This is a genomic window from Brevundimonas sp. UBA5713 (assembly GCF_002419815.1).
Classification (GTDB): Bacteria; Pseudomonadota; Alphaproteobacteria; order Caulobacterales; family Caulobacteraceae; genus Brevundimonas.
The window spans coordinates 1-47,974 of sequence record NZ_DIGV01000023.1 but is presented as its reverse complement, the minus strand read 5'-3'; the positions used below and the strand labels follow the sequence as shown (position 1 = coordinate 47,974).

General features: G+C 58.5%; 37 protein-coding genes. 20 read left to right on the top strand and 17 right to left on the bottom strand.

Annotated elements, in window-relative coordinates; genetic code table 11:
* Positions 1-294: 294 nt before the first annotated feature.
* The 3 genes from dapD to argB are packed head-to-tail and all read right to left on the bottom strand — an operon-like array spanning position 295 to position 2,803.
* Complete coding sequence (gene dapD, locus B3B04_RS05895; RefSeq protein ID WP_292040933.1) at positions 295-1,152, bottom strand: 2,3,4,5-tetrahydropyridine-2,6-dicarboxylate N-succinyltransferase; 858 nt, start codon at positions 1,150-1,152, stop codon at positions 295-297.
* Positions 1,149-1,877: a pyrimidine 5'-nucleotidase gene (locus tag B3B04_RS05890; RefSeq protein ID WP_292040929.1), complete on the bottom strand. Its 729-nt coding sequence runs from the start codon at positions 1,875-1,877 to the stop codon at positions 1,149-1,151. The genes dapD and B3B04_RS05890 overlap by 4 nt, the downstream gene beginning before the upstream one ends.
* Positions 1,874-2,803, bottom strand: coding sequence for an acetylglutamate kinase (gene argB / locus B3B04_RS05885; protein WP_292040926.1), 930 nt, complete (start codon positions 2,801-2,803; stop codon positions 1,874-1,876). The genes B3B04_RS05890 and argB overlap by 4 nt, the downstream gene beginning before the upstream one ends.
* A 182-nt stretch (positions 2,804-2,985) precedes the next feature.
* Here argB and B3B04_RS05880 point away from each other — a divergent pair, with 182 nt between their 5' ends.
* The 6 genes from B3B04_RS05880 to aguB all read left to right on the top strand — a co-directional run bounded on the left by B3B04_RS05880 (position 2,986) and on the right by aguB (position 13,524).
* Positions 2,986-5,256, top strand: a complete 2,271-nt coding sequence (locus B3B04_RS05880; RefSeq protein ID WP_292040923.1) for an AGE family epimerase/isomerase — start codon at positions 2,986-2,988, stop codon at positions 5,254-5,256.
* Between the two features lie 209 nt (positions 5,257-5,465).
* Positions 5,466-6,557 carry an outer membrane beta-barrel protein gene (locus B3B04_RS05875; RefSeq protein ID WP_292040919.1) on the top strand — a complete coding sequence of 364 codons (1,092 nt, stop codon included), beginning with the start codon at positions 5,466-5,468 and terminating at the stop codon, positions 6,555-6,557.
* A 293-nt stretch (positions 6,558-6,850) separates the two neighbouring features.
* Complete coding sequence (locus B3B04_RS05870; RefSeq protein WP_292040917.1) at positions 6,851-8,023, top strand: capsular biosynthesis protein; 1,173 nt, start codon at positions 6,851-6,853, stop codon at positions 8,021-8,023.
* 181 nt (positions 8,024-8,204) lie between these two features.
* Positions 8,205-11,483: a TonB-dependent receptor gene (locus B3B04_RS05865; protein ID WP_292040916.1), complete on the top strand. Its 3,279-nt coding sequence runs from the start codon at positions 8,205-8,207 to the stop codon at positions 11,481-11,483.
* A 170-nt stretch (positions 11,484-11,653) separates the two neighbouring features.
* A complete protein-coding gene (locus B3B04_RS05860; RefSeq protein WP_292040914.1) occupies positions 11,654-12,658 on the top strand; it encodes an agmatine deiminase family protein in 1,005 nt (334 codons plus the stop codon).
* Positions 12,658-13,524, top strand: coding sequence for an N-carbamoylputrescine amidase (gene aguB / locus B3B04_RS05855; protein ID WP_292040913.1), 867 nt, complete (start codon positions 12,658-12,660; stop codon positions 13,522-13,524). The genes B3B04_RS05860 and aguB overlap by 1 nt, the downstream gene beginning before the upstream one ends.
* 36 nt (positions 13,525-13,560) lie before the next feature.
* Here aguB and B3B04_RS05850 read toward each other — a convergent pair whose 3' ends face one another.
* The 6 genes from B3B04_RS05850 to B3B04_RS05825 form a co-directional block, all read right to left on the bottom strand.
* A complete protein-coding gene (locus B3B04_RS05850; protein ID WP_292040911.1) occupies positions 13,561-14,529 on the bottom strand; it encodes a right-handed parallel beta-helix repeat-containing protein in 969 nt (322 codons plus the stop codon).
* Positions 14,526-15,359, bottom strand: a complete 834-nt coding sequence (locus B3B04_RS05845) for a phosphatase PAP2 family protein (protein WP_292040909.1) — start codon at positions 15,357-15,359, stop codon at positions 14,526-14,528. Before B3B04_RS05845 ends, B3B04_RS05850 begins: the two co-directional genes overlap by 4 nt.
* Before the next feature lie 26 nt (positions 15,360-15,385).
* Entirely contained in the window at positions 15,386-15,907 is a 522-nt protein-coding gene (locus tag B3B04_RS05840) for a hypothetical protein (RefSeq protein ID WP_292040907.1), read from the bottom strand.
* 82 nt (positions 15,908-15,989) lie between these two features.
* The gene (locus B3B04_RS05835; RefSeq protein ID WP_292040905.1) at positions 15,990-16,313 is read right to left on the bottom strand and encodes a ribonuclease; all 324 of its coding nucleotides are present in this window, start codon (positions 16,311-16,313) and stop codon (positions 15,990-15,992) included.
* Between the two features lie 164 nt (positions 16,314-16,477).
* Positions 16,478-17,521 (bottom strand): 1,9-bis(guanidino)-5-aza-nonane synthase, encoded by a 1,044-nt coding sequence (locus B3B04_RS05830; protein WP_292040904.1) that lies wholly within the window; start codon positions 17,519-17,521, stop codon positions 16,478-16,480.
* Positions 17,522-17,682: 161 nt separating this feature from the next.
* Positions 17,683-18,945 (bottom strand): type III PLP-dependent enzyme, encoded by a 1,263-nt coding sequence (locus tag B3B04_RS05825; protein WP_292040902.1) that lies wholly within the window; start codon positions 18,943-18,945, stop codon positions 17,683-17,685.
* 297 nt (positions 18,946-19,242) lie between these two features.
* On the opposite strand from B3B04_RS05825, the gene phnC reads away from it, so the two are divergent.
* The 4 genes from phnC to B3B04_RS05805 all read left to right on the top strand — a co-directional run bounded on the left by phnC (position 19,243) and on the right by B3B04_RS05805 (position 23,022).
* Positions 19,243-20,037, top strand: a complete 795-nt coding sequence (gene phnC / locus B3B04_RS05820; protein ID WP_292040900.1) for a phosphonate ABC transporter ATP-binding protein — start codon at positions 19,243-19,245, stop codon at positions 20,035-20,037.
* A complete protein-coding gene (gene phnD / locus B3B04_RS05815) occupies positions 20,034-21,038 on the top strand; it encodes a phosphate/phosphite/phosphonate ABC transporter substrate-binding protein (RefSeq protein ID WP_292040898.1) in 1,005 nt (334 codons plus the stop codon). Before phnC ends, phnD begins: the two co-directional genes overlap by 4 nt.
* Entirely contained in the window at positions 21,035-21,847 is an 813-nt protein-coding gene (gene phnE, locus B3B04_RS05810) for a phosphonate ABC transporter, permease protein PhnE (protein WP_292040896.1), read from the top strand. Before phnD ends, phnE begins: the two co-directional genes overlap by 4 nt.
* A 95-nt stretch (positions 21,848-21,942) precedes the next feature.
* Positions 21,943-23,022, top strand: a complete 1,080-nt coding sequence (locus B3B04_RS05805) for a substrate-binding domain-containing protein (RefSeq protein WP_292040894.1) — start codon at positions 21,943-21,945, stop codon at positions 23,020-23,022.
* A 78-nt stretch (positions 23,023-23,100) separates the two neighbouring features.
* Here the strand turns inward: B3B04_RS05805 and B3B04_RS05800 are convergent, their stop codons facing one another.
* Positions 23,101-24,186 carry a glycosyltransferase family 4 protein gene (locus tag B3B04_RS05800; protein ID WP_292040892.1) on the bottom strand — a complete coding sequence of 362 codons (1,086 nt, stop codon included), beginning with the start codon at positions 24,184-24,186 and terminating at the stop codon, positions 23,101-23,103.
* A 228-nt stretch (positions 24,187-24,414) separates the two neighbouring features.
* On the opposite strand from B3B04_RS05800, the gene putA reads away from it, so the two are divergent.
* The 5 genes from putA (at position 24,415) to B3B04_RS05775 (ending at position 31,110) form a co-directional block, all read left to right on the top strand.
* The gene (gene putA, locus B3B04_RS05795; RefSeq protein WP_292040890.1) at positions 24,415-27,531 is read left to right on the top strand and encodes a bifunctional proline dehydrogenase/L-glutamate gamma-semialdehyde dehydrogenase PutA; all 3,117 of its coding nucleotides are present in this window, start codon (positions 24,415-24,417) and stop codon (positions 27,529-27,531) included.
* 84 nt (positions 27,532-27,615) lie between these two features.
* Positions 27,616-28,419: an ABC transporter permease gene (locus B3B04_RS05790; RefSeq protein WP_292040889.1), complete on the top strand. Its 804-nt coding sequence runs from the start codon at positions 27,616-27,618 to the stop codon at positions 28,417-28,419.
* A gap of 20 nt (positions 28,420-28,439) precedes the next feature.
* Positions 28,440-29,600 carry a chain-length determining protein gene (locus B3B04_RS05785; RefSeq protein WP_292040888.1) on the top strand — a complete coding sequence of 387 codons (1,161 nt, stop codon included), beginning with the start codon at positions 28,440-28,442 and terminating at the stop codon, positions 29,598-29,600.
* Positions 29,597-30,271, top strand: coding sequence for an ABC transporter ATP-binding protein (locus B3B04_RS05780; protein WP_292040886.1), 675 nt, complete (start codon positions 29,597-29,599; stop codon positions 30,269-30,271). The genes B3B04_RS05785 and B3B04_RS05780 overlap by 4 nt, the downstream gene beginning before the upstream one ends.
* A complete protein-coding gene (locus B3B04_RS05775) occupies positions 30,253-31,110 on the top strand; it encodes a hypothetical protein (protein ID WP_292040885.1) in 858 nt (285 codons plus the stop codon). The genes B3B04_RS05780 and B3B04_RS05775 overlap by 19 nt, the downstream gene beginning before the upstream one ends.
* Here the strand turns inward: B3B04_RS05775 and B3B04_RS05770 are convergent.
* The gene (locus B3B04_RS05770) at positions 31,107-32,222 is read right to left on the bottom strand and encodes a glycosyltransferase (protein ID WP_292040883.1); all 1,116 of its coding nucleotides are present in this window, start codon (positions 32,220-32,222) and stop codon (positions 31,107-31,109) included. The genes B3B04_RS05775 and B3B04_RS05770 overlap by 4 nt on opposite strands.
* Positions 32,223-32,664: 442 nt before the next feature.
* Between B3B04_RS05770 and gmd the strand changes: the two genes are divergently transcribed.
* The 3 genes from gmd to B3B04_RS05755 all read left to right on the top strand — a co-directional run bounded on the left by gmd (position 32,665) and on the right by B3B04_RS05755 (position 38,862).
* Entirely contained in the window at positions 32,665-33,639 is a 975-nt protein-coding gene (gene gmd / locus B3B04_RS05765; RefSeq protein WP_292040880.1) for a GDP-mannose 4,6-dehydratase, read from the top strand.
* Between the two features lie 21 nt (positions 33,640-33,660).
* On the top strand, positions 33,661-34,587 hold the full coding sequence (locus B3B04_RS05760; protein WP_292040877.1) for an NAD-dependent epimerase/dehydratase family protein: 927 nt from the start codon (positions 33,661-33,663) through the stop codon (positions 34,585-34,587).
* Between the two features lie 246 nt (positions 34,588-34,833).
* Positions 34,834-38,862 (top strand): glycosyltransferase, encoded by a 4,029-nt coding sequence (locus B3B04_RS05755; protein WP_292040875.1) that lies wholly within the window; start codon positions 34,834-34,836, stop codon positions 38,860-38,862.
* On the opposite strand, the gene B3B04_RS05750 is transcribed toward B3B04_RS05755, so the two are convergent.
* Both B3B04_RS05750 and B3B04_RS05745 read right to left on the bottom strand, forming a co-directional pair.
* Positions 38,833-39,741, bottom strand: coding sequence for a hydroxymethylglutaryl-CoA lyase (locus B3B04_RS05750; protein WP_292040873.1), 909 nt, complete (start codon positions 39,739-39,741; stop codon positions 38,833-38,835). The genes B3B04_RS05755 and B3B04_RS05750 overlap by 30 nt on opposite strands.
* Positions 39,738-41,411: an ArnT family glycosyltransferase gene (locus tag B3B04_RS05745; protein WP_292040872.1), complete on the bottom strand. Its 1,674-nt coding sequence runs from the start codon at positions 41,409-41,411 to the stop codon at positions 39,738-39,740. The genes B3B04_RS05750 and B3B04_RS05745 overlap by 4 nt, the downstream gene beginning before the upstream one ends.
* A 119-nt stretch (positions 41,412-41,530) precedes the next feature.
* Between B3B04_RS05745 and B3B04_RS05740 the strand changes: the two genes are divergently transcribed.
* On the top strand, positions 41,531-42,298 hold the full coding sequence (locus tag B3B04_RS05740; protein ID WP_292040871.1) for a glycosyltransferase family 2 protein: 768 nt from the start codon (positions 41,531-41,533) through the stop codon (positions 42,296-42,298).
* Positions 42,299-42,439: 141 nt separating this feature from the next.
* Here B3B04_RS05740 and B3B04_RS05735 read toward each other — a convergent pair whose 3' ends face one another.
* From B3B04_RS05735 to trhA, 3 genes are all read right to left on the bottom strand, one after another.
* Complete coding sequence (locus B3B04_RS05735; protein WP_292040869.1) at positions 42,440-42,799, bottom strand: hypothetical protein; 360 nt, start codon at positions 42,797-42,799, stop codon at positions 42,440-42,442.
* Positions 42,796-43,437, bottom strand: a complete 642-nt coding sequence (gene phaR, locus B3B04_RS05730) for a polyhydroxyalkanoate synthesis repressor PhaR (RefSeq protein ID WP_409516065.1) — start codon at positions 43,435-43,437, stop codon at positions 42,796-42,798. The genes B3B04_RS05735 and phaR overlap by 4 nt, the downstream gene beginning before the upstream one ends.
* Before the next feature lie 93 nt (positions 43,438-43,530).
* The gene (gene trhA, locus B3B04_RS05725; protein ID WP_292040867.1) at positions 43,531-44,259 is read right to left on the bottom strand and encodes a PAQR family membrane homeostasis protein TrhA; all 729 of its coding nucleotides are present in this window, start codon (positions 44,257-44,259) and stop codon (positions 43,531-43,533) included.
* 177 nt (positions 44,260-44,436) lie between these two features.
* Between trhA and B3B04_RS05720 the strand changes: the two genes are divergently transcribed.
* Complete coding sequence (locus B3B04_RS05720) at positions 44,437-45,612, top strand: acetyl-CoA C-acetyltransferase (RefSeq protein WP_292040865.1); 1,176 nt, start codon at positions 44,437-44,439, stop codon at positions 45,610-45,612.
* Between the two features lie 65 nt (positions 45,613-45,677).
* Here the strand turns inward: B3B04_RS05720 and B3B04_RS05715 are convergent, their stop codons facing one another.
* Positions 45,678-47,753: a S8 family peptidase gene (locus B3B04_RS05715; protein WP_292040864.1), complete on the bottom strand. Its 2,076-nt coding sequence runs from the start codon at positions 47,751-47,753 to the stop codon at positions 45,678-45,680.
* Positions 47,754-47,974 lie beyond the last annotated feature (221 nt).

The window sequence follows — 47,974 nt, the reverse complement described above, 5'->3', positions numbered from 1 at the left end:
CGGGGGGGCAGGCGGCGTGGTGATACCGCCGCCGCCCCCGCCACCGCCGCCGCCACACGCGGCCAGTGTCAAAGACAGCAGAGATAGGCTCCAGGCCGGCTTAATGAGTCGGCGCAGTGGGGCTCCGGTGGGCTTGTACTGGGTCATGGGGCGGGCCGTTGGACGCTTTGGTAGCAAACACTGTGCCGTCGATGGGGTTAAGTAAACACGTTCGGCCGTGCGCATTTTCGTGAACGGAACGGCACAAAAAAGCCCGGCGCGGGGGCCGGGCTTTTCTGGGAAAGACTGGCGGGCTTAGTCGCGCAGCAGTTCGTTCACGCCGGTCTTGGCGCGAGTTTGGGCATCCACGCGCTTGACGATGACGGCGCAGTAAAGCGACGGGCCACCGTTCGGATCCGGCAGAGTGCCCGGAACCACGACCGAATAGGCCGGAACTTCGCCGCGATAGATTTCGCCGGTGGCGCGGTCGACGATCTTGGTCGAGGCCGACAGGTAGACACCCATGGCCAGAACGGCACCTTCACGCACGATCACGCCTTCGGCGACTTCGGCGCGGGCACCGATGAAGCAGCCATCCTCGATGATGGTCGGATTGGCTTGCAGCGGCTCAAGCACGCCGCCGATGCCGGCACCGCCCGAGAGGTGGACGTTCTTGCCGATCTGGGCGCAAGAGCCGACGGTGGCCCAGGTGTCGACCATGGTGCCTTCACCGACATAGGCACCGATGTTCACGAACGACGGCATCAACACCACCGATTTGGCGATGTGCGCGCCGTGGCGGACGATCGCACCCGGTACCGAACGGAAGCCGGCATTTTGATAGTCGGTGGTGGTCCAGTCGCCGAACTTGTTCGGCACCTTGTCGAAGAAGGGACCGACACCCGGTGCCGGGCTGTTCATGCCGCGCTCGCCGGCGCGCATGATGACATTGTCGTTCAGGCGGAAGCCCAGCAGCACGGCCTTCTTAAGCCACTGATGGGTCGTCCAGACGCCGTCTTCGCCACGGGTGGCCACGCGGGCCTCGCCCGAATCCAGCAGGGCGAGGGCGGTTTCAACGGCTTCGCGCACTTCGCCCTGGGTGGCACGGCCGATGTCGGCGCGGTTTTCCCAAGCGGCTTCGATCACGCTTTCGAGTTGGGCAAGTTTGGTCATTGCGGATCTCCGTCAAGAATGGCGGTCGCCAAAAAGGGGGCCAAGGATGCGGCCCTATAATCAATGTAATCGCCTTCGGCACTAAAGGCCTTGGGACCGACCAGAACCGTCTTCATCCCGATGGCCTTGGCCGGAGCCAGATTCTGCGGTGTGTCTTCAAAGAAGCAGGCGGTGGTCGGATCGATGCCGAACTTGGTCAGCATCTTTTCAAAGGTGCGCGGGTCTGGCTTGGGGATCAGATCGGCGTCTTCCAGTGCGAAGACGCCGTCAAACAGATCCGTCAGACCCAGTTTGTCCATCACACGATGGGCATGAACGCTGGAGCCGTTGGTGAAGATGACGCGGCGGCCGTTCAGGCGCTCCAGACCCAGACGCAGGGCCTGATCGGGTGCCAGCACGTCCAAAGGCACATCGTGCACCTCGGCCAGGAAGTGGTAGGGGTCGATCTGGTAGCGCGTCATCAGCCCCGCCAGCGAGGTGCCATAGTCATGCAGAAAGCTTTTCTGCATGACCAGCGCTTCATCGGCTGGCAGACCCGAGGTGCGGACCACATAGTCGTTGATGCGCTTTTCGATCAGGCGCATGAACTGGCTTTCGACGGGATAAAGGGTGTTATCCAGATCAAACACCCAGTTGGTCACGCCCGTCAGATCGGCTTCGTGGTCGGTCGGCAGATCCCCCAGATCGGCCGTGACAATATCTTCCCCTGCCTGCTCCCAGCTCACTTCGCCGTCACCAGAGTGCCCGAACCGTTCTCGGTGAACAGCTCGACCAGCATGGCATGCGGACGGCGACCGTCCAGAATAACGACCGCCTCAACACCCGCGCGGACAGCCGCCATTGCGGTCTCCAGCTTGGGGATCATGCCGCCGGTGGCGACGCCATCGTCGATCAGCTTCTGGGCCTCGATCAGAGTCATCTGGCGGATGATCTGGCCGTCAGCCCCCTTCACGCCGGGCACGTCCGTCAGCAGCAGCATGCGCTTGGCGCTGAGCGAACCGGCAATCGCACCGGCCACTGTGTCGGCGTTGACGTTATAGGTCATGCCGTCCTCGGCCACGCCGATCGGGGCAATGACCGGAACCCAGTCTTCGGTTTCCGAGGCGATCAGGCCCTTGATCAGTTTGGGGTCTACCTTGGTCGGCTCGCCGACAAAGCCCAGATCGACCTCGTGCTCGATCATGCTGTCCGGGTCGCGCTTGGTGCGACGGGTCTTCTCGACCGTCAGCAGGCCAGCGTCCTTGCCCGACAGGCCTACGCCACGCACGTCGGCTTCTTTACCCGCGACCGTGATCCAGTGGGCGATCTCTTTGTTGACCGCACCTGACAGCACCATTTCCGCAACGGCCATGGTGTCTTTGTCAGTGACGCGCAGGCCATCGACGAAGCTGGTCTTCACACCGGCCTTGTCCAGCATGGCGCTGATTTGCGGACCGCCGCCGTGGACAACCACGGGGTTCACGCCCATCAGCTTCAGCAGCACGACATCCGCGGCAAACTGTTTGGCCACGGTGCTTTCGCCCATGGCGTGGCCACCATATTTGATGACCACAGTCTCCCGGTCATAGACCTGGATAAAGGGCAGGGCCTCGGCGAGTGTTTTCGCCGTTTCCCAGCTGCGCTCTTCGGATTGCTGATCAACTTCGCTCATGATGCGCGCGATACGCTTTTCAGCTTTCACTGTCACGAAATTTCATAGCTTTAAGGCGCTGGAAACATGATGGCGCGCGTTCTGTGCCATTCCAGTGGTAAAATATGCGAGCCACTTGATGATGGTAATAGAATATGCTGTTTTCGATCTAGCGAACTGGCGTTACTGCATGCGCTTGTGTAATGCCAAGGTCTCCCATTTTAGGTGGAATAGAGAATACTGTGTCGATATATCCAGTCATTATGTGTGGGGGCGCTGGGACGCGTCTTTGGCCATCGTCGCGTCCAAATAGACCTAAGCAGTTTATTGCCTTACACGGACAGTATTCATTGTTTCAAAATACGGCTTTGCGGGCCGCTCGCCTGCTTGATGCTGGTGGCAATCTCATAGTGGTCTGTGGATTGCACCATGAGCCGTTTATTGTCGAGCAGTTGGCGGAGATCGGTCTCAAAGCTCAGGTGATACTTGAGCCGGAAGGCAGGGATTCCGCTCCGGCGATGACGGCGGCAGCGCTGTGGACGTCGCGAGTGGACCCGGTGGGGGTGAATGCGTTCATCTCATCGGACCATTACCTCCCGGACAATGACGCCTTTTATGTAGCAACTCTTCAGGCTGCAGAAGCGGCGCGGGTTGGACGTATTGTGACTTTAGGTGTCCAGCCAACGTCGCCTTCCTCTGCCTACGGCTACATTAAGCCGGCAGGCGAGGGGCTATCTGAGGTCGAAAGCTTTGTAGAAAAGCCTGATGAAGCGACTGCACAGCAATTTATTGACCAAGGTTTGTTATGGAATACAGGCATTTTTATTGCCCGATCTGATGTCTTTTTGGAAGAAGTAAGCAAGTTTGCGCCGACGGTTATCGATGCCGTCAAGAAGGCTCTAGGGAAGGAACCGGTTGTAGACGCGTTGGATTCGCCACTTTATCTCGCGCCATCGTTTGCCGCCGCGCCTAAGCTTTCAATCGATTACGCGGTAATGGAGAAAACCCGCAGGGCTTCTGTTCTACACGTTGACTTTGAATGGTCAGATTTAGGTGCATGGGACGCCGTCGCTGCCACGATGGCAAATGATCAGGACCGTCACCTGTTGATCGATTCGGAAGGAACTATTGCTCGCTCGCCTGAAGATGTCGTTGTCACCGTTTTGGGGGCTCGCAATCTGGCCGTTGTTGTCGAGCGCGATGCTGTGCTCGTTTGTGACCTCAACCGGTCTCAAGATGTAAAGGCTGTAGTAGAGCGATTAAAGACCGTTTCGCCTAAGCATCTTGATTTTGAAAAACGACAAACGCTCGATTTTACGTTTAACGGTCAACAGCTTCTAAGTTGGTTGAAGCTAAGAGCTCTTCCGGTCTGGTCTACGCTGGCCATACGCGACGACGGTATTTTTGCTGAAGCTATGTCTCTGGACGGCAATCAGGTTGAGGCTAATCACCGGCAAAGGGTGCAGGCTCGCCAACTTTTTTCTTTCATCAAATCGGGTCGATTGGGTTGGGCCGGTCCATGGCAAGAAATTGTGACACGTGGCGGAAAAGCTTTCGAGCGCTACTATATTGGCGAGGGTAACCAAGTTCACGGATTGTTATCACCTGCGCTTGGTATATTGAGCACGCCAGCATCAGTATACGATCAAGCTTTTAGTATGTTTGCGTTGGCATCTCTGAATAGCATTAATGGTGATTCTCGATACCAAAAACTGGCTGAAAATATCAGGGATCAACTGATACAGAAAATATTGCCGATTGGTGGCTTAGCTGAAACTGACGGGCATGCCTATCAGTCTAACGCTCACATGCATCTTCTAGAGGCCTGTTTAGCGTGGGGGCAGCAAGGTGACTCTAAGTGGATGGAACTTGCAGACCAGATCGTGGAATTAGCCTGTACAAAGTTCATAGACAAACAAAAGGGCTGTCTGCGCGAATATTTCGAGGCTGATTGGTCTCCAGCCCAGGGTGACATAGGGCGGCAAGTTGAACCTGGCCATCAGTTCGAGTGGGCATGGTTGCTCACGTGCTATGCGCGGCAACGCAATGTTCCGCAGTTAATAGAAGCAGCGAAAAAACTTTATTGCGTCGGCATGCGCGGCTACTCGCAGCAGAACGGCGTGATGGTCAACGCTATCGATCCGGACGGCTTGGTTTTGGATGGATCTGCCAGGCTGTGGCCCCAAACAGAGTGGATCCGCGCCGCGCTTATTCTCAGTGAACACGCCGATGATGTGGCGAAGCGAGCCTATCTTCGCGAGGCGGCAATGGGCGTGTCGGCACTTCAAAAATATCTAACGGACGATGGGCTATGGCGTGATCTGCTCTTGGAAGACGGCACGTTCAGAGAAGAGGCCTCTCCAGCCAGCTCGCTTTACCATATTGTAGGAGCCTGTGCGCAGTTGGTGCAAACTCTGCGTCGGATGGGCCGCGAGGCTTCGCTCGGGCGCGCCATGGAACCGAGTTATATGTAATTATGCGTAAAGAACACTAGGCTTCATAGCTTTGAAGCGCCCGTTTTATTAAGGTGTTGTTCAGTTTCTGTAGCGTCGATATCACGTTCGCCGGTGCAGTTGCAGAAACCGTTGAATTAGCGCCTCGACCTTAGCTGGAGAGGCTGTTATCTGCACCTTAGCGGTACGACAGTACCGTCTTCATCAACGATTCTTGGAGGGCCGCTTTCATGCGCGTCAAGAGTTTGATTCTGGCTTCCAGCGCGGCGGCCGCTCTGGCCATGTCTGCTGGTGCCGCTTCGGCTGAGCCGGACGGCTGGTACGGCGCTATCGACGCCGGCTACCACATCATCGACGACATCAATGCCGAAGCCTCGGCATCGGGTCACAACTGGAACTGGGAAGTGAACGACGGCTGGGCTGCTTTTGCTCGCCTCGGCTACCGTTTCAACCCGAACTGGCGCATGGAACTCGAGGGCGGCTACCGCTCGGGCGACATCGGCACCGTTCGCGCTGTGTCGGGCCCGCAAGGCCTGTGCAACAGCGGCACGGCTCCGGCCTGCCACTCGCCGGAAGGTGACATCACCTCCACCACCCTGATGGCCAACGTGCTGTACGACTTCGGCACCCCGGAGTGGACCCTGCGTCCGTTCGTCGGTCTGGGCGTCGGTGTGAACCGCGTGAACACGGACACCAACGGCCGTCTGCGTCAGCTGCCGGGTGGCAACTTCATCGCCGACGACTCGTCGACCGAGTTCGCTGCTCAAGCGATTGCCGGTCTGGCCTGGGCCATCTCGGACCGCGCCAACCTGGACCTGACCTATCGTTACCTGACCGGTGACATGGAATTTGAAACCGAGCAGGCTGCCTTCGGCACCTTCTCGGGTGACTATGACCAGTCCCACACCGTGACCCTGGGTCTGCGTTACGCCTTCGGCGCTGAAGAGGCTCCGCCTCCGCCGCCGCCGCCGCCTCCGCCGGCTCCGGCAGCCCGTCAGTTCGTGGTCTACTTCGACTTTGACCGTTCGAACCTGACCGCCGAGGCTTCGTCGGTTGTTCAACAGGCTGCTGCCTACGCCAAGACCGGCGCTCCGACCCGCGTTCTGGTCGTTGGTCACACCGATACGTCGGGTAACGCAGCCTACAACCTGGGCCTGTCGAACCGTCGTGCTCGCACCGTCGCTGATGCCCTGGTGGCTCAAGGCGTCAACGGTGGCGTGATCTCGCTGGACGGTAAGGGTGAAACCTCGCCGGCCAAGGCTACCGGTGACGGTGTCCGCGAGCCGCTGAACCGTCGCGCGACCATCGACATCAACTTCTAATCGGCTTGTTCGGCCTGAATCATTTCCAGGCCGGATACCGACAGAAGTTGTTCATAATAGAGGGCCACAAGTCGCCATGCGGGGATTTGTGGCCCTTTGTTTTTCCTGTTCGCAAATTTTTGGTATTTGCGATTCAAGCAAAGCGTCATAACAGAGCCGTAAGTCAGGAACTCTACCGTCTTCGGTCTCGAATTACTTGAACGCAGGGAGCGGCCTGAGCATTGTTGGCCCCATATGACGCAACGATATTTAACGGCCCGGGAGAAGGGCAGTCGTTGGCTGGGCGTAGGTTCTTGCTTGTCACATTACCGTTCGGCCCATTTGGTCGCCAGTTTCGTGATGCGCTCGTAGAGCAAGGCGCTGAGAAGGTTGACCGCGTTTTTTTCAATGCCGGCGATGCCTGGACGTGGCGTCGAAAAGGGGGGCTCCGCTTTAAGGGCGGCATAAATGAATGGCGTCTTGAGTTTTCGAAACGCGCCGCCGGATATTCGGATGTCGTGATCTTTGGTGAAAGTGGTGCCTATAACCGTGTTGTGACCGAGCAAGCGGCCAGCGTAAACGCCCGCATTTGGGTGCTCGAGAACGGATACTTCCGTCCAGACTGGGTTACAATTGAACGCAACGGCGTCAATGCGTCCAGCCAGCTTCCAAGATCAGCCGATGGCTATGGTGAACCTGTGCCGGAATTGCCGGTCAGCTATACGGTAGGACGCATTTTACCGTATCATGTGCTGAACATCAGCTTGTACCATCTTGCGCAAGGCGTGGGCTCGGTTTTCTATCCCCGCTTCCGCAACCCCTATACGATCCCGGTATGGCTCCAGTTCCTGGGTCATATTCAGCGCTATTTCCGATCGGCCTATCGCAAGAGCTGCGATTTCAGCGTCGAGCGCCTCAAAGCGAAGGGACCCTTTTATATCGTGTGTCTGCAGCGCGAGGGCGACAACCAGCTCGTTCGCTATTCGCGATTTGCGGACAATACCGCCTTCTTGGCCGAGGTCCTCGACAGTTTTGCCAAACACGCGAGTAAAGGGGCTCGGTTGGTGGTCAAGAACCACCCGCTTGATCCTGGCCTGATCGACTTTGACAACGTGGTCCGCAACCTGTCAGCCGAGAAAGGGCTGAATGGCCGCGTAGAATTCTGGGATGGGGGTAATCTCGCCGAAATGTGTCGTGCGTCGCACGGGATGGTCGTGAATAACTCAAGTGCAGCCTTGTCGGCGCTGGGCTTTGGCACTCCGGTAAAGGTTTTGGGCCAGGCGTTCTTCGATTTTGAGGGGCTGACTGACCAGAAGCCTTTGAGCCAGTTCTGGAAAAAGCCACAATCGGCCGATCCCGAGCTGTTCAAGCGCTTCCGTGCCCATGTCATAACAAAAGCACAAATTAACGGGAACTTTCACGAGCCTCGCGCGATTAAACGAACTGCGCGCGCTCTTGCGACGTTCTTGTGCCGCGCACACGACTGAATCTGCACGATTTCTCCCTGTGATCCACAGACGTGTGGCGCAGCGGACACCATTGGCCGGCGTCATCGTTCTGTCACATTACTGTCGCCCAACCTTCTGTCTGAAGGCCTAAATCCCCGCTCATCCAATGAACAAGTGCCCTCCTCACCTCTCGGGCACGACCAAGGGGATCACCGTCGTAATGTTCACTCGCAGCTTCGCCTACGGCGCGTCTGCCGCGGCCATTCTGCTGGCCACGTCTGGCGCCGCGTTCGCACAGGAAACCACTGGTGGTATCCGCGGCACCATCACCGACGCCGCTGGCGCTCCGGTTGCCAACGCTACCGTCGTCATCACGCACACGCCGTCGGGCACCAGCAACACTGTCGTCACCAGCGCGGACGGCGTTTACAACGCCCGCAACCTGCGCGTCGGCGGCCCCTACACCGTTAATGTGACGTCCTCGGAAGGCACCGTGAACGGTGTGCTGCCGGGCATTGGCATCGGCACCCCGGGCATCCTGAACCTCACTGTAGCCTCCGCGGCTTCGTCCGACGCCTACGCCGTCGGCGAAATCGTTGTGCGCGGCACCCGTGGTGGTGGCCTGCAAACCGGCCCGCGCACCCGCGTGAACGCAGAGCAGATCGAAACCCTCCCCTCGATCAGCCGCGACATCAAGGATTTCGCCCGTACCTCGCCGTTCGCGTCGGTTGACCCGACCAATGGCGACGCTCTGGTTCTGGGCGGTCAAAACAGCCGCATGAACGCCTTCATGGTCGACGGTACCCGTCAGGGCGATGACTTCGGTCTGGCTTCGAACGGCTATCCGACCGTCAACTCGCCGATCTCGATCTCGGTCCTGGAAGCTGTCCAGGTGGATGTTGCGCCTTACGACGTGCAGTACGGCAACTTCCAAGGCGGCGTGATCAACTCGGTCACCAAGTCGGGCGGCAACGAATTCCACGGTGAGCTCTTCTACGAGACCACCAACGACTCGATGCAGGGTGACAGCTTCTCCTACAAGGACATGACCACCCGTGAGGTCGAGGACCGTTCGGTTGGTGGCGACTTTGAGGAAACAACCTGGGGCGCAACCCTGTCGGGTCCGATCATCAAGGACCGTCTGTTCTTCCTGGCTAACTACGAAAAGTTCGAAGCTGTTCGTCCGGTCCTGTCGGGTCCGGCCGGTTCGGGCGCGACCAACGAAGTTCCGTCCATCACCCAGGCTGACGTCGATGCTGTTCGCAACCTGACTCAATCGGTCTACGGCTACGATCCGCTGGATTGGAAGGCCGACGAGATGACCGTCTTTGACGAGAAATATTTCGTCAAACTGGACTGGAACATCAACGACATGCACCGCGCGGTCGTGTCGTATCAACAAACCGAAGGGTCGACCCTGAGCCTGAGCGGTACGACCACCTCGGGTAACAACCAGTCGGTGGGTCTGCTGTCACAGGGCTATGATTTCCAGACCAACCTGATGTCCTACAAGGCTCAGCTGTTCTCGGACTGGACTGAAAACTTCTCGACCGAACTGGCATATACCCGCAAGGAAACCGAGAACGTTACCTCGAACCTGGGTGGCTCGGACTTCGCCGCGGTTCGTGTCATGCTGCCGGCTCAAGGCTCGGTTCGTCCGTCGATCTTCTTGGGCCCGGAGCGTTCGCGCCACGCCAACTCGTTGACCAACGACCTGGACCAGTTCCGTATCGTCGGTAAGTATCAGTCGGGTGCAAACCGCCTGACCTTCGGTTACGAGCGTGAAAACCTCGAAGTTTACAACGTGTTTGTGCAAGCCGCGAACGCCGAGTACGAATTCGCCTCGCTGGAAGACTACGAAGCCGGTCGCGCATCGTACATCAACTACCAAAACGCTGCCTCGAACAACAAGATCGACGGTGGTGCCTCGTTCGGTTACTCGACCAACGTTCTGTTCTTCCAGAACGAGTTCGACGTTAACGACAAGCTGACCCTGCGCGGCGGCCTGCGTTACGAGTGGTACGAGATGGACGACGAGCCGAAGCTGAACGAAGCTTTCGGTGAGAAGTACGGTTTCCGTAACAACTACACCCTGGACGGTATCAGCCTGCTGCAGCCGCGTGTCGGCTTCAACTACCGCGTTGACGACACCTTCAACATCTACGGTGGTTTCGGCCTTTTCATGGGCGGTTCGCCGAACGTTTGGGTTTCGAACAACTATTCGAACCCGGGTAACCTGATCGGTCAGTTCCAGTGCCGCCGCGACGGCTACACCTCGAACTTTGCCGGCAGCGGCGTTCCGGTCTGTTCGGCAGACGAGTTGGCTGCTCTCAACGTGACGGACGGCACCAACCCGGCACAGATCGCTAAGGACAAGGTCGCCCAGTCTGCAGCTCTGGGCACCGGCGTGATCAATGTGATCGATCCGGAATTCGAAATCCCGTCGATCTGGAAGTTCTCGATCGGCGCTTCGAAGGACTTCGATCTGTCGCGTTGGAACCTGGGTGAAGGCTGGAACGTCCGTTCGGAATATGTCCGTTCGGAAGTCGAAAACGCCGTCGGTTGGGTCGATCTGAACACGGAATCGCGCAAGACCGGCACCGGTCCGGACGGCCGCCCGATGTACTCGGGTCCGAACGGCAGCCAGGTCGTGCTGATGCTGACCAACTTCAAGGACGGCGAAACCGATCAGTTCACCATCGGCGTGAACAAGAACTGGTACGAGGGCTGGGCTGAAGGCCTGGGCTTCGACCTGTCCTACACCTATGTGGACTCCAAGGATGTCCACCCGGGCACGTCGTCGGTTGCCGCTTCGAACTACGGTCAAGTCGCCGTGTTCGATCCGAACAATCCGGGTCTGGCGACCTCGAACTACGAGATCGAACACTCGACCAAGCTGAACATCAGCTACCGTCGCGCCTTCTTCGGTGACTACCGCACCAGCTTCAACCTGTTCGGCGAGCGCCGCTCGGGCCTGCCTTACTCGCACACCATTTCCGGTGCGACCAACGGTGAAGCCAACGAGTACGCACGTCGTAACCGCATGCTGCTGTATGTGCCGACCCCGGATGCTTCGGGTGTCGTCACTGCCACCAGCGATCCGCTGGTGACCTATGGTGCAGGCTTCGACTTCGCAGGATTCAACAACTACCTGCAACAGTCGGGTCTGATGAAGTACGCTGGCCAAGCCGCTCCGCGTAACTCTTCGAAGTCGCCGGACGTCACCAAGTTCGACCTGCGCATCGCGCAGGAACTGCCGGCGTTCTTCCCGAACGGCGCGCGTCTGGAAGCCTATGTTGACATCGAAAACCTGGGCAACCTGCTGAACGATGAGTGGGGCGTGATCCAACAAGTTGGCTTCCCGTACTTCTCGCGTGGCGTGACCGGTTCGATGGACGCGAACCAGTTCCACTACTCGCAGTACCGCGATTGGACCGGTTCTTCGTTCAACAACCAGTCGGTCTGGCAAGTTAAGGTCGGCGTCCGCTACAAGTTCTAATAGCGGATCTCGATTACGAGACTTGATGGAAGGGCGGTCCGGCAACGGGCCGCCCTTTCTGTTTTGGGGTAGGGGTCTTTAGTGGGCTATCCATTGAAATGGGGGGCCGGAAGGCCTATCTCGCCCCGTTCGATTTCTCTTTAGTTTCACGCCCTTTCGAGGACGCCCCGATGACCACTGCTTCTATCCCCGCCGAATGGGCGCAGCACCGCGCGATGTGGGTGGGTTGGCCCAGCCATGCCGAGTTGTGGCAGGAAGATCTGGAAGACGCCCAGAACGAGGTTGAAGCCCTGGTTCTGGCGCTGGCGGGCGCTGGCCGCGAGCAGGTAAAGCTGATGGTCGGCAATGAGGAGGCGCTGGAGCCTGCGCGCGCGCGCTTTGCGGGTGTGGATGGCGTCGAAGTGGTGGCCGGTCGCTTTGGCGACATCTGGCTGCGCGACACTGGCCCGATCTTCAACGCCGCATCGGCCACGGCTCAAGCGTTCAAGTTCAACGGCTGGGGCGGTAAATACGATCTGCCGCACGACGATGAAGTGGCTGACCAGATCGGCGAGCAGTCGGACGTGGCCTTGACCCGCCATGACTTCATTTTAGAAGGCGGCGCAGTCGATCACGATGGTGAGGGCACGGTCCTGACCACGCGCCAGTGCGTGCTGAACCGCAACCGCAACACCGGCTGGACCGAGGCCGAGGCCGAAGAGGCCTTTGCCAAGGCGCTGGGCGCCAAGAAGGTGATTTGGCTGGGCGATGGCCTGCTGAACGACCACACCGATGGTCACGTCGACAATCTGGCCCGCTTTGTCGCGCCCGGTGTGGTCGCGTGCCCGATTGCCTTTGGTCCGAAAGACCCGAATGCGGAAGTCTATGACGAAACCGCCCGTATCCTGTCAGCATCGACCGATGCGGCGGGACGCCAGATCAAGGTGCTGCGCATTCCGTCGCCGGGACTGGTACTTGACGAAGACGAGCGTCCGATTCCGGCCAGCCACATGAATTTCCTCATCGCCAATGGTGCGGTGGTGGTACCGACCTATGGCAATGACATGGCCGCGCGTCTGGCCTGCGAGGCCTTGGCCACAGTCTATCCGGATCGCAAGATCATTCCGTCGCCGTCGATCGCCATTTTGACCGGCGGCGGTTCGTTCCACTGCATCAGCCAGCAGGAGCCTGCCTAATGGCCCGTAACATCACCGTTGCCGGTATCCAGACGTCCTACGGCAACGATCTGCAGGACAATATCGACAAGACCATCGGCTTCATCCGCGAGGCGGCTTCGCGCGGTGCGCAGGTGATCCTGCCGTCCGAACTGTTTCAGGGCCCGTACTTCTGTGTCTCGCAGGAAGAGCACTGGTTCGAACACGCCTATGAGTGGGACAAGCATCCGTGCGTGACCCAGCTGCAGCCGATCGCCAAGGAACTGGGCGTCGCCATTCCTGTCTCGATCTTCGAGCGCGAAGGCCCTCAGTATTATAACTCGCTGGTCATGCTGGATGCCGACGGTGAGGCCATGGGCGTCTATCGCAAGAGCCACATCCCCGATGGCCCCGGCTATCAGGAGAAGTATTACTTCCGCCCGGGCGATACCGGCTTCAAGGTCTGGAACACCCGCTTCGGCAAGGTCGGCGTCGGTATCTGCTGGGACCAGTGGTACCCCGAGACCGCCCGCGCCATGATGCTGCAAGGCGCAGAGGTGCTGATGTACCCGACCGCCATCGGCACCGAGCCGCATGACGACAGCCTCGACACCGCCGCCCCGTGGCAGCGCGCCATGCAGGGCCACGCTGTCTCGAACGTGGTGCCGGTCGTGGGGGCCAACCGCATCGGCCACGAACAGGTAACCGAGGCCGGCCAGACCTTCTATGGCCACAGCTTCATCGCCAACCATCGCGGGGATTTGGTCGAGAGCTTTGGCCGTGATGAGGAAGGCGTTCTGGTCGCCACCTTCGATCTGGACTTCCTGGATCGCCACCGCGCGGCGTGGGGCTTTTTCCGTGACCGTCGCACGGACCTGTACGGTCCGCTGACGGGCCCGAAACGCTAAAAGACTTGAAAGGCGGGGTTCAGTGCCCCGCCTTTTTTATTGGAGGCGATTGGCCGAGATGGTGTTGCCGGTGGCGTTGTCGCGGTTGTCGTTACTGCTGCCGAAGGGATAGCCGGCATCCGCCCCGCAATAGGTGCGACGGCCATTGCGTGCATTCTCGACCACCAAACGAGGCCGCAGCCATGAGGCTCCGGTGAAGGCATTGCCGGTGATGGCGTTGTGAGAGGGCGTCTGGTGACGGATCACGGCCCGCTCGCCACAGTTGCGGTACAGGAAGATGCCGGGCTTGCCCTGTAGATCAAAACGGTTGTCCGTGATGCGATTATAGGCCGAGCCATCGACCGCGATCTTCTCGCGTCCTGTGCGGGTCAGGATGCGGTTGTCGGTGATGCGGTTACGCGCGCTTTCTGCATCCAGATAGATGGCAGCTGCCGTGGTGGTGCCATTCAGGGTCGAACCCGTCAGTGACACCTCGGTCACCCCGGGCCCGACATACAGCGGAATGGATCCGCGACCGGTGATGGTCAGACCCTCCAGTTGGATACGGCTGGGGGCGGCAGCTTGAGCCCGCTGGATATGTCCCTGTAGGCGCGAAGAGGCGCGCAGATCGTCGTAAGAGCCATCCGCACCCATACCCCAGATGCGGACATTGCCGATGATCCGGCAGTTGCGGATGATGATGCCTGTGGGGCGCACCCAAACGCCGCCTGAGGCACTGTCAGCGGTCTTGCGCGACCAGATGCCCACGGTGGGCCGAGAGGTGGTCACGGAGCGCCCCTCGCGCCCCACAGAGCCCCCTTGGCAGTCGACAACCGTGCCGCTGGCCTCAGGTCCTTCCAGCAGCAGGGGGCGGGTGATGGACTGTCCCTCGGACAGTCGCACCGAACACGTCAGCCGCAGCGGTGTGTCCGTGTGTTGCAGCACCGCCTGCATCTGTTGAGGCGTGCAGTCCGGCTGCGGCGCGGTTCCGGTCAGCAGGCTGGCCATTACCCACAGAGCGATCACAGGCCAAGGTCTCGGATGGCCAAGGCGCGGCGCTCGGCGGCACAGCCGGGGTTGGTCTGGCCACGCGCCCGCAAGCTGGCCAGCTCGGCCTGCGCAGCTGTCAGATCGGCGCGAAACTCGGGCGAGCGCGCGGCCTGATCAAAGACGGCCTGACCTAAAGCGGCTCCCACGCGCACATCGGTGGGATAGTGCATGCCACAGATCGCGCGGCTGAGGGCGATCTGGCGACCGATTTCGTGGGCTTCGGCGGCCTTGTCGGGGGCAATTGCAGCCATTGCCGCGCCATAGGCGGCTCCGACCGTTGCGCTGCCGGACGGATAGGAGGGGCTGTTGCGACCGGCCGTCGAGACGGTCTGACAGGCTTCGCGGTCGGCATCATCGGCTACGGGACGGGCGCGGAAGGCGCGGCGCTTAACGAGTGTGGAAGCGGCCTCGGCGTCTTCGAACAGCTTGTCGAACAAGCGGGCCGTGGCCGGGGCCTGATGTTGGGCAGGGTCGTAGCGCACGCCCAGTACGCAGTCGAAATGCTGCAAAGCGAATGGAGAGCGGACCTCGGCATGGCTGGTGGCCAGAAGCCAGCGATCGGTATTTTCGAACCGGCGCAGGGCCTGCGAAGCCGCTTTGTCGGCTTGATCCGCCGTAGAGCCGGATGCGGGCGGGGCAGGGATGCGAGCGGCCAGCGCTGCCAGTGCGTCTTGGCTCAGATAGCCTTTATGGCCCGCTTCATCTTTAAGGGCGTGGGGCTGAAGACCGGCGGGCGTGCCCGCACAGCCTCCCATTAGGAGCAGCGAGACCGAGGCCACTGTCAAACGACGCGCGCATCTAGACATGGCCTCTAGCTCCTTTTGGGCGGACGTTAAGAGCGGGCCGCCTGCCACGTCAGTTGTACGGAAGTGTTGCCGTCTTCCATGGGGGCAGCGACGACCTGAAGCTCGGAGCCTTCACCACCGCGCGCGCCGATGGCGCGAGCGTGACCCTGGTTCATTTCCATGACCATGGCCAGACCTTCGGATTCGGCCAGTTGGCGGTAGTAGCTGACCACATCGTCCGCCGTGGCTTCAGTGGTGAACTCGGCCATACCGCCGCGCAGGCCTGCCTCGGTGGCGTTCAGCACAGGCTTGGACAGAACAGCATCGGGATACAGCGAGGCGAACAACGGCGCACCATTCGCCAAGGCCGCGCCGGTCTCCATAGAGACCTCGGCGGCCACATCTGCTGCCCGATGCGGAGTGGTATCGACCTGTCCGGTCGGCTGGGCCTCGACAGCAGCCGTCGCCGGGGCCTCGGCCACCGAGACTTCGGTCGTCGATCCATTTTCGCACGCCGTCAAAAGAACGGAAGCGGCCGCAAGAGTGGCAACTGTGACGTAGACCTTCATAGAGCGGAAGTGTCCTAATCGAACAAAATGTGTAGGCAAACTGAACTATGGCTATGGCAACAGCAAGTCCGTCAAACGGTGATTAGGCCTTGCCCTCGCCATCAGTAAGGCCATCCTCTTGCGGACGTGACTTAGTTGTCGCATCCGCCGTAACCTTGGCGTGTTCGTTTTTCAGTTCACGCCCTTTTTCCGCTAGGAAGGCGTTGATTTCCGTCGAGTCTTCGTCGTCGTCGGAACCTGAAGCGGAGCCACCGCGAAGCGAACCTGCGCGTGTGTCCGACCCACTATCGGTGCCTTGAAGCGCGTTTTTCAGCTTGTCTTCAACACGGCCCAGATCCGGGCGTTCGCCGTTCTGCTCCGCTTCGCGGCTCTCGGCGTTCTCGTGCGGCTTATTGTCGTCGGTCATCGCAGCGTCCTTGTGAAATGTCTTCAAAGGTTAACGCGCGTGGGGCTTGGCCGTTGCGCCTGCTGGCGTCCATGCCAAGGTCAGAAAATGCAAAAGGGCCCTGACGGCGTCACCGTCAGGGCCCTTGAGTTTTTATCGATCAGACCGTCGATAGCTTGCGCCTATCAGGCGAACAGCTTGGCCCAGTTGCGGGCTTCACGGTTCTTCCAGGCACCGCGGTGATAGGCGTCCGAGCCAATCAGCGGAACCACGGTGGTGGCTTCGGCGAAGACCATTTGTTCGTAGGTGGTCGAGACCTTACCCCACGAAGCGGCTTCCTTCAGGGTCGAGGACGAGCAGGCGCCGTCGCGGACGTCAGCCACGGTGATCTGCACGGCGTATTTGTGCATGTCGGCTTCAACGCCAAGGATTTCGGCGCAGACAACGGTGTCTTGAGCGAAGTTCTTCGGAACGCCGCCGCCGACCATGAACAGGGCAGTGGTGCCAGCAGCGATCTTGATGTCGGTCAGTTCGCGGAAGTCGGCGATGGCGTCCAGCACCATGTACGGCTTGCCTTCGGCAGCGCGTTCTTTCTGGTGCTTCACCAGACCGAAGCCGGCCGAGGAGTCGACGAAGGCCGGGCAGAAGATCGGCACGCCCTTTTCGTAGGCGGTCTGGATCAGCGAGCCAGGCTTCTTGGCGTTACCTTCCGACAGCCACTTGCCCATTTCCCAGATGAACTCGCGCGACGAATACGGGCGCGGCTCCAGGCGGTTGGCGATCTCGAGGATCGTGTGGTCGCAGGCCTGCAGTTCTTCTTCATCGATGTAGGTATCGTAGATACGGTCGATGTAGTTGTCGCGCAGGACGTTGTCGTCCACCGGACCTTCGGCTTGGTAGTGCTTGAAGCCGAGGGCCTCGAAGAAGTCCATGTCGACGATCGAGGCACCGGTGGCCACGACAGCATCGATCATGTTGTTCTGAACCATGTCACGGTAAACGTGCATGCAGCCGCCAGCCGAGGTCGAACCGGCCAGGATCAGCCACGGCGAGCAGTCCTTGTCTTCCAGAGCCATGTTGAAGATGTCGGCGGCGCGAGCGGTGTCGCGCGACGAGAACGACATCTTGCGCATCGAATCGATGATCGGACGGGCGTCGTAAGAGGTGATGTCCACGTGCTCGACAGTGTTGTTGAGCAGCTGAGCCTTCATGTTCGACTGAGCGGTCATTTCAGCGGTTTCCCTAAAGATTTGAGCGCCCGTCTAAAACTCAACAGCGGCCCGGACGGAGCGACGGGCCGCTATCCATACAAACGCCTTATGACGCTTTTGGCGCCACTAGGAGCGTTTTTGAACCGGCACCCCGTGCGGATGCCGGTTCGAAAGCAGGGTTATTTGCGACGCTTGCGCTGGCCGGCCTTGCCCTTCGGACGCGACAGACGAACCACCTTGCGCGAGTTTTCCTCGGCGGTGGTGCGTACAGTCGGGATCGAGCGCGGAGCCAGACCATAGAGCGAGGCCATCGGCGCATCTTCCACGGCCACCACTTCGTGCGAGCCATAACCGTTGAAGCCGGTCGACATGGCCACGCCATAGGCGCCCATCATGCCGATCTCGATAAAGTCGCCTTCCTTCACGTCAGCCGGAAGGAAGAACGGGCCGGGCATGTGGTCGATGGAATCGCACGTCGGGCCATAGAAGCGGAAAGGCTTCAGTTCCGACGAGGACTCATCGTCCCGAACCAGTTTGGTCGGGAACGGCCAACGCGAGTGCGTCGCATCGAACAGAGCCCCATAGGAGCCGTCGTTCAGATACAGGGCGTCACCCTTGCGCAGGTCGACACGGCACAGGATGGACGAGCTTTCGGCCACAATGGCGCGGCCCGGCTCGCACCACAGTTCCGTGGTTTCCGACACCGGCATGTCTTCAAAGCCGCGATGGATGGCATCGGCATATTCCTGCAGGTCGGGCGGGACCATGCCCGGATAGACCGACGGGAAGCCGCCGCCGACATCGACGATGTCTACAAAGACGCCAGCCTTTTTGATCGCGCGACCCACCTGGGTCATCGCGGCTTCATAGGCCGACGGACGCATGCACTGCGAGCCGACGTGGAAGCTTACGCCCATCAGGCCGTCTTGCACCGCCTGGCGGGTGGCCAACAGCAGGGCAGGGGCCTGATCCGGCGAGACGCCGAACTTGCCCGACAGCGAATAGGCGGCACCATCGGCAGACACGCCCATGCGCACGACCAGATTCAGGTCGGCAGCGTGGTCGGTCGACTCGAGGATCTTTTGCAGCTCGTCGTGGCTGTCCAGCACAAAGGTGCGAACGCCATAGTCGAAATAGGCCGACTTGATCGCGCCGCGGCTCTTGACCGGATGCATAAAGGCCAGACGTGCGTCGGTGCTGACCGAACGAACCAGTTCGATCTCGGCAATCGAGGCCACATCAAAGGCGTTCACGCCCGACGCTACCAGGGTTTCGATGACCCAGCGCGAAGGGTTCGCCTTCACTGCATAGAAGACGTCAGCCTTAAGATTATTCTGGAACCAGCGCGCTGCTACGGAAACCGAAGCCGGACGCACGAGTGCGACCGGACGCTCCGGGGACCGCTCACGGACCAGGTCCAGGGGAAGTTGGTACGTGCGCAATTCACGTAACCCCCTGTTAATTGTTAAACCCAGACCGGCGTTAGCGGCGCAAGAGGACCTTACGGGGTCCGCCGGAATGCGCGATATGGGGTCATTGGCCTGTGATGTAAAGAGGTAATTTTGTGGCGGGCGATTTGGGGCCTTTCCCACAGTTTTCTACGTAAGATTACGTATGCGACAGATGTCTGAACTGCCTCGCTATGGACGAAATCGACGCATACGTGTCATTAACACTTGCCCTTGCGCCCTTCTCGCGTCATGCGGCGCCCCCTTTGTCGCAACCTCATCCACGGGTTCATGAGTTCTTCAACATCCGCCGTCGCGTCCGTTCGCGACGTCTCGAAGACCTACGGGGCCAGAAAGGCGCTCGACGGCGTGTCCGTCGAGGTCGGCGCCGGTGAAATGGTCGCCCTTATTGGTCCTTCGGGTTCGGGCAAGTCTACCTTGCTCCGTTCCATCACGGGTCTTCATCCGATTGATCCCGGCGGGACGATCACCATCTTCGGCGACGTCGTTCAACAGAACGGGCGTGTGACCTCGGCTGTCCGCCGTGCACGTGGCCGTCTGGGCATGATCTTCCAGCAGTTCAATCTGGTGGGCCGTCTCAGCCTGTTTTCCAACGTTATGCTCGGCTCTCTGGGCCGTCTGCCTGCATGGCGCGGCTATCTGGGCCTGTGGCCCAAGGCCGACCGTGAAAAGGCGATGGCAGCCCTGCACCGCGTTGGCGTGTCCGAATATGCGGCCCAGCGCGCCAACACCCTGTCGGGTGGCCAGCAACAGCGCGGCGCGATTGCCCGCGTGCTGCTGCAAGGTGCCAAGGCCATTCTGGCCGACGAGCCTGTCGCGTCGCTGGACCCGGTTTCGGCCCGCAAGGTCATGGAACTGCTGGTCGAGCTGAACAAGCGCGACGGCATGGGCGTGATCGTGACCCTGCACCAGGTCGACTATGCCATCCGCTACTGCGACCGCGTGATCGCCCTGCAAAAGGGCAAGGTCGTGTATGATGGCCCTGCGACCGGTCTGGATACCCAACGTCTGATCGAAATCTACGGTCCCGAATATGAGGACGCGTTCTGGGAGGCCAAGGCATGACCCAATTTCGTATTTCGCGCCGCCTGATGGGCGTCATGGCCGGGGCCGCTCTGGCCGTCGGTCTTGCCTCGTGCGGTTCTGGCGGTGAAGGCAAGGCCGGTCAGGCCGAAGCCATCAATTTCGCCATCCTGCCGGCAGAGGGCCAGTCGTCCTCGGGTCCGCTGTGGCAACCGCTGCTGGACGACATGTCCAAAGCCGTCGGCGTGCCGGTGAAGCCCTATTTCGCCTCCAACTATACGGTTCTGGTCGAAGCCATGCGCGGCAACCAGATCCAGTCGGCGTGGTTCCCGGCCAAGACCGCCATTGAAGCGATCGATCGCGCCAATGGCGAGGTGGTGGCCCGCATCGTCGATCCGGAAGGCAATGACAGCTATTCCTCGACCCTGATTGTCAAGAAGGGGTCGGGCATTACGCTGCAGGACGTGCTGTCGTGCGGCAAGAAGTATGACTTCGGTATCGGTGATGCCCTGTCGACCTCGGGTACGCTGGCCCCGCTGACCTTCCTGTTCAATCCGGAAGGCATCGTGCCGGAGCAGTGCTTCAAGACCGTGCGCTCGGCCAACCATCAGGCGAACTCTTTCGCTGTGGCCAACGGTCTGGTGCAGGTGGCGACCTCGAACACCATCAACACCATCTTCATTGGTCGTCAAAATCCGGCCATTGCCGATCAACTGGTCGAAATCTGGCGCTCGCCTCCGATTCCGGAAGCCGGCATCGTGGTGCGTTCGGACCTTGATCCGGCTGTGAAGGAAAAGATCCGTACCTTCTTCCTGACCTATGGTCGCGGCGAAGGTGCCGAAGCCGACCGCCAGCGTGAAATCCTGAAGGCCCTGAACTATTCGGGCTTCAATCCGGCTGACGAAACCTATCTGAATCCGGTTCGCGAAATGGTGGCTGACCAGGCTCTGTCCGAGGCCAAGGCCAAGGGTGACGCCGGTGCGGTCCAACGCGCTGAAGCCGAGTTGCAGCGTCTGCGTGCCCTGCGTGAGGTCCAACCTTGAGTACTGCTCCTGTAACCGCCACGGCGGTGCCCAAGCCTCCGGTCAAATCGGCCGGAGCGTGGGCTCTGGACGCGTTGATCTGGGGCGGTGTCGCTGTCCTGCTGCTGATCAGCATCGACGCTGTCGACCTCAAGAATGTCACCCGTCTGTTCACCAATTCGGAGAACATGAAGGGCTTCGCCGCCGACCTGCTGCGTCCGAATTTTGCGGACTGGAAGCTGTTTGTTTCCAAGATGTGGGAAACGGTCCAGATCGCCCTGTGGGGTACCTTCCTGGCCATCTTCCTGGGCGTGCCCATGGGTCTGGCCGCCGCGCGCAACATTGCGCCGGTGTGGGTGGTTCAACCGGTGCGCTGGATCATGAACGCCCTGCGCTCCATCCCGGATCTGGTGATGGGTCTGCTGTTCGTGGTTGCGGTTGGTCTTGGCCCGCTGGCCGGTGTGCTGGCGATTGCGCTGAACACCGCTGGCGTGTTGGCCAAACTCTTCTCCGAAGCCGTCGAGTCGATCGACAAGGGTCCGGTCGAAGGCGTGCGCGCCACGGGCGCATCCAAGCTTCACGAGATCATGTGGGGCGTGCTGCCTCAGGTGGCTCCGCTTTGGACATCGTTTGCGCTTTATCGCTTTGAATCGAACAGCCGCTCGGCCACCGTGCTGGGTCTGATCGGCGCGGGCGGTATCGGTCAGGTGCTGTTCGACCGCATGAACGCCTTTGCCTTCAGCGACGTGTCGGCAGTCGTCATCGTGGTCGTCGTGGCCGTGACGCTGATCGATATGCTGTCGCAAGCCATGCGCAAGCGTCTGCTGTAACCGCGTCAGGTTTACGCAGACTGTCATAAAGGTCTGGCCGGACCGTCACAAATCGTCTCTATGCGCATCATATTGATGATTTGAGAGGTCCGGCCATGACTGCCTTTTCGACCCGAGTACTAAAGATTTCGGCCTGCGCCGCTGCCCTCGTGGCTCTGGCGGCCTGTGGCCAAGGTTCCGGCGCTGCTGGAAACCAAAAAGCCCGCGAAGGCATCTGGGCCGCGGGTTCTTCCACTGTTTTCCCGTTCGTGACCCGCGTGGCCGAAAACTACGGCCGCAACAATGCCGCAGGCGCACAGCCGCGCGTTGAGGCTCTGGGCACCGGCGGTGGCATTCAAGCCTTCTGCGCCGGTATCGGCCCCTCGACCCCCGACATTGCCAATGCTTCGCGCCAGATGAAGCAGAGCGAGTTCGACCGTTGTGTCGAAAACGGCGTCACCGACATCATCGAACTGAAGATCGGCTATGACGGTATCGTGGTCGCCACGGCCCGTACCGGTTCTTCGTTCAACCTGCGTCTGGAAGACCTGTATCTGGGTCTGGCCAAGCAGGTTCCGGGTGCGGACGGCCAGTTCGTCGCCAACCCGAATACCCAATGGGATCAGGTGAACCCGAACCTGCCGGCGCAGCGCATTCAGGTCTATGGCCCGCCGCCCACCTCGGGTACGCGTGATGCCTTCCTCGAACTGGGTATGGCCCCGGGCGGCGAGAAGGTTCCGGCTGTGGCCGCGCTGAAGGATGACAAGGAGCGCTTTGAAGGTCTGACCCACACCCTGCGTGAAGACAATCTGTGGATCGACTCCGGCGAGAACGACAACGCTATCGTCCAGACGCTGACCCGCACGCCGGGTTCGCTGGGCGTGTTCGGCTTCTCCTTCCTCGAGCAGAACATGGACACGGTGAAGGCCGAGACCATCGACGGCATCGCGCCCTCGATCGAAGCCATCGCCGACGGGTCCTATCCGCTGGCCCGCTCGCTCTACATCTATGTGAAGAAGGCCCACGTGGGCGTCATTCCGGGCCTGCAAGAGTTTGTGCAGGAGTTCATGTCGGATGGTGCTGCCGGTCGCGGCGGCTATCTGCAAGACCGTGGTCTGGTGCCGCTGAAGGCCGAAGAACTGGCTGCCGAGCGTGAGAAGATCACGGCTCTGACGGTCATGTCGCGTCCGAACTAATCCGCGCGGCAAAAGCCTCCTAAAATGCGAACGCCCCGAAGAGTGATCTTCGGGGCGTTTTCATTTGTTATTTGTCGATCAGGCGGCCTGTTTGCGGCGCAGGCGCGCGATGCGGCGCAAGCGACGCCAGAAGCGACCACGCTGAGGCTCCGGATAGGGCTGCAGGTTTTCCACGAACTGTTCAGCCGAGGCGCGCCAGCTGAACTTTTCGGCATAGGCGCGCACGTTTTTGCGGTCGATCTCCAGACACTCCAGGCAAGAGGTACGCAAATCGTCACCGATCACGCCCGCGCCAGAGTTCGGAATGATGTCGATCGGGCCGTGGGCCGGATAGGCCGCCACCGGCGTGCCAGTCGCCATGGCCTCCAGAATCACCAGACCAAAGGTGTCAGTCCAGCTCGGGAAAACAAAGACATCGGCGTCGGCAAAACATCGCGCCAGTTCCTCGCCGAACTTGGCTCCAAGGAATTTGGCCTCGGGATATTTGTCTTGCAGCTCGGCGCGGGCCGGACCGTCACCGACAATGATCTTGGTGCCGGGCAGGTCGGTTTCGAGGAAGGCCTCGATGTTCTTTTCGACAGCGACGCGGCCCACGTTCAGGAAGAAGGGGCGGGGCCAGTCCTTGCCACCCAGCTCATCGAAGATCGGTTTGAGATCGGGATGGAAAAGCTCGGTGTCCACACCGCGCGTCCAAGGCGACACATTGCGGAAGCCATGTTCGGTCAGCTCGTCCCGCAGCGTAGGCGTGGCCACCATGAGGCGACCTGACGGCTTGTGGAACCACTTCATATAGGCGTAGCCGACCTGAACCGGGATCGGGAAACGCGCCGAGACATACTCAGGGAATTTGGTGTGGTAGCTGGTCGTGAACGGCAGCTTCCATTCAATGCAGATGCGGCGCGTGGCAATGCCGAGCGGCCCTTCTGTCGAAATGTGCACGGCGTCAGGCTCGAACGCGCGCAGGCGCTCGCGAATCTCTTCCTCGGCCCCGAGGGCCAGACGGATTTCAGGATAGGTCGGACAGGGGATGGTCTTGAACTGGCTCGGTTCAATCACCTCGACCTCATGCCCCATGGCGCGACATTCGGCCACGGTGCGGGTCAGGGTGCGGACGACGCCGTTCACTTGGGGTTCCCAAGCGTCAGTGACCAGAACGATACGCATGAAGTCGATTGGGCCTTCCAGCCGTTTCGCAAAGTCGGAAAGTTTTAGCCCTTATGTATGACGAAGGCGAGACCAGTTCGACATTCCTTCGATAAGCAAAAAGTGAGTCACCGTCATGTGCGAGCAGTAAGGCGCGTCACGCTGAAGGAATAACGGTTGTTACTGCGTAATATCAAAGGACATTCAGGGTGCTTGTGCATATAGCCGAAAATTCACAGGAGTGGATTCATGAAGCCGAGCGATCTGCGTCATTGGGACGAACTGGACCGCAATAAGTTCCGCGATGAGCGCGAGACCGTGGCCGAACTGCTGGCCCGCACCCCGCTGGACGCCTCCGAGCGCGCGGTTGTACTGGCCGAAGCGACGGAGCTGGTTGAGCACGCGCGAAAGAGCCAGATAAAGCAGGGGGTTGTCGAAAGCTTCCTGCAGGAGTTTTCGCTGGGATCGCGTGAAGGTCTGGCGTTGATGACGCTGGCCGAGGCACTGCTGCGTACGCCCGATTCGGCCACCCGCGACCGTCTGATTTCCGAAAAGATCGGTTCTGCCGATTGGGCCAGCCACATCGGCAAGTCCGATAGCTCGCTGGTCAACGTCTCCAGCTTTGGCCTGATGATCGCGGGTAAACTGGTCGAGCCGGACGAGGAGATGAAGCGCGATCTGCCGACCGTGCTGAAAGGCATCGCCGCCCGTCTGGGCGAGCCGGTGATCCGTCAGGCTGTCGGCACGGCCGTCAAGATCATGGGCGAGCAGTTCGTGGTTGGTCGTACCATCGAGAGCGCCCTGAAGCGTTCCGACAAGGAAGGCTGGCTGTGCAGCTTCGACATGCTGGGCGAGGGGGCTCGCACTGTCGCCGACGCCGAGCGCTATGAAAAAATCTACGCCGACGCCATCGAGGCCGTGGGCAAGACCGCTACGGGCCAAGGGCCCGAGGCGGGCCACGGCGTGTCGGTCAAGCTGTCGGCCCTGTCGCCGCGCTATCAGTCGGTTCAGGAAGACCGCGTTTGGGAAGAGCTGTACCCGCGCATCCTGCGTCTGGCCCAAATCGCGGCCAAGCACGACATCAACTACACCATCGACGCCGAAGAGGCCGACCGTCTGGCCCTGTCGCTGATGCTGCTGGAGCGTCTGTGCACCGAGCCGTCGCTGGGTGACTGGAAGGGTCTGGGCCTCGCCGTTCAGGCCTATCAAAAGCGCACGACCGAGACGATCCAGTCGCTGATCGAGCTGTCCAAGCGCACGGGCCGTCGCCTGATGGTGCGTCTGGTGAAGGGTGCCTATTGGGATACCGAGATCAAGCTGGCGCAGGTCAATGGCCGCACGGATTATCCGGTGTTCACCACCAAGCCCGCGACCGATCTGAACTATCTGGTCTGCGCGCGCATGATGATCGAGGCCGCGCCGCACATCTATTGCCAGTTCGCGACGCACAATGCCCATACCCTCGCTGCCGTGCGCCGCATGGCCCGCGACCGCAATGTGGTGATCGAGCACCAGCGACTGCACGGCATGGGCGAGGCTCTGTACGACGCCGCCGCAGGTCTGTGGTCGGACGAGAAGATGATCGTCCGCGCCTATGCGCCGGTGGGTGGCCACGAAGAGCTGCTGCCCTATCTGGTGCGCCGTCTGCTGGAGAACGGTGCCAACTCCTCCTTCGTCCACGCCCTGTTGGACGAGCGCGTTCCGGCGGCCGATGTCGCCGCTGATCCTATCACTGCCGTCGAGGCCCAGCCCGACCGCCATCCGAAGATCCCTGTGCCCATGAATATCTACGGTGACCGCAAAAACTCCCTCGGCCGCGACTATTCGACCGCCGAAGCCCGCGACGCCCACGCCGCGGCTGTAAAGGCTCTGGACGCCGAAACCCTCGTGGCGGGCCCGATCATTGGCGGCAAGCTTACCGAGGGTGTGGAAGCCCGCGACGTCACCAACCCGTACGATCGCGCACAGGTCGTGGGTCGTACCTCGGACGCCACGCCGGAACAGGTGGATCAGGCCGTCAAGAAGGCTGCCGAAGCTCAGGTCGCTTGGGACAAGCAACTGGGTGCCGGTCGCGCGCCGATCCTGCGTGCTATGGCCGATGCGCTGGAAGGCAATATGGACCGTCTGGTGGCCCTGCTGTCGCGTGAGGCGGGCAAGACCCTGAACGACGGTGTGGCCGAGGTGCGCGAAGCGGCCGACTTCTGCCGCTACTACGCCATGCTGGCCGAGAAGGACTTTGGCGGTCGCGAGACCCTGACGGGCCCGACCGGCGAGATCAACCAACTGGTCCTGCATGGCCGTGGCGTGTTCGCTGCCATCAGCCCGTGGAACTTCCCGCTGGCCATCTTTACCGGCCAGATCGTGGCGGCTCTGGCTGCCGGTAACGGCGTGGTCGCCAAGCCGGCTGAACAGACCCCGCTGATTGCGGCTGAAGCCGTGCGCCTGTTCTATAAGGCTGGCCTGAACCCCGACCTGCTGGCTCTGGTTCCGGGCCGTGGCGAGACCGTGGGCGCGGCTCTGACCTCCCACCCGATGATCGACGGCGTGGCCTTCACCGGCGGCACCGATACCGCCAACGCCATCAACCGTGGCCTGGCGAACCGCAATGGTCCGATCATCCCCTTCATCGCCGAAACCGGCGGTCTGAACGGCATGTTTGTGGACACCACGGCGCTGAAGGAACAGGTGATCGACGACGTGATCCTGTCGGCCTTTGGTTCGGCCGGTCAGCGTTGCTCGGCCCTGCGTATCCTCTATGTTCCCAACGACGCCGCCGACGCCCTGATTGCGGGCCTGAAGGGCGCACTGGACGTACAGGTCATGGGTGATCCGATCGATCCGAAGACCGACATCGGTCCGGTGATCGATGCTGAAAGCCGCGAAAACCTCGAAAAGCACGTCGCGCGTCTGGAAACCGAAGCCAAAATCATCGCCCGTGGCAACCTGCCTGCCGATGCCTCGAAGGGTGACCTGTTCGCGCCGGTGATCGCCGAGATCCCGACCCCGGACTTCCTCGAGCGCGAAGTGTTCGGCCCGATCCTGCACGTCTATCGCTATGATCCGAAGAACCTGAAGGACGTCGCTTCCAAACTGGCCGCCCGTGGCTTCGGCCTGACGCTGGGCGTCCACAGCCGCATCGACGCCTTTGCCGAAGAAGTGATGGCACTGGTTCCGGCGGGCAATGTCTACGTTAACCGCTCGATCATCGGCGCTGTCGTCGGCGTCCAGCCGTTCGGCGGCGAAGGCCTCTCCGGCACCGGCCCCAAGGCCGGTGGCCCCAACAGCCTGATCCGCTACGCCGCTGAAAAGGCCATCAGCATCAACATCGCCGCCAAGGGCGGCGACCCGGCATTGCTGAATCTTTAGAAGATCGTGCTATTGAAGGAGGGGCTCAAAGTCAGTAGGCCGAACGCTATTTCTCTCTCAATCTAAATTCTAAGGAGCCTGAAGGTGCAGATATGGAAACAATCTCTTATCCCAATCGGCTCCCAGATCCGCCGACAATGCAGAATTATCGGCAGCCTTATGATGCGAGAGATGAGCACTAGGTTTGGGCGCGAAGGTCTCGGATTTGCTTGGCTGGTTGTAGAGCCGTTAGTGTTCTGCTTTGGAGTCTTGGCACTATGGACGGCCATGAAGCCTGAGTACGAACACGGTATTCGTATCTCGGCCTTTATGATGACAGGATATATGTGCCTATTGTTGCTTAGGCACATTGTCCAGTATAGCAGCTCGGCGTTGCAAGCGAATATAGGCTTGATGCACCATAGAGCCATTAAGCCGCTTCATATTTTTGCTTCACGCATCTTGTTGGAAATAGCCGGTACGTCTTTTGCTTTTGTAATTGCTTACTTTTCGCTTTACTTGGCCCAGCAAATAAATCTTCCCAGCGACCTGATTCTTGTTTACGCTGGGTGGATGCTTCTGGCGTTCTTAGGTCAAGGATTTGCTTTAACCTTAGCTGGTTTGTCGATGCGCTTCGATCTTCTGGAGCGTATTGTTGGACTGTTGATGTACGTTCTCGTGCCTGTATCGGGAGCGTTCTTCATGGTGTCTTGGCTTCCGCCCGCGGTTCAGGAGGTGGTTTTACTGATACCATTTCCACACGCTGTCGAATTGTTGCGAGCGGGCGTGTTTGGTGAATTCGTAGAAACTCACTATGACGTTGGGTATGCCCTAATGTGGGGGGGGATCCTGAACATAGCCGGACTGTTGCTTATCTCAATCTCGCGCGATCGCATTGATGTAGAATAGGCGTATGGAGACCACATCGCATGTCCGAATTCGATAGAGATAATGTCAACTTGCAATCCCTGAATTCTTCCCCCCGTAGTGCACGCATGCTATCTAAGCCTCTCTTGGCATTCTATGGCGTGGTGGCTGTACCAACGCTCGTTGCTGGAGTGTATTTATATGGGGTGGCGACACCACAATATGTATCTGAAGCTCGGTTCGTGGTGCGACAACCCAACCAGAATCCTACCGGCGTGTTGGCCGGGACGTTGTCCGGTATTGGCATAGGAGGGGGAAATTCTGATACGTTCGTTGTGCACGAATACTTACGCTCTCATGAAGCGGTAGAGGCACTTGCCAAGGAAGTCGATCTTCCGCAGATCATCGGCGCAAAGTCCGCCCTAGACGTCTTTTCGCGATATCCTCGCCCATGGGAGACGAAAAATACTGAAACCTTGAACAAGGCTTATCGTCGACATGTGGTTGTGGGATATGATTCAACAACGAGCGTGACGACGTTGAGAGTGGCTGCTTTTAACCGAAACGCCGCGCACCTGGTCGCCGAAAAATTACTGGAGCTCGCTGAAGAAAAGGTAAATGCGTTAAACGAACGCTCAGCCGCCAATGCACTGAAAGACGCTGAACAGATGTTGGAGTCGGCGGAACAAAGTCTAACTGGCGCACAAAATGAGCTTTCAAAATTTAGAAACAATCAAAATCTAGTAGATCCGCGAGTGACGCTGGAAGAAGCCAGCCGACTCATCTCTACGCTTGAACAGCAAGTGTCCCTTCTCAAGGCGGAACGTCGCCAGTTGGCCAGCGGCGCTCCTGATAGTCCGCTATTATCTCAGCTGGATGTAAAGATCCGGGCATTCGAGCAGCAAATCGCCCAAGAGCGGCGCGAGCTTAGTGGCTCGACAAGTTCGCTTGCCGCTAAGGTTGGTGAATATCAATCGCTTATCCTCAAGCAGGAACTAGCTGATCGCTTCTTATCTCAAGCGAAAGCGGCGCAAATATCTGCCATTCAGGAACAACGTCGGCAAAATCTTTATGTTGAGCGCGTGGTCGACCCGTCCAAGCCAGATGTTGCGACGGAGCCAAGGCGCCTGAAGCGCCTTCTTACAGTTTTGTTGAGTGCGTTAATGATCTACGGCTTGGGTTGGCTGGTTTGGGCGGGCGTGAGAGAACATCATCAGGCATGATCGTGATGGACAGCGCATCAGGACTAGTTGTGAGGGATGTAGAGAAAACCTACCCCACACGTGCAAAGCCGATCCTTAGCAATGTAAATTTTAGTCTGCCTTATGGTGAGCGGCTGGCGTTACTTGGTCGGAATGGTCAAGGAAAGTCTACGCTTATCAAGCTACTAGGCGGGGTGTTGAAGCCTAGTTCTGGCGAAATCTCATGGCGCATGACGTCATCTTGGCCCATTGGTTTTGGTGGGGGATTTCAAGGCAGTTTGTCAGGCATTGATAATATAAAGTTCATTTCGCGTATTTATGATCGCAACTATGACGAAGTTCTCGAAAGTGTTGAGAGTTTTGCAGAGCTAGGGAGTGCACTTAAACGTCCCGTAAAGCATTATTCTTCGGGAATGCGCGCACGTCTCGCCTTTGGTCTTTCGTTAACGATCGAATTCGATTGCTATTTGATAGACGAGCTAGTTGCAGTCGGAGATGCAAGGTTCCAGAGGAAGTGCGAAGAAGAGCTTTTCAATAAGAGAAAAAATAGATCCTACATTATGGCATCTCATGACCTGCATCTTATTTCTTCCCACTGCAAGCAGGCATTAATCATTGAGTCCGGTATGGCGAAGATGTTTCATGATGTTGAAGAGGCTATTGATGTGTATTCGTGGTTGAGGTCCAGGTAGTGAGAAATTTATATTTTGTTTATTTAGGCTCGAGGTATGACGAGGACTGGCGGTGGTCCGTAAGTCATCATTATAGACAAAAGGGATATAGTATTGTTAATAGTGTCGCCTCTAATGATGGGGCGGCGCAGCCAGTTGTTTTCAATCTTTACCTCAATGAAGTTGGGAATATTCCAGCAGATGCAACCGTCTACCTGTTTTGCACTAATGAAGTACTGCTGAGTTCTTCTGCTGTTAGTTCGCTGGGGAATGATATCGATTCCAGACTCTCTTTGATAGCGGCATTTGTGGCGGATGCTGCCAATATGGGATGGTCAACGATCGATGCGACTGATCATGCCCATGAGCTTCCGTACGTGGGAACAATCTCTCGTGGCTCCAACGGCGATAGCGACGCCTCCATCGTCGCCAATATTAGTGGAAGGATCCGCGCTTATTCCGACTACCTCGATCAGTCCAAAATCGTTTGGGACTGGGACCAGCTCCAAGTCATTGGCGGCGCCATTCATGGGTTAGACTTGAACATAGACCTAACCGGTCGCGCCAGAGTGTTGGTGTACGGTCCATACGTCGCTATTCCTAGCGGGGTGTGGCGTTGTACCGTTCCGCTGGCAACAGCTGTGGTTGGTGCTAACCCCAAAGTATCATTTGAATGGGGGGCAAGTGAACATTTTACCACGTTGGACCTCGAGGCCATCGCAAATCAGCCTCAAGTCGCGGTAATTGAGCATGAATTTCAATTCCCACAAATCGCAGAACTGAGGGTTCTCTTGATGGAACCCGTGTTTCACGCAACTCTTTCCGCTCAAAGACCGATACTTACAAGGGTGCCCCGCTAACCATTGAGCGCTAGAATTCTGTTAAGTGTCGAACGTTCGTAGCTCTCGCTAGTGGCTAAATGCCAAGCGATCTTCGTCAGGCGATCGAATTCGTTAAGAGAAAAACGACCTCCGTCTAGATTGAGCGTGGTTTTATCCCAATCTTTGCTGCCCATTTCGATTGAACTCGCGACATCTCGAATAGAGCTGTAAAGTGAGTTTACATCAGGTGGGCAGGTGATCCCCAATCCTCCATTCGCATACGATAGGTTCGAGCCCTTATAGGTAATTGGCACGCAACCACTGTGGATTGCTTCCTGGATGGTCATCCCGAAGCCTTCGTGAAGCGACGTCGATACCAGAATTTGCGCTTCACCTAGCATCTTAAATAGCAATAAATCTGAAACGTCATTAAATAAAGTGACCCTATCACCAAGATTGCCTTTACTAATGCTGGTTTTAATGACTTTAAGATAGTTTTCATCACAAGTTGATCGATTGAAAATAATACGTAGATTAAAATCTACTTTATCATTAGCCAACATTTCGGCGACACGAATTAAATCTATAATATTTTTTGATGCTGCCATGCGGCCGATGGCTATCATATTGAGCGGATTACGAGATTTACCGGCCAGTTTGCAATGGCTATTTACCCGAACAGGGGGAGGTATAACATTTATGTCTGGACCGATTACGCCGAGATCTCTTAAAGACTGCGAATTGGTATGACTGTCACACCAAATCTCATCGGCCTGAGAAAATAGACGAACCTGCTGTAAGTAAATATTCCAATCTTTTTGATTATAGGAGATGCCTGTGGCATCAGGTGGGGTCACGTTGTGGTAGTTAACTATCTTCTTTTTGTCGTTACCTTTTAAAATAAAGGCATCGAACAAAGGGCTGGCATGCCCGTAATGATAGATCGCGATGTCAGCTTCATGGAAATCGGCATTAAATATCAGGTCTACCGGGCTGTAGATGCCTTGATAATCAAAGCTGTATCCCCTTTTGCTCAGAAGTACGGATTTAACTCCGGCTGTAGAGGTATAAAACTTATGAGCCGATGTTATTATATGTCCGATTGCATCTCGGGGAATGATCGACGGAGATACGGTAACAATTTTAACCATTATTATCGTTCTTCAGTTCAGATTTTAAATCTTCTAAACGCTGTTCTAGTTGGTCCACCTTTGACTTTAGTGTCTGATAATGGACAGTGGCCTCAATAAAAGTGGGCAAATAGGCGTTCCAGGATGCGTAAAGCTGTTCGACGCGTATATCGTCAAACTGCACCTTGGCTGCTGGGACTGAACCCGCAACTGGCACTGTTCTGCGAAAACGCCGAGTGAGGCGTGCGATACGCTTTTTTAAAGTAAGGCTCAACGTTATGATCCGTAAGAAAAGGCAAGCTGGATGGATCGCCTTGGCTTGATCCAAGGCATACTTGCAGGCATCATAGATTGACTGCAACCTGAGTAGAAGCCCTTTCTCCCCGATTCCCTGAGCGCTCGACCGATCTTTATTCACTGCGATCTGTGGTCGGGCGATAACTTAATTGACGAGTTACATATAATGACCACCAAGACGGCGCTCATCACTGGCATCACTGGGCAGGACGGTGCCTACCTTGCTAAATTTCTGCTTGGCAAGGGATACAACGTTGTCGGCGTTTCGCGCCGGTCGAGCCATTCGGAATTGACTTCTCACCGCTTGAAGTGGTTGGGGATCGAAAACGATATCACGCTGGTTGATGGCGATCTTTTAGATCTTGGCGGGCTTTGCCGTATTGTCCGCACGTATAAGCCTGATGAGTGCTATAACCTAGCAGCCCAATCGTTTGTAGCGGCATCTTGGACGCAACCTTCGCTCACCACGGCTGTCACTGCGGGTGGTGTGGTGAATGTTCTAGAAGCCCTCAGGCTCGAATGCCCCAGCGCTAAGTTTTATCAAGCGTCTTCGTCTGAAATGTATGGCTTGATCCAAGAAGGCATGCAAAGCGAAAAGACCCCGTTTTATCCGAGGTCGCCTTACGCGGTTGCTAAATTGGCGGGGCATTGGATGACAGTGAACTACCGCGAGAGTTTTGGGATGTTCGCCTGTTCCGGCATCCTGTTTAATCACGAGTCCCCTCTGCGTGGTCTCGAGTTTGTCACTCGTAAAGTCACTGATGCCGTAGCTCGAATTAAGCTGGGCCTTCAGGATGAGCTTGCCTTGGGCAATATCGACGCAACCCGTGACTGGGGACATGCAAAGGACTACGTCGAAGCGATGTGGCGCATGCTGCAGCATGATGTGCCTGATGATTACGTCGTAGCAACTGGTCGCACTGTCAGTGTACGCGACATGGTTAAGGTTGCCTTTGACCATGTTGGATTGAACTATGAAGATCACCTTCGCATCGATCCAAAGTACTATCGACCAGCTGAAGTTGACGTGCTCCTGGGTAATCCTGCGAAGGCTGAAAGAGTTCTCGGCTGGAAAGCCAAGACGACGATGGAAGAAATGATTCGTGAAATGGTCGACGCGGATCTCGCTCGTCTGAAATAAGTTAGTACCGGAGGCCCTAGCGTGGCGCAAAAAATAGCACTTATCGGGGCCTCCGGCTTTGTCGGAGGAAGACTTTTACAACGTCTTAAAGAGGTCGAAGGCTTTGAGATCGTCTGTATGGGACGATCTCCTGTGCCTGGGTTCGCACACGCTTTTTTAGACCTTAAGAGTCCAGACACGATTGCCCCCGCTTTTGCGCAGGTGCGCCCGTCATTTGTATTTCAGTTGGCAGCCCAGTCTTCTGTTGTCGGTGCGAACTCAGACAAAATGGACAGCTGGAAAGTGAATGCTGAAGCTAATGCAGCGATTGCGTCCGCAATGTCTACGTACGTACCTGAGTGCGGCATTCTCTATACGAGTTCTTCAGAAGTGTACGGAGAGGCGTTCAATTCAGGTGAAGTAAACGAAGATACCTGTCCGAAGCCTCTCTCTACCTATGCATGTTCCAAGCTTGCCGGCGAACTTGCCTATCGGGCACTTCTTACCCCTCAAAATCAGCTAATTGTCGTACGTCCGTCAAACCACTCAGGGCTAGGGCAAAGCACTAATTTTGTATTGCCGTCATTCGCATCTCAGGTGGCCAATGAGACGCAAGTTCGAGTTGGAAATATTGAGGTCAAACGTGACTTTTTGCATGTTGAAGATGTCGTATCGGCCTACATGCATATTTTTGCGGCTAGAGCCAACATCGGTCAGCGTGAATGTTATAATGTATCTTCCGGCAGTGCGGTCAGTCTCTCAGAAGTGCTTGCTAGCTTGGTAGAGATGGCAGGAGGTAATGTGAGTGTCGAAGTGGACCCCAAACGATATAGGGCCACTGATGTCGAAGAGACCAAAATTTGTGCTCAGAGGCTTGCGAAAGCAGTGGGATGGAAGCCAAAGCACTCACTCGAGTTCTTACTTAAAGAGTTAATCTCGGGTCATTCCCTGCGTAAGGGAGGGGAATAGTCGAATGATTAGTGCTATCCGACGTTTAGGCCGTAGAGCGGATAGGCTCGGCCATGACTCTCTAATCGTTATTGAGAAGCTAGATGCCATGGCCTCGAAGCTTGCAGATATCGAAAATGCCATGCGGGGGGAAGACGCGGGTGGTGTGAGCGATGTTCTGGACCTAGGGCTTTCCTCAAGTTCCATGATCATTGCGAGTAAAATAAAAGCCAATCTAGCTTTGAGTTGCGGACGTAAATAATACGAATGCGTATTTTGATAGACCTACAAGCATGTCAGACGCCTGGAAGTAAAAATCGAGGTATCGGGCGCTATACTTTAGAAATTACAAAGGAAATCGCGCGCCAGTCAGCGGGCATTCATGATGTTCATATACTGCTTAACGGATCACTTATTGATTGTGATTACGACATCAGGGATGAATTGATCGGCCTTGTGAAGCCTGAAAACTTTCACGTTTTTAACGTACTCTCCCCATGCCGATCTGATCGTGACGAACTTGATATGAACTACTACGCTTCCTGCGTTTCCAGAGAAGCAGTGATCGAGCGAGTTGCCCCCGATATTTTCCACATCGGAAGCCTGTTTGAAGGCTTTCACGAAGATGCTGTCACAGACGTACCGTATTCTAATGGACAATACATTACTTCTGTCACTCTTTATGATCTTATCCCTTACATCCTAAAGGACATCTACCTAAAGTCTCCTTCGATGAAGGCGTGGTATTTTCGTAGATTAAAGCAATTATCCCGCGCAGACCTTATACTGTCTATTTCTGACTCGAGTAAGCAGGAAGCGGTAAACTACTTAGGATACGATCCCGAAAGGATTGTAAATGCTTCATGCGCAATTGATCCTGATTTTACTAATGGAGATGCTTCCATAAAGTCGCCTACTCGGGTGCTTCAAAAGTTCGGAATCGAAGATGGTCAATACGTCATGTATACGGGCGGAATTGACTATCGTAAGAATATTGAAGGCTTGATCCATGGCTATTCGCTCCTTCCGGATAATGTGAGGCGCAAACACCGTCTGGTTATTGTTTGTGCGATTTCGCCGGATGCGCGTGTAAAGCTTGAGCGCCTGGTCAGGAAATTGGGCTTGTCTCCAAATGAAGTGATATTCACTGGGTACGTGCCATCCGATGTACTCGTATGTCTCTACAAGAACGCGTCTCTATTCGTTTTTCCGTCTTTGCATGAAGGATTCGGGTTGCCGGTTCTGGAGGCAATGACTTGCGGTGTTACGACTATCGGAGCCCGTAACAGCAGCATTCCTGAAGTCCTTGGAGACGACAGGGCGACTTTTGATAGTTCCGATCCGCAATGCATACGCGATTCCATCCACCGTGCGCTGACCGACAAAGCTTTCGCTAAGTCGTTGCGAGCGCACGCTACGAAGCAAGTTCAAAAGTTTTCATGGGTGGAATCGGCGAGGATTGCGCTGGCGGCTATGCAAAGCGCCTATTTGAACCGGCTCAGCAGCAGTGCACACACTGTTTATAAATCCCCTAACCGGCCGAAGCTGGCACTGATTACACCCGTGCCTCCGCTTCAGTCGGGCATCGCGGACTATGCGGCAGAGCTTTGTCCTGAGCTCAGCAGTTTCTACGACGTAGATGTCGTCACAGATCAGCCCGAAATCAAATCTGAGTGGATTGAGCTTAACTGTAACGTGGTCTCCGCGGCGGAATTCGCCGAGACTTACGATGTCGGTGGTTATGATCGGGTAGTTTACCAGTTCGGCAATTCCGAGTTCCATTCGCATATGGTTGAAATGTTGAAGGAACGGCCCGGCGTTGTTGTTATGCATGACTACTTTATGAGTGGAATGAAGTATTGGCGAAGCGTAAACTTGCCGAACAACTCGTTCGTCGAACAATGTATTGCGTCAGACGGGTATATTGCATGTAAGGAACTAGCAGATTTCGGTCCTTCGCATGGAATCATGCACTTTAAGTCTAACCGCGACGTTGTGGAGAATGCAGCAGGCATAATTGTACATTCAAATACAAATGTGAATGCGCTCGCTCACGATTACGGTTTGCGGGGAAAAAAATTAGTGCGGCACGTCCATCAAATACGTGCATTAGCGATCAGTAATCGAGATGAGAGTCGATCGAAGCTGGGCTTATCGGATAGCGATTTTCTGATTGTCAGTCTCGGCATTGTCGCTCCGACAAAATTGACAAAAGAACTAGTAGAAGCGTTCACTAAATCAAATCTCTCTAAGAGCAGCGTTTGCCATCTCGTTTTAGTAGGACGTGCGCCCGGCGAATACGGTGATCAAATCCGCGGTCTCATCGACAAATTCGATGGAAAGGCGTCGATCAAAATTACTGAGTTCGTCGAGCAGGATGCTTACGATGCATACGTCGCGGCTGCGGATCTAGCTGTTCAGCTTCGGACCAGTTCGAGAGGAGAAACATCTCGCGCAGTTCTGGACTGCATGTCTCAGGGTGTGCCGGTAATCGTGAATAAGCACGGCACTTTCGCCGAGCTGCTGCCGCACACGGTAGAGATGATCGATGATGAGTTTGAACTCGGGGCGTTGAGAGACGCCATTGACCTGTTGGCAGAGGATAATGATCGGCGCCTCGCACTCGGAAAGGCGGGTTTGGAGGCTGTTAGGCGTGATCACGCACCCGCGGCAGTCGGGCGAGCCTATTATGATGCCATAGAGCAGTTTACGTCACATCCCATGCATGGCTTGACGGCTGCGATGAAGGGACTGGCGGGCGCAAAATTTGATCAGCCGTCTCATGCTGAAGTGTCGCGACTGGCCCGCTTGTGGGACGATGCCTTTTGGTGGGGGGGAGGAGAGCGGTTCCTTGATGTCAGTGCGCTTTGTTCTGCGAAGCCAGGCGATGATATCGAACGCGGGCTAGCATGGGCTCATCAGTTACTGATGGATGCGGGGCGCGCTGGATCGAAGTTGGTGCCTGTCTACTTTGATGGGTTAGAGGGGGAGACCGTTCTGCGGGAGGCTGCTAATTGGATGCGAGCCCTAAACGGTAGTGAGCTTCTGCCCGCTGACCCAATCGTCAGCCGACTATCGAACGCTCACTTCTATGCTGTGGATTTCGGCATCCCGTCACGGGACGATATATCAGTCCGAAGCAAGGCGGAGCTGTTGAGGAAGCATAATGTTTCGTCTTTGGCGTTCTCTATCAGGTCGCACACGCCAAGCGTGTTTGGGTACCAGAATTTCGAAGAGATTGCATCCTTCGACCAATTCATCGAGTTCGTATTGTGGTGCCGGGCGGAATTGATTGCACCCTGTGTGGCGCAAGCTGATGAATACGCCGCGTGGATTGAGAACTCTAACCCTGGAAAGAGTGACATATCTGTTAGCGTTAAAGTGTTGTCTGGCGCTTCTAGGCTTCAGGATGAACCTGTATCCTGCTTGCTTCTGGATCCTGACTGCAAAACTGTTGAGCAGTTGTTTGGCAACGTAGAGGTAATTTCTAAGAATGTGCGAATCGAGATTGTAGCATTCGATAGCGACTCCGCGAGCCAAATCGGCTTGCTGGTAAAGCGATTTGCACGATCGGTTAGCGTACGGTTGTTTAGTTCATACGCTACACTGTGTGAGAAAACTGCCTCATTTGATGTAGTTATCAGCGATAATCTTGGGAAAAATGGCCTTGCACTAGTCTTGGGTAGCTTGAAGAGCGATGCGATATTCTTCTCTACTCCACAGGTGGAGCTTGGTGACGGCACCGCATTCTCAACGGCAGTCTTAAGACCGAGCGCGACAATTGAAGATGTTGTAAATCAGGTTGCGCTTCGTCGAAGACAATCCGAAAACGAGCCTCTAGATTTCGCAAGACTTGAAGCGTCTATGCAATCAATGACGACTACACGTCAGGCACACTCTCCAGCATCCGATTGGAGACTCCGCGTGGGCGGGTCCAGTTTCTGGCGGACAACTGGCGAGCAGATAGGGAACTATGCAAGGACAAATGGTGAGTCCGGCTACCTCGTCATAGGGCCTTATGGATATTACTCAGGGGGTAACTTCCGGCTTAGTATTGCTGGCTCAAGGTTGGCTCCGCTGAGCGAAGATTTTGAGGTGAGTGTCTCTCATTCGTCCGGGCAGAAGGTGGTGAAGACCTGGAGACGCGTTGACGTAGGACCCACATTAAATGGCTATCTTGTCAACGGCCTATCTTTTTACCTACCGCATTCAGTCGACGATTTGGAAATCAAAGTGCATGTAGGCCATGACGATGAGTGCATTGTTTCAGACGTACAAATTTGGCCTGTTGATTAAGAAGTCGTTTTGAATGAGGTTGCCGATCCAGCGGGAGATGGAAAGCAACGCCTCCAGATCATAGCCTGTCTCGAAGCCGCCGCGGTGGAGGGCGTAGACAAGGTCTTCGGTGGCAAGGTTGCCGGTAGCGCCGGGTGCAAACGGACAGCCGCCGATGCCGCCGACAGAGGCATCGAGTATGTCGACGCCGGCCTCGATACCGGCATAGGCGTTTGCCAGGCCTGTATTGCGGGTGTCGTGGAAATGCAGGCGCAGTTGGGCACCGGAGGCCACCTTGCGGGCGGCTTCGACCTTGCGGGTGACGCTCCACGGATCGGCCACGCCGATGGTGTCGGCCAGAGCGATTTCCTTGACGCCCAGCTCGGCCACGCGGCCCACCATATCGGTGACCTGATCGACACTGATCTCGCCGTCAAAGGGGCAGCCCCAGACGCATGACAGGGTCGCCGAAAGCGAAGGGGTGCCCTGATCGGCACCCTCGGCATTGGCGCGGCCCGCCACGATAGCGGACAGCATGTCGATCTGTTGGTCAGGCGTCAGGCCCTGATTTTTGACGCCAAAGCCGGTGCTGACGGAGAGGGAAACGTTCACCTCATCGACGCCGGTACCCAGCGCACGGTCATAACCCTTGCCGTTGAGCGCCAACCCGATCCTGCTGCGCCCTTGCTCGGCGGGCAAGGCAGCCATCACCTCTTCGGCACCGGCCATCTGCGGCACATATTTGGGGTGAACGAAGCTGACCGCCTCGATCCGGCGCGCACCGGCAGCCTCGAGCTTGCGCACAAACTCGGCGCGGATCTCCGGCGACAGGATGGCCTTTTCGTTTTGCAGGCCATCGCGCGGGCCCACTTCAACGATCTGGATAAAGCGACCGGTCATGGCTTCCTTTCAGCAAGGGCGCTGGACGGAACATAAACCGTCAAACGCACGTCATCGCCCTTGGAATAGTTGTGTCCGCGCACTTCGCCAACGGGGACAGCGTCCAGCGTGGCGGATTTCAGCACGGCTTTGAAGTTCTCGTCATCGCGCGATTCCACCACGGCCGGACGGCCCTCTGCAATGGCGCGGGCAGCCCCGCGCGCATCGGTCAACTGGGTCTCGCGACCGTTGAGGAAGACAAAGCTGGGTTCGTGGAAGGTGGTGATAGCAATGGGGCCGGGCAGGCGGCCTTGGGCCGGATGGACGCCCGCTTCCTGCATGACCTTGACGATCTGGGGCGAGACCGACAGCGGGCGCAGCTGGCGGATGGTGCCAGTCAGGCCCGCATGGGCGATAATGCCGAAGATCATGGCCGTAACCACCGCGGTCACGGCCGCACGGTTCACCAGCATAAAGCCGCCGATCAGACCCGCCATGGCGGCGCAAACGATGGTCAGCGTGGCCCATGTCTGGGCGGTAGAGCGACCAAACTCCGTCAGGCCATAGACCGTCAACAGGCCGATCATGACACCCACGACCAGACCCAAGCCTGCGCCGATCCAGCGCGATTTGGTGCCTATCGGACGCGTCAGGGCAATGGCCATCAACAGGGCAATCGCGCCGAAGGTCGGCAGGGTGTAGTGGGCCAGCTTGGTCGGTGCCAGTTCGAACACCAGCCACGATGGCAAGAGCCAGCAGACGGCAAACCGCACCACCGGTTCGGCGCGCTGTTTCCAGCCGGTCGACAGGGCCGCAGGCAGCAGCAGGGTGATCGGGAACAGCAGAATGGGCGCCAGCAGCAGATAGGTCCCCGGCGGTGAGCCATGGCTTTCGTGCGCACCCGCCAGTTTGGGCGCGAGATCGCCAAAGATGGCTTCGCGCCAAAAGCCGCCATCGGTGGCGATGGTGATCGCGATTGCCCACGGCCCGACAATCAGGGCCAGCAGCGGGATACCCCAGCCCCAACCCAGTTGGCCAAGCCAGCGAAGGTTGCGGTCCCAGATCGTCAGCGCCAGCACGGACAGCGCGATGACCATCAGACCGATCGGCCCCTTGATCAGAATCGACAGGCCGATACCCAGCCAGAACAGGGCCTTGTGCCAGCGTTCAGGCTTCGTGCCCGCGCGCGTGGCCAGATAGATACGCAACAGGGCGGCCATGGACAGGGTTGTCAGACCGCACAGCATGGCGTCGGTCTTGGCTATGCCCGCCTCGGTCGACAACAGGAAGGTGGCACCCAGCATCGCGCCTGCCAGAAAACCCGCCCGCGATCCGATAGCGGCAGATGCTCCCCACGCCAGCGCCCAAGCTGCCAGCATGGCCCCGACCAGAGACGGCAGGCGATAGGGGCGGATGTCACGCTCGGCGGGATCGGAAATGGCGCTGACGGCCAGGGCCTGCGCCCAATAGATGCCGATAGGCTTTTTCCAGCGGGGCTCGTCCTGAAACCGTATGTCGACATAGTTGTCGCTTTCCAGCATTTGCGCCGTCGCTTGAGCGAATCGGCTTTCGTCACGATCCAGCGGTGGCAGCAGCATCAGGCCCGGCAATCCCGCGATCAGCGTCAACAGGGCAGCCAACAACGGGCCGCGCCATCCGGCGATATAGCGATCCAGGTTCGGACGGTTCATGCCTTAGTCGTATCACGCCGATCCGGTGGGGCGAAAGCGGGGAAAGGCTAACCGCATGCTCGATGGCCAAAAGGATTGAACCGTTTCCCCTTATGCGACGATGGGTTACACCCGATTCCATGACCCTTAGCCGTGATGCAAACGCTTCGCCGTCGTCCGAGCCATTGTCGTCTTTGGACGTGTCTGTGGTGGTGCCGGTGCATGACGAGGCCGGAGCGGCGGTCACGCTGGCGCGCGAGATCAACAAAGCTTTCGACGGCTGGGCCTTCGAGATGATCTTCGTCAATGACGCGAGCCGGGACGATACCTTGGCGTTGCTGACAGCGGCCAAGTCCGAACTGCCACGTCTGCGGGTGCTCAGCCACGCCGTCAATGCGGGCCAGAGCCGCGCTGTGCGCACCGGCCTGCTGGCGGCGCGCGGCGGCATCATCGTGACTCTGGACGGAGACGGCCAAAACCCGCCGCATGAGGCACCGCGTCTGGCCAAGGCATTGATGGACGCTCCTGCCTCGGTGGGCTTGGTCGGTGGCCGACGGGTCAAGCGTCAGGACACAGCCGCCAAGCGTCAGGCCTCTTTATGGGCCAACCGTATTCGCAAACGCCTGCTGCATGATGATGCGGATGATACGGGCTGCGGACTTAAGGCGATCCGGCGCGACGTTTTCCTGCGGCTGCCGTACTTTGACCATTTCCACCGCTATCTGCCTGCGCTGGTGATGCGCGAAGGGTTCGAGAACCGCTATCTGGACGTGGACCATCGCCACCGCGAAAGCGGCCGTTCCAAATATACCAACTGGGGGCGCTTGCGGGCCTCGGTGTCGGACATTCTGGGCGTGATCTGGCTCAAGACCCGCGCGCGACAGCCGGGTCAGATCCGAGAGCTCTAGGTCTTAGCTAAAGGCCAGAAAAATGGTCGCCACGACCACAGTGTCGAACAGTCGCGCGCCAAGAGTGATCAGCGTGGTCATCACATGCTCCATCAGAACCTGTGACGCCCACGCAAATCCGGTGCCAGCGGCGTGGCGGGATCAGATCTCGGTCTTCTTTGTCACGCCCGGCGGGGGCCTGCGATCATGCGGGCCGGAGTATTCGCGGCTGAGATAGGTCGAGCGTGCGGCATCCAGCACCTGTGGCCCACCCTTCAGGCCGCGCTTCTTGCCCGGCTGACCCAGCAGCTGGGCGGCAAAGGCCGCCGGGGGCGGCGAGGCCGGGGCGGCAGGCTTTGCCGACACCACAGGCTCGGGCTCAGGCTCTATGTCGGTCGGCACCAAGGCCTTTGAGGGGCGTGACTGGCGCTGACGACGGCGCTCATTTTCGTGGTCGCCCAGACCTTCAAGACCGGAATAGTCGCCCGCTCCGCCGATAGGGGCTATCGGCGGCGGGGTCATGGAGCCTTGTTGCCGTCGCTGGCTTTGGCCAGACGGTCCAGCTGCTCGCGCATGGCATCCATCTGGCGACGCATCTCGGCCAGATCATCGCCCGAGGCCTTGGCCTCCTGAGGTGCGGCCGCGGGGGAAGCCTGCTCGGTCTTGCCCTGCGGATAGCCAAAGCCGGGGAACATCTTCATGGCGCGGTCGAACATGGCCATGTTCTGGCGCACGGCTTCTTCCATCACACCGCCCATCAGGCTGCCGTTCGGGCTCTGGGTAAAGGCACGCGCAAACTGCTGGCGCATCTGCTCTTGCTGACGCGAAAAAGCATCCAGCGACATTTCCAGATAGGACGGCAGAACGGCCTGCATATTGTCGCCGTAGAAGCCGATCAGCTGGCGCAGAAACTGTACGGGCAACAGGGCCTCGCCACGGTTTTCCTGCTCGAAGATAATCTGGGTGAGGATCTGACGGGTCAGATCATCATTGGACTTGGCATCATAGACCACAAAGTCCACGCCCTGACGGACCATCTGTGCCAGATCGTCCAGCGTCACATAGCTGCTGGTCGAAGTGTTATACAGACGCCGGTTGGCGTACTTTTTGATAACGACGGCACCCATGGCTTTTCCACCCTCTGACGTCTTGTCGGTCACGCTTGTTCTCGCGATGTTGCAACGCGCAACCATCCCGCATTGCGCGCGCGAAGGCGAGTCCACTTTTTCAAAGCTTTGTGACCGGGGCGAACCCTAGCCCAGCGACGGGGCCAGAACCACGCCAATCAGGATGGCCGCCCAGTGCATTCCGGCTCCGGCCACCACGAAACTGTGCCAGATGGCGCGGCGGAACTTCAGGGCGCGGTTGATGAAAAACAACACGCCAACCGTATAGGTCACCCCACCTGCGACCAGCAGGCCCAGCGCCACCGGCGACACACTGGCGATCATCGGCTTGATCGCGAATACGATCAGCCAGCCGAACAGCACATAGACGCCTGACCAGAACACATCCGACAGGCGCGGCACGAACATCTTGGCAAAGGCCCCGCCCAGACCGATCGTCCACACCAGAGCCGTGAACCAGATCGACAGATCGCCTTCAAACCGCTGGGTGGTGATCGGGGTATATGACCCGGCAATCATCAGGAAAATGAAAGCCTCGTCCAGACGGCGCAGGACGGGACGGGCCGCACAAGGATGGGTCTGGTTATAGATGGTCGAGGCGGTCAGCATGCCGATCAGGCACAGGCTGTACAGCAATGTCGCGGCCAGTGCGCCAATGCCCGAATAGATGCCCGCCAGCGTGGCCAGAACGCCCGCGCCAACCAGTGCCGCGATCAGACCGACCAGATGCACCCACAGGTCCGCCAGCTTTTCGGCGCGGGTGGCATAGTGTTCTTCCATGTCCATCGCGTCGGGCGTCGTCATCAGACGCAAAAGGCGTTTGAAGGGGGCCGGTTTGCCGGTCGTGTCGGTCATTGTCGGCAGCTCCTTTCCATGGGACGGGAGGGTAGGGGGCACTGATTACGCGCACCAAACACTCGACGCTTACAAGGGCCAGAAGATGTCGGACGCCAAATCGTTCCGCTAAAGCCTAACTTGCACCTCAAATGCTGCATGTGCGAAGAGGGAATAAATCCTCTGGGAGTGAATATTGTGAAAGACGTCGTCATCGTTTCTGCCGCCCGTACGCCGGTTGGCTCCTTCCTCGGCTCCCTGTCGTCGCTTCCGGCGTCGAAGCTCGGCGAGATCGCCATCAAGGGCGCTCTGGAGCGTGCCGGTGTCTCGGGCGACGAAGTGGACGAGGTTATCCTCGGTCAGGTGCTTCAAGCGGGTGCGGGCCAGGGTCCGGCTCGCCAAGCCTCGATCAATGCCGGTATCCGCAAGGAAGCCGCCGCGTGGTCGCTGAACCAGCTGTGCGGCTCGGGCCTGCGCGCTGTGGCTCTGGGCTATCAGCAAGTGGCGCAGGGCGATGCCAACATCGTCGTTGTCGGTGGTCAGGAATCCATGTCGCAGGCTCCGCACCTGCAGGTCCTGCGTAATGGTCACAAAATGGGTGCCGTCACCCTTGAGGACCACATGCTGCGCGACGGCCTGCTGGACGCCTTCCACGGCTATCACATGGGCCAGACCGCCGAGAATATCGTCGAGAAGTGGTCGCTGACCCGCGAAGAGCAGGACCAGTTCGCTGTCACCAGCCAGAATCGTGCCGAAGCTGCCCAAAAGGCCGGCAAGTTCGACGACGAGATCGTGCCGGTCACCGTGCCAAACCGTAAGGGGGATGTGGTTGTCGACAAGGACGAATACATCCGCCACGGCGCGACCCTGGAAGCCATGGCCAAGCTGCGTCCGGCTTTCAACAAGGAAGGCTCGGTCACGGCCGGTAATGCTTCTGGCATCAACGACGGTGCGGCTGCTCTGGTACTGATGAGCGCCGAGGAAGCCGCCAAGCGCGGTCTGGAGCCGCTGGCCCGTATCGCGTCGTGGGCGACCGCAGGCGTTGATCCGGCCATCATGGGCACCGGCCCGATTCCGGCCTCGACCCGCGCGCTGGAAAAGGCAGGCTGGAAGGTTGAAGACCTCGACCTGATCGAGTCGAACGAAGCCTTTGCCGCCCAGTCGCTGTGCGTGGTCAAGGAACTGAACCTCGATCCGGCCAAGGTGAACGTCAACGGCGGCGCTATCGCTATCGGTCACCCCGTCGGTGCCTCCGGTGCCCGTATCCTGACCACCCTGCTGTTCGAAATGAAGCGCTCGGGCGCCAAGAAGGGCCTCGCCACCTTGTGCGTCGGCGGCGGCATGGGCGTCGCCCTCTGCGTCGAACGCGCCTGAGCCTCGGGCTCGGTATAATAAGAAAGGCCGGTGGTTCATCCACCGGCCTTTTTGTTTTGGGCGCTTTAGAAACCGCGTCGCCCCTGGGCCATGAAGGCATAGCCGGGCTTGGCGTCGCGGCGGTGTTGTTCGTCGCGGATGGCGGTGGCGTCGATCTGGAAGTGCGAGCCATCGCGCAGGGTGTGCAGGCTGCGCACGGTCATGTCGATCTGGCGACCGGACGGGCGGGCCGAGAACTGGCGGCGCGAGAAGGTGACGGGGTCGAAATAGTCCAGCGGTACATCGGCCAACGTGGCTTCAAAGGTGCCGCGCTCGATGCGCAGGGGCTGGCTGACTTCCCACGTCAGGCTGCTGCATCCGGCCCACCACGTGCGGCATGCCGCCTGTAGGCCGAGGCGCCAGTTGGAACTGAGGGCAGCCTTGGACAGATGCAGGAAACGCCCGTCGATCTCGGTACGGCCCAGACCCACCTCGCCCATCAGGGTCAGCGTCTTGTTCAGTTGTACATCGCCGCCCACAGCGCTGAATCGGGTGATGGAAGGTAGGGCCAGATCGGATCCGGACGGCATGAAGGAGCCCAGCGGGCCCAACTTCTCGTCCAGACCGCCAAGGCTGAAGGACAGACCACCGGCACCCATACGCCAGTCCACACCCATGCGGGCATAGGTGGCGGCGTCCTGCTCGACGGGTTGCAGGGGCAGACGGCGGTCGCCGGTGCCGGTATCGGCGCTGACGACAAACTGGCCCAGTTCGCCGCCATTAAGGTGCAGGGCACCGCGCACGGCCTGATCGCTTTGCGCCAAGGCGGCGAAGCCATCGCCCGAGCCGGAACGGAAAGGCGAGCGCGCGCCGCCCAGCCCCTGCCACGCCGAGAAGGACAGGGTATCGCCGCGCACTTCAAACAAGGCCTCGCGGCGCTGTTCGGAACCCATCCATGGCGCATCATAAAGGCCATAGCGGGCGATGACCGGCTCCGGCTCTTGCGAGGGCAAAACAGCCGCCAGAGAAAGTGTGGTGCCGGCCGGCCCCTGGGCCACGACGGTGGACTGCATCATCGGGCGCGGCGTTTCCGGCTGGAAACTGCGGCGCGGGGCCATGCGATAGGCATCCCCCAGATTGATGCTGAACAGGCGCTGGTAATCGTCATAGGCAATGGTCGACAGGGCCGGTGTGGCGGCCAGTGCATCGCCGAACGGTCCGCCGACGTAGACGCCGGGAGGGACATCCAGCCCAATGGGTGTGGCCCCGTTAACAGAAGGGGTGGACGTGCTGCCCACGGGCTGGAACGCACGGGCGATATCCAGCTTGCCACGGCCCCAGACGATGTCGGTGCCGGCGTCACCCGCCTCGGTAGCGGTTTCCAGCAGGATTTTGACGATGTCGCTTGCGGCCAGATTGGGGAAGGCCTCTTTCATCAAGGCCATGGCGGCCGATACTGCGGGGGCCGCCAATGACGTGCCGCCCACAGACCAGCACGATGTGTCCTTGCAGTCGACGATCACGCCTTCGCCGGGTGCGCTCAGATAGTATTCGGCGCTGACACCGGCCCGATTTGAAAAGTCTGCCATGGTGCCGGATGGGTTATGCGCTCCGACCACGATAATGCCGCCGGCAAATCGGGGGTCCGTGGCATAGCGACCGGGCCATCCGGGATTGGCGTCTTCATCGTTGCCCGAGGCAATAGCGAAGATCGCGCCCCGGGAAATGGCGTTGGCCATGGCCGATTCAAAGGCTGTGCCCAGCCTTCCTTCGCCGCCTAGAGACAGATTGATGATCCGCGCACCATTGTTCACCGCATAGGTGATGGCGCGGGCGAGGTCGCTGCCTTTGAAGCAGACATCATCGTCAGGATCGGTGCAGTCGCTGACATCGGCGCGGATCGACAAAATCGTGGAGCTAAAGGCAATGCCGACCGTGCCAAAATTATTATAGGGCGCGGCAATCACGCTGGCGACGCGGGTGCCGTGACGGTCATCGCTTGCCAGCTCGTTGCGGCCCGCAATGATGTCGGTGGAGGCCGCCGAGACGTTGGCGGCCAGATCGGGGTGATCCTTTTCGATGCCGCTGTCGATCACCGCAACGGTGATGCCACGACCGGTCGCGCCTTCCTTCCATGCGGCATAGGCCTTGGTGTCGGTCACGCCCCAGTTGCGCGTGTACTCACGTGCCGACTCCGATGGAATGGAAGGCGGCGGGGGCGGAGGCGGGGGAGGAGGCGCTACAGGAGGCGGGGGGGGGGGGGGGGGGGGGAGACCCCCGCCGCCCCCCCCCCCCCCCCCCCCCCCCCCCGCCCGCGGGCCCCCCCCCCCCCCCCCCCCCCCCCCCCCGCCCCTCCGCGGGGGGGGCGGCCGCGGAGCGGCGC

Coding starts and splice junctions, on each gene's coding strand:
- B3B04_RS05865 (WP_292040916.1), top strand. CDS start 8,205: ATGTTCACTCGCAGCTTCGCCTACGGCGCGTCTGCCGCGGCCATTCTG.
- B3B04_RS05845 (WP_292040909.1), bottom strand. CDS start 15,359: ATGTCTAGATGCGCGCGTCGTTTGACAGTGGCCTCGGTCTCGCTGCTC.
- B3B04_RS05805 (WP_292040894.1), top strand. CDS start 21,943: ATGACTGCCTTTTCGACCCGAGTACTAAAGATTTCGGCCTGCGCCGCT.
- putA (WP_292040890.1), top strand. CDS start 24,415: ATGAAGCCGAGCGATCTGCGTCATTGGGACGAACTGGACCGCAATAAG.
- B3B04_RS05875 (WP_292040919.1), top strand. CDS start 5,466: ATGCGCGTCAAGAGTTTGATTCTGGCTTCCAGCGCGGCGGCCGCTCTG.
- B3B04_RS05840 (WP_292040907.1), bottom strand. CDS start 15,907: ATGAAGGTCTACGTCACAGTTGCCACTCTTGCGGCCGCTTCCGTTCTT.
- B3B04_RS05830 (WP_292040904.1), bottom strand. CDS start 17,521: ATGACCGCTCAGTCGAACATGAAGGCTCAGCTGCTCAACAACACTGTC.
- B3B04_RS05745 (WP_292040872.1), bottom strand. CDS start 41,411: ATGAACCGTCCGAACCTGGATCGCTATATCGCCGGATGGCGCGGCCCG.
- B3B04_RS05750 (WP_292040873.1), bottom strand. CDS start 39,741: ATGACCGGTCGCTTTATCCAGATCGTTGAAGTGGGCCCGCGCGATGGC.
- dapD (WP_292040933.1), bottom strand. CDS start 1,152: ATGACCAAACTTGCCCAACTCGAAAGCGTGATCGAAGCCGCTTGGGAA.
- B3B04_RS05860 (WP_292040914.1), top strand. CDS start 11,654: ATGACCACTGCTTCTATCCCCGCCGAATGGGCGCAGCACCGCGCGATG.
- gmd (WP_292040880.1), top strand. CDS start 32,665: ATGACCACCAAGACGGCGCTCATCACTGGCATCACTGGGCAGGACGGT.
- argB (WP_292040926.1), bottom strand. CDS start 2,803: ATGAGCGAAGTTGATCAGCAATCCGAAGAGCGCAGCTGGGAAACGGCG.
- phnD (WP_292040898.1), top strand. CDS start 20,034: ATGACCCAATTTCGTATTTCGCGCCGCCTGATGGGCGTCATGGCCGGG.
- B3B04_RS05780 (WP_292040886.1), top strand. CDS start 29,597: ATGATCGTGATGGACAGCGCATCAGGACTAGTTGTGAGGGATGTAGAG.
- B3B04_RS05735 (WP_292040869.1), bottom strand. CDS start 42,799: ATGACCCCGCCGCCGATAGCCCCTATCGGCGGAGCGGGCGACTATTCC.
- B3B04_RS05770 (WP_292040883.1), bottom strand. CDS start 32,222: ATGGTTAAAATTGTTACCGTATCTCCGTCGATCATTCCCCGAGATGCA.
- trhA (WP_292040867.1), bottom strand. CDS start 44,259: ATGACCGACACGACCGGCAAACCGGCCCCCTTCAAACGCCTTTTGCGT.
- B3B04_RS05755 (WP_292040875.1), top strand. CDS start 34,834: ATGCGTATTTTGATAGACCTACAAGCATGTCAGACGCCTGGAAGTAAA.
- B3B04_RS05800 (WP_292040892.1), bottom strand. CDS start 24,186: ATGCGTATCGTTCTGGTCACTGACGCTTGGGAACCCCAAGTGAACGGC.
- phnC (WP_292040900.1), top strand. CDS start 19,243: ATGAGTTCTTCAACATCCGCCGTCGCGTCCGTTCGCGACGTCTCGAAG.
- B3B04_RS05880 (WP_292040923.1), top strand. CDS start 2,986: ATGCCAAGGTCTCCCATTTTAGGTGGAATAGAGAATACTGTGTCGATA.
- B3B04_RS05835 (WP_292040905.1), bottom strand. CDS start 16,313: ATGACCGACGACAATAAGCCGCACGAGAACGCCGAGAGCCGCGAAGCG.
- B3B04_RS05740 (WP_292040871.1), top strand. CDS start 41,531: ATGACCCTTAGCCGTGATGCAAACGCTTCGCCGTCGTCCGAGCCATTG.
- aguB (WP_292040913.1), top strand. CDS start 12,658: ATGGCCCGTAACATCACCGTTGCCGGTATCCAGACGTCCTACGGCAAC.
- B3B04_RS05785 (WP_292040888.1), top strand. CDS start 28,440: ATGTCCGAATTCGATAGAGATAATGTCAACTTGCAATCCCTGAATTCT.